This is a genomic window from Desulfoprunum benzoelyticum (assembly GCF_014201505.1).
In the GTDB taxonomy this organism is placed as follows: domain Bacteria; phylum Desulfobacterota; class Desulfobulbia; order Desulfobulbales; family Desulfocapsaceae; genus Desulfoprunum; species Desulfoprunum benzoelyticum.
Window position 1 is genome coordinate 1 of the sequence record NZ_JACHEO010000021.1, and the last position, 56,260, is coordinate 56,260.

The 56,260-nt window shown below is 60.0% G+C and carries 53 protein-coding genes and 1 pseudogene; 24 read left to right on the forward strand and 30 right to left on the reverse strand.

The window, feature by feature from the left end; translation table 11 throughout:
- The 4 genes from HNQ81_RS14395 to HNQ81_RS14410 all read right to left on the reverse strand — a co-directional run.
- A partial coding sequence (locus HNQ81_RS14395; protein WP_183352008.1) for a thiolase family protein occupies positions 1-1,272 on the reverse strand: 1,272 nt, incomplete at its 3' end.
- A 35-nt stretch (positions 1,273-1,307) separates the two neighbouring features.
- A complete protein-coding gene (locus tag HNQ81_RS14400) occupies positions 1,308-2,099 on the reverse strand; it encodes an enoyl-CoA hydratase/isomerase family protein (RefSeq protein WP_183352009.1) in 792 nt (263 codons plus the stop codon).
- 79 nt (positions 2,100-2,178) lie between these two features.
- On the reverse strand, positions 2,179-3,795 hold the full coding sequence (locus HNQ81_RS14405) for an AMP-binding protein (protein WP_240191762.1): 1,617 nt from the start codon (positions 3,793-3,795) through the stop codon (positions 2,179-2,181).
- 248 nt (positions 3,796-4,043) lie between these two features.
- Complete coding sequence (locus HNQ81_RS14410; protein WP_183352010.1) at positions 4,044-4,247, reverse strand: hypothetical protein; 204 nt, start codon at positions 4,245-4,247, stop codon at positions 4,044-4,046.
- Positions 4,248-4,406: 159 nt separating this feature from the next.
- Here HNQ81_RS14410 and tsaA point away from each other — a divergent pair, with 159 nt between their 5' ends.
- The 5 genes from tsaA to HNQ81_RS14435 all read left to right on the forward strand — a co-directional run bounded on the left by tsaA (position 4,407) and on the right by HNQ81_RS14435 (position 8,299).
- Positions 4,407-4,805 carry a tRNA (N6-threonylcarbamoyladenosine(37)-N6)-methyltransferase TrmO gene (tsaA, locus tag HNQ81_RS14415; RefSeq protein ID WP_183352011.1) on the forward strand — a complete coding sequence of 133 codons (399 nt, stop codon included), beginning with the start codon at positions 4,407-4,409 and terminating at the stop codon, positions 4,803-4,805.
- A 120-nt stretch (positions 4,806-4,925) separates the two neighbouring features.
- Positions 4,926-5,930 (forward strand): MDR family oxidoreductase, encoded by a 1,005-nt coding sequence (locus HNQ81_RS14420; protein WP_183352012.1) that lies wholly within the window; start codon positions 4,926-4,928, stop codon positions 5,928-5,930.
- A gap of 45 nt (positions 5,931-5,975) precedes the next feature.
- The gene (locus HNQ81_RS14425) at positions 5,976-6,431 is read left to right on the forward strand and encodes a hotdog family protein (RefSeq protein ID WP_183352013.1); all 456 of its coding nucleotides are present in this window, start codon (positions 5,976-5,978) and stop codon (positions 6,429-6,431) included.
- A gap of 197 nt (positions 6,432-6,628) precedes the next feature.
- Positions 6,629-7,192: a flavin reductase family protein gene (locus HNQ81_RS14430; protein ID WP_183352014.1), complete on the forward strand. Its 564-nt coding sequence runs from the start codon at positions 6,629-6,631 to the stop codon at positions 7,190-7,192.
- 72 nt (positions 7,193-7,264) lie between these two features.
- On the forward strand, positions 7,265-8,299 hold the full coding sequence (locus HNQ81_RS14435) for an arrestin family protein (RefSeq protein ID WP_183352015.1): 1,035 nt from the start codon (positions 7,265-7,267) through the stop codon (positions 8,297-8,299).
- Positions 8,300-8,474: 175 nt separating this feature from the next.
- Here the strand turns inward: HNQ81_RS14435 and HNQ81_RS14440 are convergent, their stop codons facing one another.
- From HNQ81_RS14440 to HNQ81_RS14455, 4 genes and pseudogenes are all read right to left on the reverse strand, one after another.
- The gene (locus HNQ81_RS14440; RefSeq protein ID WP_183352016.1) at positions 8,475-8,801 is read right to left on the reverse strand and encodes a type II toxin-antitoxin system RelE/ParE family toxin; all 327 of its coding nucleotides are present in this window, start codon (positions 8,799-8,801) and stop codon (positions 8,475-8,477) included.
- Positions 8,798-9,076: pseudogene (locus HNQ81_RS17870) on the reverse strand (type II toxin-antitoxin system Phd/YefM family antitoxin). Before HNQ81_RS17870 ends, HNQ81_RS14440 begins: the two are co-directional and overlap by 4 nt.
- 181 nt (positions 9,077-9,257) lie before the next feature.
- A complete protein-coding gene (locus tag HNQ81_RS14450; protein WP_183352017.1) occupies positions 9,258-10,382 on the reverse strand; it encodes a hypothetical protein in 1,125 nt (374 codons plus the stop codon).
- A 59-nt stretch (positions 10,383-10,441) separates the two neighbouring features.
- Entirely contained in the window at positions 10,442-11,623 is a 1,182-nt protein-coding gene (locus tag HNQ81_RS14455) for a TDT family transporter (protein WP_183352018.1), read from the reverse strand.
- Between the two features lie 869 nt (positions 11,624-12,492).
- Here HNQ81_RS14455 and HNQ81_RS14460 point away from each other — a divergent pair.
- The 5 genes from HNQ81_RS14460 (at position 12,493) to HNQ81_RS14480 (ending at position 19,599) form a co-directional block, all read left to right on the forward strand.
- Complete coding sequence (locus tag HNQ81_RS14460; RefSeq protein ID WP_183352019.1) at positions 12,493-13,641, forward strand: iron-containing alcohol dehydrogenase; 1,149 nt, start codon at positions 12,493-12,495, stop codon at positions 13,639-13,641.
- Positions 13,641-14,834 carry a two-component system sensor histidine kinase NtrB gene (locus HNQ81_RS14465; protein ID WP_183352020.1) on the forward strand — a complete coding sequence of 398 codons (1,194 nt, stop codon included), beginning with the start codon at positions 13,641-13,643 and terminating at the stop codon, positions 14,832-14,834. The genes HNQ81_RS14460 and HNQ81_RS14465 overlap by 1 nt, the downstream gene beginning before the upstream one ends.
- A gap of 7 nt (positions 14,835-14,841) precedes the next feature.
- Positions 14,842-16,179 carry a sigma-54-dependent transcriptional regulator gene (locus tag HNQ81_RS14470; protein WP_183352021.1) on the forward strand — a complete coding sequence of 446 codons (1,338 nt, stop codon included), beginning with the start codon at positions 14,842-14,844 and terminating at the stop codon, positions 16,177-16,179.
- A 331-nt stretch (positions 16,180-16,510) separates the two neighbouring features.
- Positions 16,511-17,692, forward strand: coding sequence for an iron-containing alcohol dehydrogenase (locus tag HNQ81_RS14475; protein ID WP_183352022.1), 1,182 nt, complete (start codon positions 16,511-16,513; stop codon positions 17,690-17,692).
- Between the two features lie 179 nt (positions 17,693-17,871).
- Positions 17,872-19,599 carry an aldehyde ferredoxin oxidoreductase C-terminal domain-containing protein gene (locus HNQ81_RS14480; protein ID WP_183352023.1) on the forward strand — a complete coding sequence of 576 codons (1,728 nt, stop codon included), beginning with the start codon at positions 17,872-17,874 and terminating at the stop codon, positions 19,597-19,599.
- Positions 19,600-19,743: 144 nt separating this feature from the next.
- Here HNQ81_RS14480 and HNQ81_RS14485 read toward each other — a convergent pair whose 3' ends face one another.
- From HNQ81_RS14485 to HNQ81_RS14515, 7 genes are all read right to left on the reverse strand, one after another.
- Positions 19,744-20,211 (reverse strand): thioesterase family protein, encoded by a 468-nt coding sequence (locus HNQ81_RS14485; RefSeq protein ID WP_183352024.1) that lies wholly within the window; start codon positions 20,209-20,211, stop codon positions 19,744-19,746.
- Between the two features lie 71 nt (positions 20,212-20,282).
- Positions 20,283-20,699, reverse strand: coding sequence for a universal stress protein (locus HNQ81_RS14490; RefSeq protein WP_183352025.1), 417 nt, complete (start codon positions 20,697-20,699; stop codon positions 20,283-20,285).
- Between the two features lie 153 nt (positions 20,700-20,852).
- A complete protein-coding gene (locus HNQ81_RS14495) occupies positions 20,853-21,515 on the reverse strand; it encodes a response regulator transcription factor (RefSeq protein WP_183352026.1) in 663 nt (220 codons plus the stop codon).
- Positions 21,516-21,523: 8 nt separating this feature from the next.
- Positions 21,524-23,728, reverse strand: a complete 2,205-nt coding sequence (locus HNQ81_RS14500; RefSeq protein WP_183352027.1) for a cache domain-containing protein — start codon at positions 23,726-23,728, stop codon at positions 21,524-21,526.
- 381 nt (positions 23,729-24,109) lie between these two features.
- Positions 24,110-25,435 carry an acetyl-CoA hydrolase/transferase family protein gene (locus tag HNQ81_RS14505; RefSeq protein WP_337833461.1) on the reverse strand — a complete coding sequence of 442 codons (1,326 nt, stop codon included), beginning with the start codon at positions 25,433-25,435 and terminating at the stop codon, positions 24,110-24,112.
- A 284-nt stretch (positions 25,436-25,719) separates the two neighbouring features.
- Positions 25,720-26,970 (reverse strand): serine hydroxymethyltransferase, encoded by a 1,251-nt coding sequence (gene glyA, locus HNQ81_RS14510; RefSeq protein ID WP_183352029.1) that lies wholly within the window; start codon positions 26,968-26,970, stop codon positions 25,720-25,722.
- A 223-nt stretch (positions 26,971-27,193) separates the two neighbouring features.
- Positions 27,194-28,093 carry a glycerophosphodiester phosphodiesterase gene (locus tag HNQ81_RS14515; protein WP_183352030.1) on the reverse strand — a complete coding sequence of 300 codons (900 nt, stop codon included), beginning with the start codon at positions 28,091-28,093 and terminating at the stop codon, positions 27,194-27,196.
- A 332-nt stretch (positions 28,094-28,425) separates the two neighbouring features.
- Between HNQ81_RS14515 and HNQ81_RS14520 the strand changes: the two genes are divergently transcribed.
- Positions 28,426-29,652, forward strand: a complete 1,227-nt coding sequence (locus tag HNQ81_RS14520; protein WP_183352031.1) for an anion transporter — start codon at positions 28,426-28,428, stop codon at positions 29,650-29,652.
- Positions 29,653-29,796: 144 nt separating this feature from the next.
- Positions 29,797-30,333 (forward strand): LysM peptidoglycan-binding domain-containing protein, encoded by a 537-nt coding sequence (locus HNQ81_RS14525; RefSeq protein ID WP_183352032.1) that lies wholly within the window; start codon positions 29,797-29,799, stop codon positions 30,331-30,333.
- Positions 30,334-30,363: 30 nt separating this feature from the next.
- Here HNQ81_RS14525 and HNQ81_RS14530 read toward each other — a convergent pair whose 3' ends face one another.
- From HNQ81_RS14530 to HNQ81_RS14560, 7 genes are all read right to left on the reverse strand, one after another.
- A complete protein-coding gene (locus HNQ81_RS14530; RefSeq protein WP_183352033.1) occupies positions 30,364-31,422 on the reverse strand; it encodes a protein-tyrosine phosphatase family protein in 1,059 nt (352 codons plus the stop codon).
- Positions 31,419-33,929: a PEP/pyruvate-binding domain-containing protein gene (locus HNQ81_RS14535; RefSeq protein ID WP_183352034.1), complete on the reverse strand. Its 2,511-nt coding sequence runs from the start codon at positions 33,927-33,929 to the stop codon at positions 31,419-31,421. The genes HNQ81_RS14530 and HNQ81_RS14535 overlap by 4 nt, the downstream gene beginning before the upstream one ends.
- A 352-nt stretch (positions 33,930-34,281) precedes the next feature.
- Entirely contained in the window at positions 34,282-34,869 is a 588-nt protein-coding gene (locus tag HNQ81_RS14540) for a hypothetical protein (RefSeq protein ID WP_183352035.1), read from the reverse strand.
- 44 nt (positions 34,870-34,913) lie between these two features.
- Entirely contained in the window at positions 34,914-35,120 is a 207-nt protein-coding gene (locus tag HNQ81_RS14545; RefSeq protein WP_183352036.1) for a hypothetical protein, read from the reverse strand.
- Positions 35,121-35,278: 158 nt separating this feature from the next.
- Positions 35,279-36,931, reverse strand: coding sequence for an AMP-binding protein (locus tag HNQ81_RS14550; RefSeq protein WP_183352037.1), 1,653 nt, complete (start codon positions 36,929-36,931; stop codon positions 35,279-35,281).
- 10 nt (positions 36,932-36,941) lie between these two features.
- Positions 36,942-37,511, reverse strand: coding sequence for a helix-turn-helix domain-containing protein (locus HNQ81_RS14555; RefSeq protein WP_183352038.1), 570 nt, complete (start codon positions 37,509-37,511; stop codon positions 36,942-36,944).
- 243 nt (positions 37,512-37,754) lie between these two features.
- Positions 37,755-38,819, reverse strand: a complete 1,065-nt coding sequence (locus tag HNQ81_RS14560) for a branched-chain amino acid aminotransferase (protein ID WP_183352039.1) — start codon at positions 38,817-38,819, stop codon at positions 37,755-37,757.
- Positions 38,820-39,638: 819 nt separating this feature from the next.
- On the opposite strand from HNQ81_RS14560, the gene HNQ81_RS14565 reads away from it, so the two are divergent.
- The 4 genes from HNQ81_RS14565 to HNQ81_RS14580 are packed head-to-tail and all read left to right on the forward strand — an operon-like array spanning position 39,639 to position 42,598.
- Complete coding sequence (locus HNQ81_RS14565) at positions 39,639-40,199, forward strand: 2-oxoacid:acceptor oxidoreductase family protein (RefSeq protein ID WP_183352040.1); 561 nt, start codon at positions 39,639-39,641, stop codon at positions 40,197-40,199.
- A 3-nt stretch (positions 40,200-40,202) separates the two neighbouring features.
- Positions 40,203-40,508 carry a 4Fe-4S binding protein gene (locus HNQ81_RS14570; protein ID WP_183352041.1) on the forward strand — a complete coding sequence of 102 codons (306 nt, stop codon included), beginning with the start codon at positions 40,203-40,205 and terminating at the stop codon, positions 40,506-40,508.
- 4 nt (positions 40,509-40,512) lie between these two features.
- Entirely contained in the window at positions 40,513-41,724 is a 1,212-nt protein-coding gene (locus tag HNQ81_RS14575) for a pyruvate ferredoxin oxidoreductase (RefSeq protein WP_183352042.1), read from the forward strand.
- Entirely contained in the window at positions 41,717-42,598 is an 882-nt protein-coding gene (locus tag HNQ81_RS14580; protein WP_183352043.1) for a thiamine pyrophosphate-dependent enzyme, read from the forward strand. Before HNQ81_RS14575 ends, HNQ81_RS14580 begins: the two co-directional genes overlap by 8 nt.
- A gap of 88 nt (positions 42,599-42,686) precedes the next feature.
- Here the strand turns inward: HNQ81_RS14580 and HNQ81_RS14585 are convergent, their stop codons facing one another.
- The 3 genes from HNQ81_RS14585 to HNQ81_RS14595 all read right to left on the reverse strand — a co-directional run bounded on the left by HNQ81_RS14585 (position 42,687) and on the right by HNQ81_RS14595 (position 43,994).
- The gene (locus HNQ81_RS14585; protein WP_183352044.1) at positions 42,687-43,004 is read right to left on the reverse strand and encodes a cupin domain-containing protein; all 318 of its coding nucleotides are present in this window, start codon (positions 43,002-43,004) and stop codon (positions 42,687-42,689) included.
- Between the two features lie 93 nt (positions 43,005-43,097).
- Positions 43,098-43,598 carry a DsrE family protein gene (locus HNQ81_RS14590; RefSeq protein WP_183352045.1) on the reverse strand — a complete coding sequence of 167 codons (501 nt, stop codon included), beginning with the start codon at positions 43,596-43,598 and terminating at the stop codon, positions 43,098-43,100.
- Between the two features lie 42 nt (positions 43,599-43,640).
- Positions 43,641-43,994: a hypothetical protein gene (locus tag HNQ81_RS14595; protein WP_183352046.1), complete on the reverse strand. Its 354-nt coding sequence runs from the start codon at positions 43,992-43,994 to the stop codon at positions 43,641-43,643.
- A gap of 267 nt (positions 43,995-44,261) precedes the next feature.
- Between HNQ81_RS14595 and HNQ81_RS14600 the strand changes: the two genes are divergently transcribed.
- From HNQ81_RS14600 to thiD, 4 genes are all read left to right on the forward strand, one after another.
- Complete coding sequence (locus HNQ81_RS14600; protein WP_183352047.1) at positions 44,262-45,485, forward strand: tetratricopeptide repeat protein; 1,224 nt, start codon at positions 44,262-44,264, stop codon at positions 45,483-45,485.
- Positions 45,486-45,630: 145 nt separating this feature from the next.
- Positions 45,631-45,933 (forward strand): MTH1187 family thiamine-binding protein, encoded by a 303-nt coding sequence (locus HNQ81_RS14605; protein ID WP_183352048.1) that lies wholly within the window; start codon positions 45,631-45,633, stop codon positions 45,931-45,933.
- 203 nt (positions 45,934-46,136) lie between these two features.
- Positions 46,137-46,952, forward strand: coding sequence for a hydroxyethylthiazole kinase (thiM, locus tag HNQ81_RS14610; RefSeq protein ID WP_183352049.1), 816 nt, complete (start codon positions 46,137-46,139; stop codon positions 46,950-46,952).
- A 118-nt stretch (positions 46,953-47,070) separates the two neighbouring features.
- Complete coding sequence (gene thiD / locus HNQ81_RS14615) at positions 47,071-47,889, forward strand: bifunctional hydroxymethylpyrimidine kinase/phosphomethylpyrimidine kinase (RefSeq protein WP_183352050.1); 819 nt, start codon at positions 47,071-47,073, stop codon at positions 47,887-47,889.
- A gap of 37 nt (positions 47,890-47,926) precedes the next feature.
- Here thiD and HNQ81_RS14620 read toward each other — a convergent pair whose 3' ends face one another.
- The gene (locus HNQ81_RS14620; RefSeq protein WP_183352051.1) at positions 47,927-48,835 is read right to left on the reverse strand and encodes a PhzF family phenazine biosynthesis protein; all 909 of its coding nucleotides are present in this window, start codon (positions 48,833-48,835) and stop codon (positions 47,927-47,929) included.
- 262 nt (positions 48,836-49,097) lie between these two features.
- On the opposite strand from HNQ81_RS14620, the gene HNQ81_RS14625 reads away from it, so the two are divergent.
- A complete protein-coding gene (locus HNQ81_RS14625) occupies positions 49,098-50,777 on the forward strand; it encodes an ATP-binding protein (RefSeq protein ID WP_183352052.1) in 1,680 nt (559 codons plus the stop codon).
- Between the two features lie 211 nt (positions 50,778-50,988).
- On the opposite strand, the gene HNQ81_RS14630 is transcribed toward HNQ81_RS14625, so the two are convergent.
- Positions 50,989-51,384 carry a YkgJ family cysteine cluster protein gene (locus HNQ81_RS14630; RefSeq protein WP_183352053.1) on the reverse strand — a complete coding sequence of 132 codons (396 nt, stop codon included), beginning with the start codon at positions 51,382-51,384 and terminating at the stop codon, positions 50,989-50,991.
- A 271-nt stretch (positions 51,385-51,655) separates the two neighbouring features.
- Here HNQ81_RS14630 and HNQ81_RS14635 point away from each other — a divergent pair, with 271 nt between their 5' ends.
- Positions 51,656-52,447: an SIMPL domain-containing protein gene (locus HNQ81_RS14635; RefSeq protein ID WP_183352054.1), complete on the forward strand. Its 792-nt coding sequence runs from the start codon at positions 51,656-51,658 to the stop codon at positions 52,445-52,447.
- 51 nt (positions 52,448-52,498) lie between these two features.
- Entirely contained in the window at positions 52,499-52,993 is a 495-nt protein-coding gene (locus HNQ81_RS14640; RefSeq protein WP_337833462.1) for a molybdopterin-dependent oxidoreductase, read from the forward strand.
- Here the strand turns inward: HNQ81_RS14640 and HNQ81_RS14645 are convergent.
- Positions 52,988-53,689 (reverse strand): DUF554 domain-containing protein, encoded by a 702-nt coding sequence (locus tag HNQ81_RS14645; protein WP_183352056.1) that lies wholly within the window; start codon positions 53,687-53,689, stop codon positions 52,988-52,990. The genes HNQ81_RS14640 and HNQ81_RS14645 overlap by 6 nt on opposite strands.
- A 174-nt stretch (positions 53,690-53,863) precedes the next feature.
- Here HNQ81_RS14645 and HNQ81_RS14650 point away from each other — a divergent pair, with 174 nt between their 5' ends.
- The gene (locus HNQ81_RS14650) at positions 53,864-54,046 is read left to right on the forward strand and encodes a hypothetical protein (RefSeq protein WP_183352057.1); all 183 of its coding nucleotides are present in this window, start codon (positions 53,864-53,866) and stop codon (positions 54,044-54,046) included.
- Positions 54,047-54,140: 94 nt separating this feature from the next.
- On the opposite strand, the gene HNQ81_RS14655 is transcribed toward HNQ81_RS14650, so the two are convergent.
- Positions 54,141-55,133, reverse strand: coding sequence for an RT0821/Lpp0805 family surface protein (locus tag HNQ81_RS14655; protein ID WP_183352058.1), 993 nt, complete (start codon positions 55,131-55,133; stop codon positions 54,141-54,143).
- 37 nt (positions 55,134-55,170) lie between these two features.
- Positions 55,171-55,863, reverse strand: a complete 693-nt coding sequence (locus HNQ81_RS14660; protein WP_183352059.1) for a hypothetical protein — start codon at positions 55,861-55,863, stop codon at positions 55,171-55,173.
- Positions 55,864-56,260: the final 397 nt, after the last annotated feature.

Consider the following 56,260-nt stretch of genomic DNA (forward strand, 5'->3'; position numbering starts at 1 on the left):
CATCGCCATGCCCATGCCGCCGCCGATGCACATGCTGATCAGGCCGGTGGCGTGGTTGCCGCGCTGCATCTGGTTGAGGGTGGTGACCATCTGCCTTGCGCCGGTGCAGCCGACCGGATGGCCCATCGAGACGGCGCTGCCGTAGCGGTTGGGCTTGTCGACATCGATCCCCAGTTCGAGCATGCAGCCGATCGCCTGGGCGGCGAAGGCCTCGTTCAGTTCGATCAGATCGATATCGCCGATCGTCATCTTCGCCTGTTTCAGGGCGCGGCGGATCGCCGGCACCGGACCGAGACCCATGTAGGCCGGGTCGACTCCGCCCGAGGCGAAGCTCTCGATCGTCAGCAGCGGTTTGAGCCCTAAGGCCTTGGCCCGGCTCTCGCTCATCAGCAGCACCGCCGCCGCCCCGTCGTTGATGCCGGAGGCGTTGCCGGCGGTGACCGAGCCGTCCTTCGTGAAGACCGGCCGCAGTTTGGCCAGTTTCTCCATGGAGGTCGCCATCGGCCGCTCGTCGCGGTCGACGATGATCTCCTGCTTGCGTGACGGGACCTTGACCGGCACGATCTCGTCGGCGAAGATCCCGGTTTCGATCGCCTCCATCGCCCGGGCGTGGCTCTGGCAGGCCAGGCGGTCCTGGTCCTCGCGGCTGATAGTGTACAGTTTGGCGATATTCTCGGCGGTGACGCCCATGTGGTAGCCGTAGAATTTCTCGTACAGGGCGTCAAAGACCATCAGGTCGTGGATCTCGCCGACCCCGGTGATCTCCATGCGGTAGCCCCAGCGTCCCTTCATCAACGCCATCGGCACCTGGCTCATGTTCTCCTGGCCGCCGGCGAGCACGACCTCGGCCTGGCCGGTCATGATCGACTGGGCGGCGAGGGCGATCGCCTTGAGGCCGGAGCCGCAGACCTTGTTGACGGTGAAGGCCGGGGTCTCCTTGGCGATCCCGGCCTGAATCGTGGCCTGGCGGGCCGGGTTCTGGCCCTGGCCGGCCTGGAGGACGTTGCCCATGATGACCTCGTCGACGGCGATCTCGCGCAGACCGGGGTCCCAGCCGGCATATTTTTCTTCCAGCTCGATCCGGCTGCGGTCGGCGAGCCTGCCCGGCACGGTCTCGGCCAGATCGGCGCCGGCCGTCGGCCGCAGCCCGGCCTTCTCCAGGGTCTTCCGCAGGACCAGGGCCCCGAGGTCGACCACCGGCACATCCTTGAGGACGCCGCCGAAGGCGCCCACCGCTGTTCTGCATCCACTGACAATGACTACTTTTTCCATTTCGATTGCTCCAGTCTGGTTGTGTGATGAGGTCATCAGCTATCGCGTTTTCCGGTAAAAACAGCCTTGCGTTTTTCGATGAAGGCCGAGGTGCCTTCCTGGGCGTCGGGACTGCTGAGGCACAGGGCGAAGGCGTCGCGCTCGATGGCCAGGCCGGTCTGCAGGTCGGCGTTCAGGCCCTGGCGGACCGCATCCTTGGCGGCCTGCAGCGAGGCCCGGCCCTTGGAGGCGATCTGGGTCGCCGTCTTGCGGGCTTCGGCCAGCAGCTGGTCGGCGGGGAAGCAGCGGTTGACGAGGCCGAGCTCCAGGGCCTCCCTGGCCGGCAGGAAGCGGCCGGTATAGATCATCTCCCTGGCCATATTGGCGCCGATCAGTCGCGGCAGGCGCTGGGTGCCGCCGAAGCCGGGGATGATGCCGAGATTGATTTCCGGCAGGCCGAAGGTCGCGGTCTCGGCGGCATAGATGAAGTCACAGGCCAGGGCCATCTCGCAGCCGCCACCGAGGGCGAAGCCGTTGACCGCGGCGATCACCGGGATCGGCAGGTGCTGGAGGCGGTCGATGACCTGCTGACCGAAGCCGCTGAAGCGCCGGGCGGCCAGTGGGGTGAGCTGGCGGATCTCGGTGATGTCGGCGCCGGCGATGAAGGCCTTGTCGCCTCCCCCGGTGAGGATCAGCACCCTGATCTCGTCGTTGGCGGCGATGGCGGTGAGGGCGTCATCCAGTTCCCGGAGGGTGACGCCGTTGAGGGCGTTCAGGGCCTTGGGTCGGTTGAAGGTGATGGTCGCGATCCCGGCCTCGTTCTGTACCTCGATGCATGTGTATGCCATGGTGTCTCCTGTATGGGTGGAGCCCCGCGGGGGCGCCGATGGTTGTTGCCGAGGATGGCCCTCGGGTGCCCGGCGGCAATCAGCTGACCTTGCGCTGAAAGCCGAACCATTCCTGGTCGCGCAGTCTGGCCTTGATCGTCTTGCCGGTGGCGGTCTTCGGCAGCTGGGCGAACTCGACGGTCTGCGGGGCCTTGAAGTCGGCGTGGTTTTGGCGGCAGAAATCGATGATCGCCTCCGCTGTCGGGGTGCGGCCCGGCTTGGCGACGACAAAGGCCTTGGGGACCTCGCCCCACACCGGGTCGGGGGCCGAGACCACCGCCACCTCGAGGACGTCGGGATGGCGGCTGATGACTTCCTCGATCTCGACTGAGGAGATGATGTCGCCGCCGCGGACGATAATGTCGGCGACCCGGTCCATGATCTGGACATAGCCGTCAGGGTGCATGACGCCGAGATCGCCGCTGTGGAACCAGCCGCCGCGGAAGGCCTGGTCGGTCGCCTCCCGGTCCTTGTAGTAGCCGAGCATGACGTTGTTGCCGCGCATCACGACCTCGCCGATGGTCTTGCCGTCGGGGGGGACCGGCTGCATGGAGATCGGATCGACGACTTCCATGTGCAGGCTGGTGGTGTAGGGCACGCCCTGGCGGGCCTTCATCCGGGTCAGGGCCTCGGGGTCGAGTTCGGTCCATGGCGCCTGCCAGGCGCAGACGCTGTGCGGGCCGTGCAGTTCGGTCAGGCCGTAAACATGGGTGATATCGGCGCCGATATCCTCCATGCCCTGGAGGATGGTCGGCGACGGCGACGCCCCGGCGGTCAGGACCTGGAGCGGTCGCCGCAGCTTGACCCGGACCGACTGGGGGTCGCAGACCATCGCCAGCAAAACGTTGGGGGCGGCGCAGAGATGCGAAACCCGCTCCTGCTCGATCAGGTGGAAGATCCTCCCTGGTTCGCAATGGCGGAGGCAGACGTGGGTGCCGCCGACGGCGGTGACGGCCCAGACGAACCCCCAGCCGTTGCAGTGAAAGATCGGCAGGGTCCAGAGATAGACCGCATCCGAGGTCAGGGAAGTCTCGATAATTTCGCCCAGGGCATGGAGGCAGGTCGAGCGATGGCTGCACATGACGCCCTTGGGTTTGCCGGTGGTGCCCGAGGTGTAGTTGATGGTGATCGCCGTATCCTCGTCGATGATCGCCAGCAGATCCGGGGCGGTGGCGGCGCCGCCGGCGATGAAGTCCTCGTAATCGGGGCCCGGCAGGAGCGGGGGGGCGGCAGTGTCGTTGATCGTGACATACAGTTCGACCTTCTGCAGGTCGTCGCGGATCGCCGCGATGGTGGTCGCGTATTCGCTGTCGGTAAAAACCGCCCTGGCGTCGGAGTGATCGATGATATAGCGGTATTCGCCGGCGGAAAGTTGGGTGTTGACACAGACCAGCACGGCGCCGATCATCGGCACCGCAAAATGGGCCTCGAGCAGCGGCGGGGTATTGGGACAGAGAAAGATCACCTTGTCGCCCGGGGCGATCCCGGAGGAGCGGAGGGCGTTGGCCAGGCGGTGGATTCTGGCTTGGAATTCGCGGTAGGAGTAGCGGCGGTCGCCGTAGATCACGGCGGTCTTGTCCGGGTAGACCCTGGCGCTGCGCTCGAGAAAGGAAACCGGACTGAGTATGTCGTGGTTGACACCCGCTGTGTACATCATGTCTGCTCCGACTGTGGCGCCGGCCCGGCAAGAAATGATGAAAGAGGAGGGGTTTGCCGGTTGCTGCACCATTATGGAAATCGATAGTAGAGGATATCGGGCGAACAGACAATCGGTACAAAACCTATTTGTTATTGGAAAAAAAGCTGATGGGGACTAGGTTCAGGACCTAGTCCCATGTTTGTCGGATAATATATTGATACAAAAGGATATTTCGCTGGAATGGCGGAGCGGCGGAGGCGTCGTCATCAATTTTCAGAGGCAAGCGCCAACTCCAGATCGATGAATTCTTTCGCCCGCTCCAGCGCCCGGCGCTCGTTGTCGCCGCCCATGGCGACGTGCTGGGTGCGGCCGGCCGGGTTGGTGACATCGAAACTGAAATTGGAGCACATGCTGGACTCGGCGGCAACGCAGATGGTCCAGTTCTTGTAATTTGCGGTCGATTTGGTCATGGTCGTACCTCCATTTTTGGCGATCGGCAGGAAGGAATTCTTACCGTATAGTGTACAATAAGACAACATGAACCTGCGTGCCACTATCGGCCCGGTCGTTGCCGGTGTGGGCGTGGCCGGGAAATTGATCACCAATTGCTGTCAAACGAGGGATACGACATGGAACAACCATCACTGCGGATTATCGGGATCCTGCACGGCGATATCGCCGGCCTCGATGAGGCCCCGCGCAACTATGACATCTCGGATCGGACCGGGACCCTGGAGATCTACCCCGAGTACCAGGCCGGGCTCGAGGGGATCGCCGCCGGCCAGACCATCGTCGTGCTGTTCTGGCTGCACCGCTCCAATCGCGACGTCCTGATGGTCTACCCGCGCGGCGACCGCTCGCGGGGGCTGCACGGCGTCTTCGCCACCCGCAGCCCGGTGCGGCCGAACCCGATCGCGATTTCGGAGCTCAAGGTCCTGGCTGTGGACGGCAATCGCCTGGAGGTCTCGGGGCTGGACATCCTCGACGGCACCCCGATCATCGACATCAAGAAGCAGCTTGGCGGGTGAGTTCAAGGAGCCAGAGTGCGGATGCGGAGAAGAGAGGTGTTCCCTTTTATCAGCCAAGCAGATATAAAAGGCGGAAGAGCAGCAGGCAGCAGACATCCCTTCATGAAAGGAGCACGAACGATGGCAAATAACGACACTTTCAGGGCCCTTGTGGTTGAGAAAGGAGAACACGAACTGGTTGCCTCCCTGCAACAGTTGACCGTAGCAGACCTGCCTGACGAAGATGTGTTGGTGCAGGTCGACTATTCAACCCTCAATTATAAGGAAGGGTTGGGCTTTGCCAACCGCAACAAGATATTCCGCATCTTTCCGATTGTGCCGGGGGTCGATTTGGCGGGAACAGTCGTCGCATCACAATCCCCGGCCTTCAAGCCGGGCGACAAGGTTATCCTCAATGGCTGGAGCGTTGGCGAGCGATACTGGGGCGGGTATGCGCAGATGGCCAGGATCAAATCCGATTTCCTCATCCATCTCCCCCCGGGGATGGACACCAAAAAGGCCATGTCCATCGGTACCGCCGGCTACACCGCCATGCTGATGGTCATGACCCTGGAAGAGGCCGGGGTGACACCCGGCAGCGGTCCGATCCTGGTTACCGGCGCCACCGGCGGGGTGGGCGGCAACGCGGTGGCGATTCTCAACAAGCTGGGGTACGAGGTAACGGCGCTCACCCGCTCGCAGCAACCCTCTATCCACGAGTATCTGCACAAAATCGGCGCCAGGGAGGTTATCTGCGGCGAAGAGTGGACCAGGCCCCCGGCGCCGCTGGAAAGCCAGAAATGGGCTGGCGCCATCGATAATATCGGCAGCATCGTCCTCGCACGCATTCTGGCGGAGATGAAGTATGGCGGCTGTGTGGCGGCCTGCGGGCTGGCGGCCGGCTTTGATCTGCCGACAACGGTCATGCCTTTTATACTCCGAGGGGTGAGCCTGCGAGGGGTTGATTCGGTCAGTTGCCCGACGCCGCGGAGGAAAGCGGCATGGGCGCGACTGGTGACCGATATCACCGATGAAGACCTGGCAGCCATCAACACCGTCATCCCGTTGGCGGAAGTGCCCCGGTACGCCAAGGAGCTCCTGGCGGGCAATATTACCGGCCATGTCGTGGTCGATGTCAACGCGTAAAAGAGCGGTCGAAAACTATCCTTACAGACAACAAAAGGAGGAAATATGGGTACGATAGCAGCGGGAACCAAGATTCCATGTCGTGTCGGCAGGACCCTCGACAAGGGGGATTTTTCGATACTGCATCAGCTCACCTGGTTCAACATGGCGGTGCACAGCAATGCCGAGTATGCCAAAAATACCTGGTTCAAGGAGCGGTCCCTGGCCGGCCCCCTCATTTTTACCGTGGTCGATGGCCTGATCCATCATGCCGATACGATTGCCGAACTGCTCGCCAAAGACGGCTATGAAATTTATGCCTACATCGGCGTGGACAATATGAAAATCACCTCTCCGGTTGTGTTTGGCGACACCCTTCGCGCTGAAGCCGAGGTCGTTGACCTTCGTCCTACCAAAAATCCGGAACGATTCCTGTTCATCTACAAAAACAAAGGCTTCAATCAGCGCGACCAGCAGGTCATTGAATACCAGACCACGATGATGGTGACCAGAATGGCCTGATCGCAGAGTATCGGCTGTATCCGGCGCTGATGATCGAGTGGCGCCGAAAATTTCAGGTCGATATCTGGGTGTATTGTCGTATTGCCTGATGCCCGATCAGACCAATAAGATTGCCATTCCGGCGACGGAATGGCTTTCGCCGGAGGATTTTCCTGTGTTCGCATTGTGTTGTAATCACATACCAACGGGTGAGTGCTATGGCAAAAATCACAATTGATCCGAGTGCCGCTTTTTTATACCCGATGCCGATGGTATTGGTCGGCGCCGTTGTCGATGGGAAGGCGAACTTTATGGCGGCAGGCTGGGTTTCACGCGTCAATTTCAAGCCGCCGCTGTTTGCGATCGCTCTGGGACCGCACCATACCGGTAAAGGCATCGACGCCAACAGGGAGTTCAGTATCAATGTTCCCGATGTCTCGTTGCTTGCACAAACCGATTATTGCGGGATGGTATCCGGCGGCAAGACCGATAAGTCCGAACTCTTCGAGGTCTTCTACGGGGCGCTGGAGAAGGCGCCGCTGATTCAGGAGTGTCCGGTCTGCATGTCGTTCTCCCTGTTTGAGGCGGTCAAACTGCCGTTTAATACGCTGTACATCGGCGAACTGAAAGAGGTGTTTACGGAAGAAAAGTATCTGACGGATAACGTTGTCGATATCAAGAAGGTCAATCCGTTCACCTTGTCCATGCCGGACAATACGTATTGGTCGGTCGGGGAAAAGCTCGGCAAGGGGTGGGATATAGGCAAACGATTGAAGAAATAACGGTTTCAGCGGATGATGAGCCGTTTTTAACCTGCATGCCGGGAAGATTGTAATCCCCGATCAGGAGGGACCATGGCGGCACCCGCACTGAGCATCTGTTTCGACAGGCCCGACACGACCTATCTGGGCGGCGAGACCGTCACCGGCCAGGTCGAGGTCGTCGTTGCCGACAGGATTGAAGACGCCGAGCTGGTGCTGGATTTTCGCTGCCGAGCATCGTCCAGGGCGCAGGATATCCGGCGGAGGATCGACAGGGAGCACAGGGAAATAAAGCTGTTCGCAGGGGCATGGCTGCCGGGTCAGTATGTGTATCCCTTTGCGATTGTCCTTCCCTCCGGTCCCCGGACCTACAGGGGACGGATCTTTGATGTCGCCTGGCAACTGGAAGCCGCAGTGCGCTCTTCCTGGGAAGACGCCGCAGTCGAAACCGAAATGACGCTCCTGGCGGAACAGAAAACGATGTTCGATAACGAGACCGCCGGTCCCGGCAATCTCGAGCATCGTGAGACTGCCAAAAATCTGACGGGATGTTTTACCATTGCCGTTATATTCACCGCCCTCGGCATCTACATGGTCTGGAAATCCTTTACCGCTGCACCGGAGGCCGCCGAACTGTACGGGATGGGCGGGCTTGTCATCACCCTGGTGGGCGGGGCGGCGTTTTTTCTGTTGACGTATTCGGCGCTGATCTACAGAAGGATCAAAACGTCCGAGGTCCGCCTCGGTGCCAGGTCGGTCAGTCCGGGGGAGACGATCCCCTTCACCCTCACCTTCGAGGGCAACATCCCCTTTGATGTCGACAAGGCCGTTGTCATTCTGCGAGCCAACGAAATAATTGACTTTTTCCGGTCTTCCTCCAACAAAAAGTATCTGAAGGAAGGTCTGTATGAGCACCGCCGGGAACTGCCCCTGGCGGTGAAAAGGGTTCGGACTCATGTTCCCTTAGAGATCCAGGGGGAGGTTGTGATCCCGCCGGATGCGCCCTGTTCCATCGACCTGATGCAGTCGGGAACAGGCATGGCACTGGCATGGGAGATCGAGTTCACCCTCGAAATGCAAAAATGGCCGGACTGGATCCATTTCGAGGACATCGTGGTGCGGCCCTGATCTGGTCGGCTGCCTCTCGGCACGGGCGTTGGTGATTGTGTCGGCGAGAGGGGCATAACGGTTGCATGGGAAAGGCCAGCAGCCGCGGGAGCTGCTGGCCTGATTCACGGGGACAGTGTATCCAAATCGAGTGGCGGATCAGCGCGCACAGAGGGGTGCGCACAAAACGGGAGGGCTATGCCTGCAAAAGACGCCGTTGCAGGAGTGTCTGCCTGTCGCGGCGGTCGTCGGCAATCACCATCACATAGACAGTTTCTGCCATGACCCGGTAGATGATGCGATAGGGTTTAAAAAAAATCTCACGGTACTCGCGAAGCCCGACAGCCAGGAGTTCCTTCGGCCAGGCTCCCCGGACCGGGTTTTCAGCGAGGCTGAAGAAGGCCTTCTCTATTTGCTCGAGAACGTAAACCGCCCTTCCCGGAGCGTCGTGTGATTCGATGGAGTCGTACAACTCTTCCAGGTCCCGGGATGCATCGTCGGTCAGCACCACCTGGAAGGTCATCGGCGACTCGTGCTCCGGTCTCGCAGTCGCTGAACGGCATCCCCGGCGGGTTGGACCTTGCCCTCCTCGATCTGCCGCGTACCGAGCGCGAGAATCTTCAGAAGAGCCATGGTCTCCTGCGCTTGCTCATAACTTTCGATGTCCTGCAGCACGGCCCTGACTTCACCATTCTGGGTGATGACCAGGGGTTCTCACTGCGCCGACAGGTTGCGCACGATTTCCGCGGCATGGGCCTTCAGGTAACTGATCGGTTTTATCTGACTCGATAGCTTCATAACCATCCTCCTTTCAAGACTGAATATAGTCCGAAAACAGGTCAGCTTGCAATCTGAAACGCTACCGGTTCGCAGACAGGCGTCAAGGATTCATTCGCTGTCTCCGGAACTACCGTCCGAACTACAGTCTGTTAGACGCAAACGAACAGGAAGGGCATAGCGCAACGATAAAAATTCCTCGTTATTCTTTTGCCCATTCGTAGCGGTCCTGGTCCAAAGACAGCAGATGTTCACGCATGGCAGCTCGCTTGTCTGGACTAAGCTGTCGGAAAATGCTTTTTAATTCAGAATCTACTTGTGATTCCTTGAAGCCCCGTTCAACAGCCATTTCATACCACCTTTGGCCCTGCTCGTAATTGCTTTGCTCGTAATGTACTGCCCCAAGAAGTGTGCATGGACGAAAGTCGTGAGGTGTCAATTTATGCGCCCGGCTGCCAAGTTCAAGTGCCGTATCGAATGCAGATAAATCGCGATGTGCGCCACCAAGCGTCGTGCAAAGCGCTGATTGCAGTTTTGCGTTCTTGACCAGCGAAATCTCAGTCCTGCCAAGAAGCTGTATCGCCTGTTGAGGTTCTTCGCATTTGCGGAAATGTCCACTTGCGTTGACTGCTTGCCACAGATCACCTGTTCGTCTGAACTCGGCAGCCAAGTATCTTGCTTCGACAAGATGATACCGTTCCGCCAATTCTATTGTCAGATAGCGATCATAGGTGTCGTCGCCTTGGGTAGACAGCCAAATAAACTCCTCTGCTGAAATCCGCGATCCATTCTCGAGCATGCGTAACAGCCCCAGAAGCCTTGGGTAGTTCTTGGGATCGATGAATGCCTCCAGCCCGTATTGCTGCCGTAATTCGCGTTCACGGATTTTGGCCTGATAACGCGGGTCAGCCAACCGCGCACGTCGCTCCTCCAGACGTGCCCAATGCTCCTCCAGGCGGGCACGTTGCTCGGCCTCGTATTGCTCATGTCTCCGCCGCACAAAATTTCGACGTTCTTGCTCTGCTTCCTCAGCCTCAGCGAGGAACCTGATCCGTCTGGCCTCTTTTCCTACCGCTTCCTGCCTTTCGACTTGTTCCTCTTGAGCTAGCGGAAGGTAATCGGCAAAAGTTATCTCCTCGGTTGCTAATAGATATAACGCAACGAAGCATCCTTGATTCAAAAAATCCAGAAGTTCATCGGAAATCTTTTCATTGGTCTCGAGTTTCTCAAGAATAATAGCGAATCGTCCACCAGGGATGGCTGCATCTTTTAAATCATTTATCAGGTATTTATTTGCTGTATTCAGCAATATATCATTACTCATCATGTATCCCTCGATGATGTTTCCATGTCAGGTGTTCGTGGATTCCGGGCGAATTTGTCAATCTACATTTTGTCAGATTCTTTGACAGAGATGATGGGGCTTGTGGTTGCAGCAGGCGGCTGGAAAAGATGTCCCGTTATCATGCCTCTGGTCGTGCCGAAGGCGGCCACTCCCCATGCTGCGAGCAGCCCTATATAAAAAGAGACACTGGCCCAGGCAAACAGTGGCAGACCGGTATGATGCGCCAGCTGCGCCGTCCCGGTGACGCACGTGCCGACCGGAAAGGTAAAGGCCCAATAGGTGAGGGCAAACTTCATGTTTCGTTGGCTGGCCCGGACGGTCAAAAGAATCGCGAAACAGGTCCAGAGGATCACAAACCCGAAGATCGGGACACTGTAAAACACGGCAAACAGTTCAAAGCCAGAAGCAAGTTCAGCCGGGACAGCCCCCTTGGCAACGGTGCCCAGTATTCCGGCGGCGGTCATCGATTGCCCCAGGGGCCCGAGAACGATCCACAGGGTCGGAACGCGCGAGGTGCCCGAAGTCCCGTGATGCGCCAGCCGACTCCAGATCATCGAAATAATGATCAGCGCGGCCAGCAGACTCAGGCCGAACTGGGAAAAGCAGAGATAAAAGAGCGTTTGCCTCGGCACGCCCATGGGCGTGTAGGGAACGAGCATGGCGCCGATGGTGGCGGACACCATGGGAGGGACGACCGGCATGAGCCAACCCCCGAACGCGGAGTCAGGGCGTACCGAGAATACGGTAAAGAGGCGGTAGGGAATGATGACGGCTGAACAAAAGCCCGTGATCGTGCCAATGAGCCAGAGGGACCAGGCGATTTCCAGGGCAAGGTCCCGGCCGACGAGATTGTGGCCCACCAGGAGGGCGCCTCCGGCAACGGTCAGCGCGGCCATCGGAGGCGCTCCGTAGAACTGGGCCATCATCGGGTCCCGGAAATGTCTGGCCCAGGCATTTTTCTTTCGAAACAGGAAAAAGGTCGTTGCCAGCACGAGACCGATCAGCATCGAGGAGGCGAGGCACCAGACAACAAGGGCAAACTCGCTGAGATGATCGGAGAAGAGTGGCAATGAGGCGGCGGCGTTGGCGATAATTCCGGTGCCCATCACCGAGGCAAACCAATTGGGGCCCACCTCGTAATCATAGTCTGCTCCGGTAACGTTATAAAAGAACCGTTTCCACCAGAAGCCCTTGACGCTTGTGTTCTTGAGATTGTTGTTCATCCTGAATTCCCAGGGACAGTTTGCTGAGTTTCCGGACGGAAACCAGGTAAAGTGTCATTGTATTTTTCTTTCACGGGCGTATCGCCCGGACGTTCCCGCGTGAGCGTCCCCCTTCGAAATACCGGTACACCGGGCCGCAGGCGAAGTCGATTTCCCAACGGCCGGGGGTTGGTTGCCGCTTGTCATCGACAATCCGGAAATCACCCCGCATGTTCATATCGCAGTCATTGTTCCTGTGCCAGAAAAATATTTTTGCCGGCTCGAACATCTCCGCCGTGGTGGGCGGGCGTCAACCATCGTAACCCCCAGTTGCAATCCGGCGGCATGGAGTTCGACCTCTTGTGCGGTGGCGACCCCTCTTTTTTTCTCAACCTGCCACATTTTTCACGATCGCACCTCCTGGCAGATCAGGTTGCCCTGGGCCTGAGGCTTCCTGCCCGTACGCACCCGGATACGCCACCCATCAGCATGCAGGCGAAAAAACAGCAAAGCGATGTACGTTTCGTCATGGCGATCTCCTCTAAGGCGTGGGCTTCGATGGTCGGTCGGTGGCGATTGGACGCAGTATGAGATCTCTTTCGATACACATGAAGCCGTCGATTCCAGTCCTGCAATGTGCCTGCAATATCATGTACTATCCACGCCCCGCCGTTCAAAGTCAAATGCGGCACGTAGGTGAGCGGCAATTACTGTCCGCCGCCTTCCGTGAAGTCGGCGAAAGCGGGTCGTGGCCATTGTCCCATTGACAATCGCGCCCAAAGACATCACATCTGTACAGAGATCGGGAGCGATGGCGCCGGGGAACGGCAATCGCTCACCTGTCGGTCATTGACCACTCAACCCATTCTGATTGAGGAATATACGTGACAATGGATGTAACCAAATTTGCCATTCCCGAGATCATCTTCGGCCGGGGCAGCCTCAACTATGCCGGTCAGTGCGCCCTGCGCCTGGGGGCCCGAAAGGTCCTGCTGGTCAGCGACTCCGGGATCGAGGAGGCCGGCTGGGTCCAGCGGCTGATGGATATCCTGCGCAAGGACGGGATCGACTGGGTCTATTACCCGGGGGTCAGTTCCAATCCCCGTGATTTCCAGGTCGAGCAGGGCGCCGAGTTCTACCGCGAACACGGCGCCGACGTCATCATCGCCATCGGCGGCGGCAGTTCGATGGACACCGCCAAGGGGGTGGCGATCATCGCGAGCAACGGCGGCCGGATCAGGGATTACGAGGGGGCGAATCGGGTCAACCGGCCGCTGCCGCCGATGGTCCTGATCACCACGACCGCCGGCAGCGGTTCGGATATCTCCCAGTTCTGCATCATCACCGATGTCGAGCGGGCGGTGAAGATGTCGATCATCACCCGCACCCTGGTCCCCAATATCTCCATCGTCGATCCGCTGATCCTTCAGACCAAGAGCGAGACGCTGATCATCCAGTCGGCCGTCGATGCCCTCGCCCACGCCATCGAGGCCTATATCTCGACCATTGCGTCGCCCTTTACCGCCATGCAGTCGCTGAAGGCGATCGACCTGATCCTCCGCTATCTGCCGCAAGCGGTGGCGACCCGCTCGATGGACTTCCTGGAACAATTGAGCATCGCCTCGACCGCCGCTTCCATGGCCTTCAGCAACGCCAGTCTCGGCGCCGAGCACGCCCTGGCCCATTCTCTCGGCGGCCATTTCGACATGCGGCACGGGGTCATCCACCCGATCCTGCTGACCGCGGTCATGCGTTTCAATCTTTATCACGCCGAGGCCAGGATGGCCGAAATCGGCCGGGTGGTGCTCGACCGGACCGTCGGTACGCCCCGGGAGACGGCGCTGGCCGGCATCGACCGACTCGAATCGTTTTTTGCCTCGTTCGATGTGCCGCTGCGGTTGCGGCAGGTCATCGCCGAGGCCGACCGCCGGTATCTCGAGCCGATCTGCCGGATGGCGGTCAACGACGCCTGCAACCTCACCAATCCCCGGCCCGCCTCGTGGCAGGAATTCCTCCAGATCTGCGAGGAGGTGTGGTGATGAAGGCCCTTACGACCCTCGAGGACCTGGTCGGCATCGAGCACTGCAAGCTCGGGTTTTACCAGGAGCTGCAGCAGAAGGTCGAACAGCTGAAGACCTCCAACCAGGAACTGGAAAAGAAACGCCGTGAGATCCAGGCGGTGCTCGACGGCATTACCGACCTGATGGTGGTCCTGTCGGAAGATCTGCGGATCCAGCAGGTCAACCACGTCTTTACCGAGTGGTTTCCCGGCATCGATCCCATCGGCCGCACCTGCCACGAGGTGTTCCGCGGCAGCACCAGCCGCTGCGGCGACTGCCCGGCCCTCCGTTCCCTCGACCTCGGCCAGATCGTCAAGGATCTCTGTATCTATAAGGTCAACAGCAAGTTCCGGCATTTCGAGATCATCGCCTCGCCGCTGAAGCTGTCGCCCACCGGCGAGCGCAGCGTACTGGTGTTCAAGCGCGACGTCACCCTGGAGAAAGAGTTCCAGGCCCAGTTCTACCAGGCCGAGAAGATGGCGACGGTCGGCGCCCTGGCGGCGGGGGTGGCCCATGAGATCAACAACCCGCTGACCGCGATCAGCGGCTTCGCCGAGGGGCTCAGGCGCCGCCTGGGCCGGGTCCGGGACTGCGTGGAGCCCGAGGTCTTTGCCGATTTCAAGGAATATGCCGATACCATCGTCAAGGAATGTTCGCGCTGTCGCGATATCGTCCAGACCCTGCTGACCTTCAGCCGGCCGGTGGCCTCCTCGCTGTGGCCGGTCGACATGAACCAGTGCGTCAACGACACCCTGTTTCTGCTGAAGCATCATTTCAAGGAGCGGCGCGGCATCACCGTCAAGACGTCTCTGGCGCCGGGCCTGCCGAAGATCATGGGTGACGAATCGCAGCTGAAGCAGGTCATCATCAACCTGGTCACCAACGCCTTCGATGCCACGGGCAAGGGCGGCCATATCGATATCATCACCCGTGAACGGGCGGGCGGCGGGGTGGAACTGCTGGTCGAGGACAACGGCTGCGGCATCCCCCCCGAACTGCAGGACAAGCTGTTCGAGCCGTTTTTCACTACCAAGCCGGTGGGCAAGGGGATCGGCATCGGCCTGTCGACCTGTTATGCCATCGTCAAGCACCACCGGGGTGAAATCACCGTCACCAGCGAAAAGGACCGGGGCGCCTCGTTCAAGGTGTCGCTGCCGGGAATCGAGGTCTAGTCGACATATGGAAGGCGATACATACAGCATCCTCGTCATCGATGACGAGGAATCGATCCGGCGACTGCTGCTGAAGGAACTGGCCAACGAGCGGCGCAACGTGATGGCGGCGGCCGACGCCGCCGCGGCAATGGCGCTGATCCGCAACCACTGGTTCGACGTCGTCATCATGGATCTGCGCCTGCCGGATGTCCATGACCTCGACCTGCTGATCAAGATCAAGGAGCAGGTACTCCATGTCGAAGTCGTGATGATCACCGGCCACGGCGATATCGACAGCGCGGTCGAGGCAATGAAGCTCGGGGCCTGCGATTTCATCCGCAAACCGTTCAACCTGGACCAGCTCGATCTGGTAGTCGAGAAGGCCCACCAGCGGGTGCTGCTGGCCCGTCAGAACCGGATCCTGCGCCACACCAGCGGCCTCGAGCAGGAGAGGGTGCAGTTCATCGGCAACTCCACGGCCGTCGCCGAGATCCGCTTCCTGATCAACAAGGTCGCCCCGGCCCGGATTCCGGTGCTGATCACCGGCGATTCGGGGGTCGGCAAGGATGTCGTCGCCCGGCTGATCCATCAGCGGTCGGCCTGCGCCGCCAACCCGATGATCATCAAGAACTGCGCCTCGCTGCAGAAGGAGCTGGCCCGCAGCGAACTGTTCGGCCATATGAAGGGGTCGTTCACCGGCGCCACCGAGTCGCGCGAGGGGCTGATGACCTATGCCCATGACAGCACCCTGTTTCTCGACGAGATCGGCGAGCTGCCGCTCGAGGTTCAGGCCTCGCTGCTCCGGGTGCTGGAGACCCAGAACTTCCGGCGGGTCGGCGAAAAGGAGGAGCGGACGGTCAACATCCGCTTTCTGTTCGCCACCAACCGCAACCTCGCCGAAGAGGTCGAGCACGGCCGGTTCAACGAGGCCTTCTTCCATCGCATCAACGCCTTCACGATCAGGATTCCGGCCCTGCGCGAACGCAAGGAGGATCTGCCGCTGCTGGTCAACTATTTTCTCACCCGGCTCAGCCCCGACAACACCCCCTACCGCATCGTCGACAGCGCCATGGACTGTATCCTCCGCTATGCCTGGCCGGGCAATGTCCGGGAACTGCGCAATGTCATCGAGCGCTCGATCATCCTCGCTGAAAACAACCTCATCACCGAACGCTGTCTGCCCCGGGAGCTGGTGTCCGCGGCCGAAGAAGGACAGGCGGCACTGACCCTGGAGTCGGTCGAGAAAAACCATATCCTCAAGATCCTCGAATTCTACGACGGCAACCGCCAGAAAACCGCCGAGACGCTGGGCGTCAGCCGCAAGACCCTCTACCGCAAGCTGGCGCAGTACGGCCGTGAGTGAGATCCCGCTGCCCTGGCTGGCAGGGCGCGGTGTCATTTAGTCCCATTTTCCCATCCCTGCTGTGTCATTCTGACCCGTCCTTCTTTAAGTTGTCGGTATCTGTCATTTTTCGGGCGTAGATTTCTCCAGATACGGTCCTTTCGGCTCAAATTATTTTCCGCTGCGGACAATATGACGTTCCCTTTGCTTCATTTTTAAACATAAGATATTGATATTTCATTATAATTAAATTGGCACGCGAATTGCTATAGTATTACTGTCCAGCCTAAGGATCCAGGCCGGGCACCACACGGATTGAATCAAACCACAATCGAACAACGGAGGTTTCACCATGGCTATTCGCGAAGAAGTATACGGTTATTTCATTCCCAGCGTCACCCTGATCGGCATCGGCGCCGCCAAACAGATCCCGGCCAAGATCAAGGCCCTCGGCGGCACCAAACCGCTGATCGTTACCGACAAGGGGATCACCGGCGCCGGCATCACCAAACAGATCACCGACCTGCTCGACGAGGCCGGGATGAAGTATGTCGTCTACGACGAGACCATCCCCAACCCGACCGACACCAACGTCCACGCCGGCGTCGAAGTATACAAGAAGAACGGCTGCGACAGCCTGATCACCCTCGGCGGCGGTTCCTCCCATGACTGCGGCAAGGGCGTCGGTCTGGTGATCGCCAACGGCGGCAAGATCCATGACTTCGAGGGCGTCGACAAATCCTCCAAGCCCATGCCTCCCTACCTGGCAGTCAACACCACCGCCGGCACCGCCTCGGAGATGACCCGTTTCTGCATCATCACCGACACCTCCCGCCACGTGAAGATGGCGATCGTCGACTGGCGCGTCACCCCCGGCATCGCCGTCGACGATCCGTTGCTGATGATGGGCATGCCGCCGGCGCTGACCGCCGCCACCGGCATGGATGCGCTGACCCACGCGGTGGAGGCCTATGTCTCGACCATCGCCACGCCGATGACCGACTCGGCGGCCGAGAAGGCGATCGAGCTGATCGCCACCCACCTCCGGCCGGCGGTGGCCAACGGCAGCGACATCGTCGCCCGCGAAGGCATGTGCTACGCCCAGTATCTCGCCGGCATGGCGTTCAACAACGCCAGCCTCGGTCATGTCCATGCGATGGCCCACCAGCTCGGCGGCTTCTATGACCTGCCGCACGGCGAGTGCAACGCCATCCTGCTGCCCCATGTCTGCCGCTTCAACCTGATCGCGAAGATGGAGCGCTTCGTCAAGATCGCCAGACTGATGGGTGAAAACGTCGACGGTCTCTCCCCCCGCGATGCGGCCGAACTGGCGCTGAAGGCGATCCAGAAGCTGTCGACCGATATCGGTATCCCCGCCGGTCTGGTCGAGCTCGGCAAGCGCTACGGCAAGGACGTCAAGGAGGCGGATATCGCCACGATGACCGGCAATGCCCAGAAGGACGCCTGCGGTCTGACCAACCCGCGCTGTCCGAAGGACGCCGATGTCATGGCGATCTACAAGGCAGCCCTGTAATATGTAATGCGGCGCTGCCGCGGTGCCGGAGCATGGTTGACGTGCTCCGGCACCGGCGTTTTTACGGCCCGGATGTGTTGCCCACCCGCCGCGGCAAACCGACCCGGACACCACGAGGCGACGACGGTCGCCTGGAAACATCCCCGCTGAGGGTTATCTATTTATTGAGGAATACAAGAATGGCCGACAAAATTTTTCGTGTCAACATGACCGATCTGAGCGCCGCGGTCGAGAAGGTTCCGGCAACCTGGATGGGCCTTGGCGGTCGGGGATTGACGTCCACCGTGATTGCCGCCGAAGTCGAACCGACCTGCCACCCCCTCGGGGCCGGCAACAAGCTGGTGATCGCCCCGGGCCTGCTCTCCGGCACCCAGGCCGCCAACTCCGGTCGCCTGTCCTGCGGCGCCAAGAGCCCGCTCACCGGCACCATCAAGGAGGCCAACTCCGGCGGCACCGCCGCCCAGATGCTGGCCAGACTGGGGGTCAAGGCCCTGATCATCGAAGGCATACCGCAGCCGGACAGCTGGTACGGGCTGCATGTGACTGCTGCCGGGGTGACGATCACCACCGAGACCGAACTGATCGGGCTGGGCAACTACGAGGTCATCGAGAGGCTGAACGCCAGGCTCGGCGACAAAATCGGGGTCATCTCCATCGGCCCGGCCGGGGAGATGCGGATGACCGCCGCCAACATTTCGATCAAGGATCCGGGTTCGCGGATCCGCTCCAGCGGCCGTGGCGGCCTCGGGGCGGTGATGGGTTCGAAGGGAATCAAGTTCATCACCATCGAGGCCAGCGAGGCCAAGGTCGAGATCGCCCGGCCCGAGGATTTCCTTGGCGCCAGCCGGGCCTTCGCCAAGGCCCTGATCGACAACCCCATCAGCCAGGCGCTGGGGCAGTACGGCACCAACGTCCTGGTCAATATTATCAACGAGGCCGGCGGCCTGCCGACCCGCAACTTCACCGCCGGTCAGTTCGCCGGCCACGAGAAGATCTCCGGCGAGACCATGCACGACACCATCGTCGCCCGCGGCGGCAAGCCGAAGCACAACTGCCATCCGGGGTGCGTGATCAACTGCTCGCAGATTTACAACGGCAAGGACAAGAAATATCTGACCTCGGGCTTTGAGTACGAGTCGATCTGGGCGATGGGGGCCGACTGCTGCGTCGACGATCTCGACCATATCGCCGAGGCCGACCACATCATGGACGATCTCGGCCTCGACACCATCGAGACCTCGGTGGCCTTCGGGGTGGCGATGGAGGCCGGGGTGCTGCCGTTCGGCGACGGCGCCGAGGTCTGCCGGATGCTGCGCGAGGAGGTCGGCCGGGGCACCGGCATCGGCCGGATCATCGGCGGCGGCGCCGGCTCTGTCGGCCGGGCCTTCGGGGTCACCCGGGTGCCGACCGTCAAGAACCAGGCGATCCCCGCGTACGATCCCCGGGCGATCAAGGGCATCGGCATCACCTACGCCACATCGACCCAGGGCGCCGATCATACCATGGGCTACACCATCGCCACCAACATCCTCGGGGTCGGCGGCAAGCTCGATCCGCTCAGCAACGAGGGCCAGGTCGAGCTGTCGCGCAATCTGCAGATCGCCACCGCCGCCATCGACTCGACCGGGATGTGCCTGTTCATCGCCTTTGCCGCCCTTGATGACGCCAACTGCCTGCCGGCGCTGATCGACATGATCAACGCCCGGTTCGGCATCGCCCTGACGGCCGACGACGTCACCAACCTCGGCAAGACCATCCTCAAGACCGAGCGGGCCTTCAACCTGGCCGCCGGTTTCACCAGCCAGGACGACCGGCTGCCGGAATTCTTCCGGACCGAGCCGATCGCCCCCCACAACGTGGTCTGGGATATCGACAACGCCGCCATCGATTCGTTCTGGGAATTCTGATTGCGGGCAACGGAACAGGCGTCGGTCCGCGATGATTTTTCCGGGTGGTATCGGGGAAGGGTTATCGCGGCGACGTTGAGACCGTCGTCCCCCTGCCGTTGTCAGCGCCTTTTCAACCGGGCGCTGCAACAGCGGGGGCGCGGTTCAGATGATCAGATAGGTGCCGGTGCCGGCGGCGATCAGCAGGTTCTTGTCGTTCGTCAATTCGGTTCGGACGACCGTCACCTTGTTGCCCCGGCGCAGCACCGAACCCGAGGCGATGAAATACTCGCCTTCTCCCCGTCGCAGGTAGTCGACCCGCATATCGATAGTGCTGGCCCGGGCAAAGCGTTTGGTCAGTTCATCGAGCGGCATCGCTCCCAGATGCGTCATCAACTCGGCGAAGGCGATGAGGCCGCCGGTCAGATCGAGGACCGCCGAGATGACGCCGCCGTGGAGAATCCGGCGGGCGAAGTTGCCGATCAACTCCTCCCGCATATCGATCCTGACCCGGACATCGTCGGGAGTCAGGTTGACGATGCGGATGCCGAGCAGACGGTGAAAGGGCATCTGCTTTTCGTAGATTTGCCCCAGCATGTTCAGCATGTCCTGCAGGTCCATAGTGTTTTCCATCTTTCTCTTTTCTCCAGGCTGCGATGATGACCGGCGGGTCAACCGGTTGGCAATGATTTCCGGGTTCGGCTCTAGCGGACGACCAGGACCGAGCAGGGGGCCGTCTGCAGTACGCGGTGGGTGACGCTGCCGACGATCAGGCTCGCAAGGTTGCTCAGGCCGCGCGACCCCATGACGATCAGGTCGCAGCCCTCGATTTCGGCGATGTCGGTGATTCTTGTAGCCGCCGGTTCTTCCATGATCCGTTCTTCGAAGGGAATATTCTCGGCTGCGAGGCGCTGCAGGAACGGGGTCACGACTTTTTCGCTCTCATCCAGGATCTTGGCGATTTCGTTGTTGCGATACGGCTCGCCGAGGATTGTCGGGAATTTTTCGTGGCAGTAGACGAAGAGAATCGTCGCGTCCATCATCCTGGCATATTCGACGGCCGTATCGAGCACTTTCGCCGAGTGGTCGGAACCATCGATCGCCAGGACTATTTTTTTCATCGCATCGCTCCATAGGGTTGAAAAGCCGGGACGTTGGACGGGGAACCCGGGTTGCGGGATGGTTGCTCCCGAACCGGATTGTAGCAGAAGGGCACGGTCTTCTCAATCTCCCGTGTCGGAACAGGGACGTTTGGCGCCGCTCCTGCCCGCCGGCTACTGCATGATCTTGTTCGACCAGTGGACCGCGAACTTGACCAGCCCGGTGAAGTGCTTCAGTTTCAGCTTTTCCTTGAGATTTTCGCGGTAGGTGCCGATGGTCTTGATGCTGAGGTGGAGGCGGTCGGCGATCTCCTTGGTCGAGCAGCCCTCGCCGATCAGGCGCAGGACCTCGAGCTCGCGGTTGGTGAGGATGTCGAGGGGCGACCGGCTGTCGGCGGCGTGCTGCGAGGTCAGCCGTTTGAACACCTTTTCCTTGACGGAGATGCTGGCGTAGATGTCGCCGCCGAGGATGTGGCGGATCGCCTCGACGACCTTGTGGATCGCCTCCTGCTTCATGATGTAGCCGCTGGCGCCGGCCATCAGCGCCCGCTCGGCGTAGAGCGATTCGTCGTACATCGACAGCACCAGCGTCGGCAGGCCCTCGTGGGATTTTTTGATCTCCTGGACGAGTTCGATGCCGTTGCCGTCCTTCAGGGAGATGTCGACCACCACCAGGTCCGGTTTGAGTTCGTCGATCGCCGCGCAGGCCATCTTCATCGATTCGACGCTGCCGCAGACCTCGAGATCCTCCTCCTTGTTGATCAACTCGCTCATGCCGAGACAGAAGATCGGGTGGTCGTCGATGATCAGAATCCTGCTTTTCTTGCGCGGAGGCATCGTGCTCCTCAGCCTTTGATGTTGTCGGGTTTGTCTTCCGGGGTCTTCATGACGACATGGATGGTCGTTCCGGCATCTTTGGCGCTGGTGATCTCCAGGAAGGCGCCGATGGCCAGCACCCGGTATTTCATCAGCTGCATGCCGATGCCGATGCCGCCCTGGCGCTCGCCGATCCCCCGGCCGTTATCGGTGATCCGCAGGTGGATGTAGCCCTCCTCCCTGGTCAGCGAGATGGTGATGGTCGTGGCGGCGGCATGCTTCACTGCATTGTTCACTGCTTCTTGTACGATATAATAGAGGTGTGTCGCAAGGGTGTTGTTGGAAAAGGTCAGAGATTCGTCGCCGTTGAAGGTGCAGCGGATGTTGGCCGTCATCCGGGTGTGGTCGGCGATTTCGTTCAGCGCCGACTGCAGGCCATAGGAGACCAGGTGGACGGGGCACAGTCCCCGGGCCAGGCCGCGGGCCTTGGCGGTGGCCTCGTCGATCAGCTCGATGATCTTTTCCGCCAGGAAGGCGGCCTTGCCGTTTTCGGCACTGATCGTCGCCTGCAGCGCCGAGGCCAGGCCGCCGATGCCGATCAGGTGCGGGCACAGATCGTCATGGAGGTCCTGGCCGATGGTCTGGCGGATATTGTCGCCGATATCCATCAGGAGGTTGGTCAGCCGCTTTGTTTCGGTGACGTCACGGAGGATGATGACGCTGCCGGCCGGATTCCCGCTATGGTCCTGGAAGGCGGCGCCGCTGATGCTGACGGAGCGGATGTCGCCGGATTTGGTATAGCGCTTGGTCTCGGTGGCCGGCAGGATCCCGCCGTTCTTGATGGTGTTGATCATCACGAAGGTCTCCGGCCAGTTTTCCTCCGGCACGAAGTGGTCCATCCGCCGGCTCAGGCACTCCTCCAGGTGCCAGCCGAAGACCGATTCGAAAGCGTGGTTGAAATAGGTCACCTTGCCGTCCATGTCGTAGATGACGATCGGATCGGCAGCCGATTCCATCACCGAACGGTAGCGCTGCTCGCTTTCGCGCATGCTGTTTTCGGCCTCCTGACGAACCGCGATCTGTTCTTTCAGGTTGTTGCTGTAGTCGGCGAGCTGTTTCATGAAACGGTTGAAGTAGCCGGCGAGCTGGCCGATCTCGTCGGTTGCGGCCGTCGTCATCCGCTGGCTGAAATCGCCGCGGCTGGCGTTCTCGAAATGGTTCATCAACCGCTGCAGGGGGTTGGTGATCGAGTTGCCGATCTGCACGGTCAGCGTCAGGATCAGGATCATCGTGATGACGAAGGTCGCCAGGGTCAGACTGCCGATGATCTTCAGCGGTTCGAAGAATTCGTCGTGGTAGCTGGTGGCGCCGACGATCCAGTCATAATCCTTGACATAGGTGAAGATGCAGAGCTTGTCGCGGGCCCTGGTTTCGCCGGGGTTCTTCCACGGATAGACGATCTGGCCGTTCTGTTTCTTAAGGATCGTCGCCAGGGCCTCGTTGGACACCCCGGCGAGGGTGAGGATGTTGGCGCCCTCGAGCTTCGGATGGATGATCGCCTTGCCCTTGCCGTCAATGATGAAGGCGTAGCCGGTCCGGCCGAACTGGAGGTCGAGGACGCTCTTCTTGAAATCGTCGACATTGACCAGTCCCTTGAATTCCTCGCGGTAGGCGGAAACCGAGATGATCCAGTCCCAGGGCGCGAAGTGGGCCATGTACAAGGCCTTCGGTCGGGCCGCCGGGTCGTCGGGATTTTTCCAGTCGTATTCGAGATAGCCGCGTTTCTTCGTCTGCAGGTCGCGGACAAAGGAATACTCCGAGACATCGCTGCCCAGCACCGCCTTCTGCGGATGAACGACGACGATGCCGTTGCCGTCGACGGTGTAGATGTATCCCGACGTGCCGATGGTCTGGCTGAGGAGGATGGCGGCGGCCTGTTCCTTTGCCGCCGCCTCGCTCAGCAGTCCCTGTTGCTGAGCGCGATGGAAGCTGTCGATGATCTGGAGGTTTTTTTCGGCGATGCCGCGCAGGTAGTTCTTGATCGAGGCGGTGGCGGCGTTGCCCACCAGGTTGTTGATCGAGGTCGTGGTGTTATGCAGTTCGCTCTCGATGTTGGTCGAGATGGTGTCGCGAACGATGACATAGATGGTGGCAAAGGCGATGGACAGCGACAGGGTGAAGAGCAGCGCGTAGGAGTAGAGGAGCTTGTTCCGAATCCGTGTGCCAGCCAACATATGCCCATCCTCCTTTGCCGGGGGGTGATTCTCCCGCGACCGGCCAGGCGCCGGCGCTCGTCAGGGGCCGCAGACGCCGGACCGATCTCCTGCGAACGCGGCACTCCTCTCTGTACCAGAAATAGTTGAACCGGGAAAGCATCGATCGTCCCCCGCCTTCATGGCCGGCCCGGGCCTGCAGGGCTGGAGGGGAAGACGGGAGCCGCAGGGGGATTGCGGCGGCGGGAGAGGGAAAAGAATGAAGGGTCCAGGCCTGCCGGGCGCAGTCCGGGCAGGTGGACACGACATGGAGCGAGGAGTACCGGCGCAGCCCTTTCCCTTCATTTCCCTTAAAGACCCGCGGCGCCTCGGAGGTGGGAGGCGCCGGGATGGAAGCGGGTCTTACATCTGGATGTTCATCATCTTGGCCTTCTCGGTCAGCTCCTCGCGGAATTCCGGGTGGGCGATCGAGACCAGGGCCTTGGCCCGTTCCCAGGTCGATTTGCCCTTGAGGTTGACGATGCCGTACTCGGTGACGACGTAGTTGACAAAGACCCGGGGCAGGGTCGTGATCGTGCCCGGTTCGAGGAAGGGCCGGATGCGCGAGTGCCTGGTGCCGTTCTTGTCGACCACCGATGAGGTGAGGCAGATCAAGGCCTTGCCGCCGCGGGAATGGTAGCAGCCATAGGTGTAGTCGAACTGGCCGCCGGTGCCGGAGATATGGCGGGTGCCGCTCGACTCCGACGACACCTGGCCGAAGAGGTCGATCTCCAGGGCGTTGTTGATGGCGATGGCCCGGTCGTTGGCCGAGATCTTCTCCAGGCTGTTGGTATAGTTGACCGGGTAGCTGCTGCAGGACGGATTGTGATGCAGGAAATCGTAGGTTTTCTTCGAGCCGAGGGCGAAGGTGTAGACCATCTTGCCGATATCGTTCTTCTTCTTGCTGTTGTCGATGCAACCGGCCTCGTAGATGTCGACGAAGCTGTCGCACAGCATTTCGGTGTGAACGCCGAGGTTGCGCAGATTGGACTTGGCGATCAGTTTGCCGATGGCGTTGGGCATCGCCCCGATACCGAGCTGCAGGCAGGAGCCGTTCTCGATCTGGGAGACGACGATTTCGGCGATCTGCTCATCGGTCGCGGAGATTTTCGGCTCCGGCAGGCAGAACATCTCCTCGTTGTCGCTCTCGACGACGGCGTCGACCTCGGAGATGTGAATCCGCTCCTCGTAACCGCCGTAGCAGTAGGGCATGTTCTCGTTGACCTCGACGATGATCTTTTTCGCCGCCCGGATCTGGGCCCAGGTGAAGGAGTTGGAGACGCCGAAGTTGAAGAAGCCGTTGCTGTCCATCGGAGTCGTGCGGAGCAGCATGACATCGGTGGTGATATCCTGATTGTCGTAGTAACCGGGACCTTCGTGATAACACAGCGGGATGTAGTTGCAGACCTTCTGGTCGTGGAGTTTGCGATCGGCGCCGGTGAAATGCCAGCTGTTGTAAGAGAAGCTCCTCCCCTCCGGATCGGCCTTGGCTACCGCTGCCAGACCGGGAAAGCCGAGGGAGCGGACCTTGACGTTTTCAACCTCGCCGACCCGCTGGGCCAGGGCCTTGTCGAGGGTGATGGGCGTGCTGAGAAAACAGGCATAGTCCACCCAGTCGTTGGATTGGATCATCTGGACTGCGTCGCTGGGCGACATCAACTTGCTATTGAGCTGGCTTGTGTATTTCACTGTGATCTCCTTGGGCGTGGAATGATCTTCGTTACCGGCTGCCATCGGCTGACAGGGGGAATCTCTTCTTGTTCGGAAATATAGATGATGGCGCCGGTTGATCGCAATCGGCTGGAAGCTGAATTTGATCTGCGGGTTTTTCCGAAAGGGACTAGGTTCTGCGCCTACCGGGGGACGGGGAGAGCGGGATGTGGTCCGGCGGATCAGGACCGCCGGTTGCAAAAAGGAAAGGGATTGAAGACCGGCGGCCTTCAATCCCTGGGCAACCCGAAAAAGAGCGACGATCAGACGACGTGTTCGAGACCGGGGGCCGGGAAGGCGGAACACAGGTCCCTGACTTCGGCGGCAATCCGGGCGTGGGTCGCCTCGTTTTCAGGGTCGCTGATGACCTCGTCGAGCAGTCGGCCGACTTCCAGCATTTCCGGCTCCTTGAAGCCGCGCGTGGTGACCGCCGCCGTCCCCAGCCTGATGCCGCTCGGGTCGTACGGTTTGCGGGTATCGAAGGGGATGGCGTTGCAGTTGAGGACGATGCCGGCGGCATCGAGGATGCGGGCGGCCTTCTTGCCCGAGATGCCCTTGTTGGTGACATCGACCAGCATCAGGTGGTTCTCGGTGCCGTTGGTGATCAGCCGATATCCCCTGGCCATCAGGTTTTCCGCCAGTGCCGCGGCGTTGTTGACGATCTGGCGGGCGTACTGGCGGAATTCCTGGGTCGACGCCTCTTTCAGGGCGACGGCGATGGCGGCGGTGGTATTGTCGTGCGGTCCTCCCTGAACGCCGGGGAAAACAGCCTTGTCGATGGCCTGGGCATATTTTTCACGGCACAGGATCATTGCGCCGCGGGGGCCGCGCAGGGATTTGTGGGTCGTCGTCGTGACGACGTCGGCGTACGGCACCGGCGAGGGGTGGGCGCCGCCGGCGACCAGACCGGCGAAATGGGCCATGTCGACCATCAGCAGGGCCCCGACCTCGTCGGCGATCTCGCGGAATCTGGCGAAATCGAGGATCCGCGGATAGGCGGAATGGCCGGCGATGATGATCTTCGGCCGGCAGCTCCTGGCCTTCTCGGCGATCGCCTCGTAATCGAGGAGACCGGTGGCCGGATCGAGTTGATAGGACTGGGCGTTGAAGTACCTGCCGGAGATGCTGACCGGCGAACCGTGGGTCAGATGGCCGCCATGGGGCAGGGCCATGCCGAGGATGGTGTCGCCGCAGTTGAGAAAGGCGAGGTAGACGGCAAGATTGGCCGGCGAGCCGGAATAGGGCTGGACGTTGGCATGTTCGGCGCCGAACAGCGTTTTGGCCCGGGCGATGGCGATGGTCTCGACCTGGTCGATGATCTGCTGCCCCTCGTAATAGCGCTTGCCGGGATACCCCTCCGAGTATTTGTTGGTCAGGACCGAACCGGTCGCCTCCAGGACCGCCGTTGAAACATAGTTTTCCGAGGCGATCAGTCGGATTTTGCTGGTCTGGCGAATTTCTTCCTGTCGCACCAGGGCATATATTTCCTCGTCAACCTTCAGCAGATCTTCCATTTTCCTTCCTTTTCAATCACGAGTTGCATGCCCGGCACCGATGTCCTGGGACACTGAGAGAGCATGGCAATAAAAAACGGTGACAAGGCCGCATGCGGCCGATAACCACCGTCACATTCCACCGGTCGGGCCCGGAGGGCGAGGCAATGTCGCCGGTCCCGCCGTCTGTTCACTGCGTCCGACATGCAATGAAGAGGAAACTATAATAAAGTCACCGCCAATTTCACAGCGGAAAATGGAAAAATCGCCGCCGCCGCTTCAGGCTGGGTGGGGGGATCTGGATGGGGCGGCGCCGGGCGGAGGCGGGCAGTTCCGGAAAATCGGTGAAGACCGCGGTCGCCCCGAAGTTGAAGAGATCCCGCTGCCGCTTTTTGTCGTTCACCGTGTAGACGTTGATCCCGAATCCGGCGGCCCGCAGGGTGCGGATCAGTTCCCTGGTGGTAATGGCATCGGCGGGATGGTACGCGGCGGCGCCGAGCGCAAGCAGATACTGGACCAGTTCCGGCGGATGCTGCTCGTTCTGGAGGACCCCGATCGAGATCTGCGGGGCCATGGCCTTGCATTGAAGAAGATAGTCATGGTTGAAAGAGGAGATCAGCACCATGGAGGCGGCTCCGGCCCGATGGATGACATCGAGGACGAGGCTGGCGGCGTGCTGGTCGAATCTGGTGTGCCGCTGGTCCTTGATCTCGATGTTGACCGGCAGCATGTGCCGCATCGCCCACTCCAGCAATTCCGCCAGGGTGAGAATGCGTTGCGGCATCTGCGGCTCGAGGTCGGCGACGGAGGTCGTGCCGGCGGCCAGGGTCCCGAACGGATCGGCGGCGAGGAACCACGAGCCGATGTCGAGTTCCTTCAGCCGGCTGAGGTCCCATGTGCTGAGCCGCATGGACTTTATCCCGAACCTGTCGGCGATCAGGGCGGCGTTGGAGGTTCGTTTGAGAGTCGAGTCGTGGAACACCACGGGGATCCCGTCCCGGCTGATCTGGACATCGATTTCGATGAAATGGCAGCGGCCCAGGCTGGCGGTGAACGCGCTGATGGTGTTTTCCGGGCGGCAGGCCCTGAAGCCGCGATGGGCGCCGATCAGATGGACATCGGAAAATCGGTCGAAGAAGGTCATGGTCGTCCTTCCGTCAGGGGGTATCCGCCACGGGAAGGGGACGTCGATGTCTTCGACGTGTTTCGTTTCCCGCTGTCCCTTCAGTTACTCCTCGTCTCTGTTCCTTGTCAAGGGGTTGCCGGCCGAAAACAAATCAGAGGCCAAGAAAGGGCGTTTTTTTGATGCCAATCCCGCATGCCTGGGAGTAAAAGAAACTGGCATGCCGCCGAAGGTCCGGCAGTGCCTCTCCGACCGCTCGGACCGGGATCGGGAGCGGCCGGGGCGGGGTCGGGATCATGCGCAACGATTGCGAATAAGGACGCTGAAATCGTATGTCGGGAGTATCCACAGCAATGACCGCGGGGGTCGTCTTTACTCTGACCTATCTCGGCATCGCCTGCGGCCGTCTGCCGGGTCTGGCCATCGACCGCACCGGCATCGCCCTGCTCGGCGCCATCGCCATGGTCGTCAGCGGGGTCATGACCGCCACCGAGGCCTTCGCCGCCATCGACATCCCGACCATCCTGCTGCTCTATTCGCTGATGGTGATCTCGGCCCAGCTTCGGCTCGGCGGCTTCTACGCCTGGTCGGCGCACCGGATCATCCCGCTGCTGGATCGGCCCCGGCTGTTTCTGGCGGTGTCGATGCTGCTGGCTGCGACCTTGTCGGCCCTGTTGGCCAACGATATCGTCTGCCTGGCCTTCACCCCGGTGCTGATCCACGGCCTGGTCGGGGCCCGGCTCAACCCCGTTCCCTTCCTGCTCGGTCTGGCGCTGGCCAGCAATATCGGCTCGGCCGCCACCATCATCGGCAACCCGCAGAACATGCTGATCGGTCAGAGCGCCGGACTCGGCTTCAATGCCTTCCTCCGCTGGTGCCTGCCGCCGTCGCTGCTCGCCCTTGGCGTCGGCTACCTGCTGCTCGTGCTGTGCTATCGTCGTCGCTTCATCGCCGGCGCCGAAAGTGCGACCGCTCGTCTCAGCCGCGATGCCGCCTGGCCGGAGTTCAACCGCCATCAGACCGTCAAGGGCCTGGTGGCGGTCGGGGTCCTCATCGCCCTGTTCTTGACTCCGGTGCCGCGCGAGGTCTCGGCCATCGGTCTCGCCGGTCTGCTCCTCTGCAGTCGCCGCTACGACACCCGCCGGATCCTCGCTCTCGTCGACTGGCATCTGATCACCCTGTTCTGCGCCCTGTTCATCGTCGTCCATGGCATATCCGCAGGCGATCTGCCGGCCCGGTTGATGGCCGGGCTGCAGGGGCTCGGCATTGATGTCGGCGAACCGTTGACCCTGACGGCAATTTCGGCGGTGCTCAGCAATATTTTCAGCAACGTGCCGGCGGTGATGGTGTTGATCCAGTTCCTGGATCCCGCCGATCATCACCTGTGGTACGTCCTGGCCGTATCCAGCACCTTTGCCGGCAACTTCATCCTCATCGGCTCGATCGCCAACCTCATCGTCGTCGAACAGGCCTTGGCGGAAGGGGTGGTGGTTTCGTTCGCGGAACATGCCGGAATCGGCATCCCGGTGACGCTGGCCTCTCTGGCGATCCTTGCCGGCTGGATCGCGGTCGCCGGGTGATTGGCCGCAATGACAACGCGTTTTTCAAAAATGTACTGAAATATCGGAAAAGAAGAGCAGGAGGATGGCCGGCCTCCTCTTCCCGAATCAGCGAATGGATGGTAGTGATCTCAAGCGGACGCCAGAATTTTCAGGGTCAAAAACATGGTTAAAAAATATACTGTCTTCATCATCTTAATGGTTGGTGTGGGGCTGTCGCTGTACGGCGTATCATTTTTCAACGAACATGACAAAATTGACATGCACCGCATCGAACAGATTGCCGAAAGGCTGGAATCGATAGAATCTCAATTGAAATCGCTGCAGTCGGCGAATGTATCGATGACCGATGTTGCAGGCAAAATCGATGATATTCAGTATGACCTGAAGAACGTCAAGAACACCATCCCCGAACTGGGGAAAATTGAAAAACTGGTGGATCGGCTGGAAAGCAGAGGGGAGGGAGATCCGGCCTTATCTCCGGAATTCGGTGATGATTCAAGTCTGCAGCAGGACATCCCGACGGCGGTGGAAGAGGAGGTCGAAGCGGAGGCCGAACCCACCTACCACGTGGTAAAAAAAGGTGAGAATCTGTATAGGATAAGCCTTAATTACCATCTGAAAATCGATTACCTTCGCCAGGTGAACGGCCTCGGCACCGACAATCAGATCTATCCCGGCCAGATATTGCTGGTGAAATAATACTTCCGATTGCGCGATACCAACGCTCTGTCAAGGCGATTGTGACGCTCCGGACTTCGACGCTCCGTTGAGTATCGCCTGGAAATACTGCTGGACGAAGCGGCCTGAAACCGTGTCGGCGATGGAGAACTGCAGGTCGCCTGCCGGGGAGAACGATCCGGTCAGGGCGAGGAAAATTTCCCGGGAGGCCTTGCGGATCGCCTCCTGCAACCGCTGCCGCGTCGCGCTGTCCAGCCCGGTCCGGCACCTGAGGGGGCGCTGGGCGTACAGGGCGCACTTGCCGTCGACCTGCAGCGGGCAGGGGATGGCCGGCGGGGAGGGCTTCTGCTCCGCCGCCTCATCCCGGCTGCGGCCCGCTGTCGTCCTGGCCTCTCTGTGCTGAGCGGATGATGCCAGCGCCCGTTCGATTGCCGCCATGCGATTGTCACGGTCGAGTTGCCGGTTCAGCGACTGGCTCAGATACACCGCCTCGATCAGGTCGACCTCGAATCCACCATGGCAGCAACAGTCCGGGGCGGCGTCATCGGGATTGTTGCCGGCCGCCGCGGCTGCCGCATCCGCTTCCTGGAGAATCGCCTCGATTTCCAGCAGAAACGGCTCTAAGTCGACGGTCGCCTTGTTTTCCAGCGTCGGTTCGCCGGCCTTGAGCTGCCCCTTCTGTTTGCCGTACTTGCGCAACAGCCGCCATTGGCTGAAGCTCCCCGGACTGATCCGCGCCTTTTTCAGCTTCTTTTCGGTCAGTTTGAGACCGAAGCCCCGTCGCAGCAGATAGGCCGAGACGAAGGTGCCGGTGCGGCCAAGACCATGGCGGCAGTGGATCAGGACCTTTTTCTGCAGGTACAGGGCCTCGTCCAGCCAGTCCAGGGCCTTTTCCATCAGTCCCATGTCGGGAGCGCTTTCATCCGGTATCGGCAGGTAGTAGACCTCGAAGCCGGATTCTTTCTCTATCTGATGCAGGTCGCAGAATTCGCCGCAGAGATTGACGATGGCGTTGATGCCCTCTTCCTTGATGTGATCAAGGTCATCATAGGACATGGGGGCCGAGCCGCAGGCCAGTTGGCTGGTCAGCCAGGTTACACTGTAGGTCATGAAGGCATACCCTCAGGGGATTCGGCAAGGAAATTCTCAATATAGCGATGAACGTCGTCGATGTCATGCAGCGTCATATCCATCAGCCGGGTGGCCCCTAGCAGTCGTCCCAGGATCTGCAGCGGCGCCTGCATGTCGGCGGCCGGCAGGGCGGAGATGCGGGCGTCGAGCAGATCGCCGCGGGTTTCGATCTGAAAACCGGCCTGCTCCAGCACGGTGGAGATCAACTGCAGCCGCAGCAGGCGTCCTGAGAACTCGCCGCCGCCGCCGGCAAAGCGGAACTGACAGTAGTTGTTGGCACTGTTGTCGCCGCACAGGGCGTCGATCAGGGTGAAGTGGTAGCCGAAGCGCATGATCAGGTTGACATAATCTCCCCCAAGGACCGCATAACTGGCGTACTCCGGCGAATCGGCCGTGGATATGCCGTCACCCAGGGTCGTTTCGCTGAACTGGCGCCAGTCGAAATGCGGCAGGTCCTGCCAGTGCACCGAAGGATGGGTTATTCCGGACCACAGGGCGAGAAACGGCGCCGAGGCGATCTCCCCGATCGGGATCGCCTCACCTGCCGGGACCGTGGATTCAAGGCCGCCGCCGACATCGACGACAAAGATGTCGAAGGGCAGGTCCGACAGGATTTTTTTGCGATTGCGAGCCGGCTGGCCAAGACGGTCGCCGAGGGAAAACATCGTCCGTACCGCCTGTTCATGACAGAACCGGATCATGTCATGGAAGGAACGGCATTCCTCGGGGATGAAATTACCGGCCCGGGGGTCGGTGAGGTGCAGGGGGGTGATCGTATCGAGCAGCCGGCGCAGTTTGCGGAAATAGGGCAGGCGGCTCTGGCTGTGATAGAGGGGGATCGGAGGGCGGGTTGACAGCGTTGCCCCGTCGAACACCCTTCTCTCCGCGGCCTGCATGCTGATGGTCTGGCCGTGCCGGATGGTCTGGATTCCACTGCCGAGGCCGCACAGCAGCGGCACCTCGAATTCCCGGCAGATCGTGGCGAAATGACCGGCGACACTGCCGAGTTCGGCCAGCACGCCGACCACCCGGTCGATGACCTGGACGTAGGCAGGGCTTGCCTCCCGGATCACGAGGATCGATCCGGCCGGGACCTGTTCGACCGGGTGATCGCGATCGACGCAGTACGCCGGGCCGCTGGCCTGACCCGCCGCCGCCATGGTGCCGCCTTGCAGCAGGGGGTGGCGATCGTCGTCGCGACTTTCCGCCGGTTCTCCGGTTGCAGGCGCCTCCGACGGCCGGGGGTGGGTCGATAACGGACGGCTCTGGAGGAAAAAGAGCTCGCCGTTTTCCCGCATCACCCACTCGATATCCTGGGGACTGCCGAAGTGTTCCTCGATCTCGAGGGCGCGAGTGGCAAGGCTGACGGCCTGTTCTTGTCTCAGGGCCGGCGGCCGCTCTGATTCGACGCGATCGTCGTCTGTGGTCGGGGTATGAATCTGCAACGCGTCGCGATCGACGGCTATGATCTCCGGGATCAGCCGGCCGCTGACCAGGCCTTCCCCCAGACCGCGCACCGTGTGGATATGGACCTGATCGGCACCCGGAAGGGTCGGGCCGACCGTGTAGATGACACCGCTGGCGGTTGCGTCGATCATTTCCAGCACCATGACCGCCATCGGCGTTTCCTCGTCGCCGAACCCGGTATGGATACGGTAGGCCAACGCCTCGGGCTGGTACTTGCTCGCCAGGACGGTGAGATAGGCGGTGATCAGGTTGTCGCGACGGACATCGAGGACCGTGGCGTACTGGCCGGCGAAGGAGAATTCGCTATCCTCGCCTACCGCGCTGCTGCGCACGACCATGCTGATCCTGTCTTCCCGGTCGGCGAAGGCGGCGGCCTGGGCGGTGAAGATCGCCTCGTGAACGGCGGGCGGGACCTCGGCGGAGGTGATCAGCTCGGTCAACTGGCTGGAAATATCGGCAAGGGAGTCAGGGACGGTGGGTTCGATCCGGGCCAGCAACGCATTGATCGCGCCGCGCAGGTCGTTGTATTCGAGCAGGTAATTGAAGCTGTTGACCGTAATGGCAAAGCCGGCAGGGATCGGCAGCTGGAGACTGGCGGCAATGGCGGCCAGGTTGGCGGTCTTGGCCCCGACCATTTCCGGCTTCTGCGCGGCCGCAGCGTCGAGCGGCAGGGCGAACGGCGGGCCGAAGCGGACAGTCGGCGGGGCCAGCAGGAAGCGGCCGTAGAAGTCGAATTTTCGATAATACTCACGCAGCGTGACGAAGGATCCGGGGGCCATCCGTTCGAGGCAGGTGATCATGCCGTTGACGCTGTCCGACAGGGCGTCGTAGCGGTGGCCGATGCGGCAGAGATCTTCCTTGATCCCTTGATAATAGAGTACTTCCAGGTCGGCCATGAGTTCGTGGCTGCGGTTGTCGAAGACCAGCAGTTCGCGAAACGCCTCATAGGTCTCGCGCAGGACGACGCCTGGGGCGAACAGACGGTAGGTCCAGTATTTGAACAGGGTGTTGAGCTGCATATGTCGGTTCCACGGAATTAGCAGGCGTTGGTCGGTGCAACGCAGGCTGTCGCGGCGGCGAAGATGGTAATGCATCCCCGGCCGACGGACGATACGGTTGGCGATCTTTCTCTATCAGATAACGATCCGGTAACGGTAAGTCAATGAACTTGACCGCTTTTCCGGCTGGTTGGGGTGTCTCTTACCGCCGGGCAGTGGAATGATAACGTAGGGCGGCAGAGGGACATCGGCTGCGGAAAATACGGAAGATCAGTGCGTTGCGGGGCGTATCGCTGGATGCGGTTGGCATGGGTTGGTCGAGAAGATTCCGGATGTGTGGCATTCAACCCCACATTCAGAGGGGCCGTGAGGCTCACTCCGCTGCCCTGCATGTTTTTTCAGAGAAGGTGCAGGCTTCAATATGGTGAGTGCTGATGCCAACGAAGCCACCCTCTATCGGTATTTGTTTTTTTTGCCAGCCTTCACCGCAGCGGATAACCTCGATCACGTTTGCCTCGGTGATAGGGATATAGCGATGTTTGCTCTTGCTTTTGAACAGTCCGTAGAAGGTACCGGTAATATAGAAGAAGGCATCTCCCCGGGTATGGGTGATCATATGCGCCAGAGAGGCGCTCTCCCTGGTCTTGACATTGAGGTGAGCCGCTCGTTTCTGTTCCAGGATATTCCCCAGACTCTCGAGTGAATCGTAAAAGAAAAGTATGTCTGAGATTTTGATCTGGAGCTTACTGAATTCGCGTATCTTGAAGTTCCCTTCGAGGACGATGGAGGCATTTCTCAACAGCAGGGAATCGTCAAAACTCCTCTCGTTCGGATCCTTCCAGTAGATATTGGCGCTGTTGAAGATATCAATCGTCCGTTGTGATTCATTGGCGATGTCGATATACCCGCTGTAAATTTTCCCCGGGGTGTAAATCGTAACCATTCGTTGGTTGATATCCATGAATTCCCACCGCTTAAGGCTTGCAACCGTTCGTCGAACAGAGTTCAGACCATATGGATCAGCACTTCGATTATACAGTACTGGCGGACATGAGCTACAGCAAAACGCTGACGATCTTCGGCAATCAATCTCAAGCCTTTGACAGATCTTTGGAATTCCGGGTTTTTTTCCGACCAACGGAATAGGATGGACAGGCGGGCGGTGATCAGCGAAACCAGCCCTGATGTGCCGTGGCATGTTGCATCATACATGGGCTGGTCTGCTCGATACGCGCTGTTTTTTTTTGCGACGGCGGGCTTTGGGAATGGACGGCAGGATCGAGAAGATGTCGCAGGCCCTGAACTTTCGGCTGCGTCGACGCGGCAGCCGAAAGTTCAGGGCCTTACTGAAAATTACAATGAAGAGCCTTTCAGATCCGCTCCGGCCAGATCTGTTCCGACATCTCCGTCAGCTTGTATTTCTGGATCTTACCGCTGGCGGTCATTGGATAACCGTCGACAAAGTGAACATACTTCGGCACCTTGAAGCGGGCGATCTTGCCCCGGCAGAAGTCGATGACATCGCTCGCCTCGATATTGGCATTGTCCCTGCGGATGACGAATGCCCCCACCTCCTCGCCGTACTTCGGGCTCGGCACGGCCGCCACCTGGACATCCTTGATGCCGTCCATATTGTAGAGGAATTCCTCGATCTCCCGGGGATAGATATTCTCGCCGCCGCGGATGATCATATCCTTGTAGCGCCCGGTGATTCTCAGGTTGCCGGCTTCGTCCAGGATGCCGAGGTCGCCGGAGCGCAGCCAGCCGTCGTCGGTGAGTGCCTTGCGGGTGGCCTCCTCGTTATTGTAATAGCCCGTCATCACGCTGTAGCCGCGGCAGCACACCTCGCCCTGGGTTCCGGGCGGCAGGGTCTCGCCGGTCTTGGGGTCGATGATCTTGACCTCGAGGTGGGGCAGGGCCCGGCCGACGGTCTCCACCCGCAGGCGGATATCGTCGCCGATGCGGGTATAGGTCATGACCGGCGAGGCCTCGGTCAGGCCGTAGCAGATGGTGACATCGGTCATGTGCATTTTGGCGATGACCTGTTCCATGACCTTGATCGGGCAGTTCGAGCCGGCCATGATCCCGGTCCGCAGCGATGAGAAGTCGAATTTGGCGAACAGCGGGTGGTCGAGGATGGCGATGAACATCGTCGGTACGCCGTACAGTGCGGTGCAGCGCTCCTTCTCGATCGAGGTCATGACCATCACCGGGTCGAAGCCCTCGAGGATCACCAGGCAGGACCCGTGGCTGACCGAGCCGATGACTCCCATGACGCAGCCGAAGCAGTGGAACAGCGGCACCGGCACGCAGACCCGGTCCTTCTCGGTGAAGAGCTGGTTCGCCCCGACGAAATACCCGTTATTGCCGATATTGTGATGGGTCAGCATGACCCCCTTGGGAAAGCCGGTGGTCCCCGAGGTGTACTGCATGTTGACGACATCATAGGGCGAGAGGGCGGCCTGGCGGGCCTGGTATTCCTCGTCGTTGACCATCACCGACAGGGCGTTGATCTCAGGCATCGAGTACATGCCGCGGTGCTTCTCCAGGCCGAGGAAGCAGACCCGCTTGAGGTGCGGGAAGCGGCTGCTGGCCAGTCGGCCCCGCTCCATGGTCTTCAGTTCCGGAACCAGGTCGTAGATGGTGGTGATGTAGTCGGTGTCCTGATAGCCGTCGATCAAAAAGAGGTTTTCGGTCTCGGACTGGCCGAGCAGGTACTCGATCTCGGCGCTTTTGTAATTGATGTTGACGGTCAGCAGGATCGCCCCGATCTTGGCGGTGGCGAACTGCAGCATCACCCAGTTGGGGATGTTGGTCGCCCAGATGGCGACCTTTTCGCCCTTCTGCACGCCGAGCGCCATCAGGCCCTTGGCCAGGTCGTCGACGGCCTGCTGGAATTGGCGGTAGGTCAGGCGGAAATTGCGGTCGACGTAGACGATGGCGTCGTGGTCAGGGTATCTGGCAACGGTCGCATCGAGCATCTGGCCCAGGGTCATTTCGAGCAGCGGAAGTGTCTGTTCCATGGCGCCTCCCTTATTCCGGTATGTAGACTACGGCATGGATCTGGGCCTTTTCGCCGCCCCGGGCGCTGACATAATGGGGCACCACCGAGTTGTAGTAGACGCTGTCACCCTCCTCGAGGATGTAGGTCTCCTTGCCGTAGATCACTTCGATGCTGCCCTTGAGCACGGCGATCCACTCCTCGCCTTCATGGGAGGACAGGGTTTTCCTGGCGGCCGATTCCGGCATGACTTCGATGAAGAACGGCTCCATGTGGCGATCGGTCTTGCCCATTCCCAGGGAGAAGAAGTTGAGCGCCGCCGGCTTGTTCTTTTCGGCGAGAACGCTGAATTTCGTCAGCCGCTCGGCACTGCGGACGATGTAGGGATCGGTCGATTCCTGATCGTCGAGGAAGGTGCCGAGGCGGACCCCGAGGGTCCGGGCGATCTTGATCATCGGCCCGAGCGGGGGGTAGACGTTCTCATTGAGCATCGTGGTGATGAACTCTTTGTCGAGTCCGGTGCTCTCGGCGAGCCGGTCGATGCCGATGTCCCGCTTTTCCATATAGTACCTGATTCGCTGACTGATCTTTTCTGCACTCATACCTTCCCCCTCGTCTGTTTTGTTAACGCCGCAACATCGACCTGCCCTGCACACCCTGCCCCCGATGGAGATTGACAAAGGCGTTGCGATCGGCTTTGCCGGTCTGCCGGGGCTCACTGCTGAACGTGGAAACTCTTCGCGGCAGCTGCCGGTCCCCTGCGCCGGGATGGTCGACGGGGCTCGATCGGATCGCCATCCCTGCCTGAGTCCCGGCGAGCGACAACCGCCGTTGCCTCTCTTCTCCTATGCCACCGGTACGGTCCAGCCGAAAGGATCGCCGGCCTTGCCGTACTGGATATCCATCAGCTCCTTGAACAGCCGGGCGGAAACGGGACCGACGCCGCCGTCACCGATGGTGATCTCGGTGCCGTCAAATTTCATGTGGCCAACCGGCGAGATAACGGCGGCCGTTCCTGAACCGAAGATCTCCTTCAGCTCTCCCTTCTCGTTGGCCGCATAGACCTCATCGATGCTGATTTTGCGCTCCGTGACCTTCATCCCCCACGACCGGGCCAGAGTCATGACGGAGTTGCGGGTGACGCCGGCGAGGATGCTGCCGTTGAGCATCGGGGTGATCAGCTCGTCGCCGATGATGAAGAAGATGTTCATCGACCCTACTTCCTCGACATATTTCAGTTCGACGCCGTCGAGCCACATTACCTGGGTGTACCCCTCCTTGTGAGCCATCTCGGTGGCATAGAGGCTGGCGGCATAATTGGCGGCGGTTTTCGCCTCGCCCAATCCGCCCCGGACGGCGCGGACATACTTGGAGGTAACCCAGATCTTGACCGGGTTGAATCCCTCCGGATAGTAAGCGCCCACCGGCGACAGGATGATGAAGAAACGGTAGGTCTGCGATACCCGGAGACCGACGTAGGGATCGGTGGCGACGATGGTGGGGCGGATGTAGAGTGAAGTCCCGGGCGCGCTCGGGATCCAGTCCTTTTCGACCTTGAGCAGCTCGACGAGGGCATGGAGGACGAACTCCTCGTCGACGGGCGGGATGCAGAGCTTGTCCCCCGACTGGTTGAAGCGTTTGATGTTATCCATCGGTCGGAACAGCTGGACGGCCCCGCTCTCTGTGCGGTACGCCTTCAGGCCCTCGAAAATGGTCTGGCCGTAGTGGAGCACGATGGTCGAAGGATCCATTTCCATCGGCCCATAAGGCTCGATGCGGGGATTGTGCCAACCCTGGTCGGGGTTGTAGTCCATGTTGAACATGTAATCGGTGAAGATGGTCCCGAACCCCAGCGAGGATTGATCGGGGTGATTCTTCAGGCTGTCCGCTTTTCTGAATGCTATTTCCATTATGGCTCCTTCCGTAAATAGTAATGATGCATATATTTATTGCTGTTTGCTGAAAATGCGAGGAAATGTCAATAAAAACAGGTTCGGGGAGTCGGCCGGGAGTTCGTCGGACGACTCGGGCCAACAGTATGACCAAGGGCTCCAAACCGTTGCCACCATACCATAATCCCAGGGTAAAGTGGCGCTTTTTTTCCGAGACAAGGTTGCAGGGTTGTGACATATTTCTGCCAGAAAGAGGGAAGGGGATTCCGCGCCGTTGAGTGCCGGCAACGATTGGCCGTGATGGCGCCTTCCCCCGGAGGGTCGGGACGATGCGACGAGGTCAAAGCCATAAACCGGATTCGGGTACAGGGCTCGGGTGGTCTCTCCGATCGGTACGATTGCATATTCGGTCGTTTCGATAATGTCCGGCCGGGGAGGTTCCCGGAGACGCGAGCCATGGCGGGCAGAAGAAAAAATCATGAGTTTTTTTTGGCTGCACACGTTATGTTGAGCGACATTTATTCCCAACTGGATTTTCATCCTGCATGTGCGTTTCTGCAAGGTCTTCAGCCACCAGTTCCAGTCGACTACCGGCAGTAACCGGTGTGTTTACCTGAACGCGACATTGTGGTATGGTGGGGCGGTTATTGATTGAGCGCTCGGTTGTTGGCCACGCCTCATGCCGCCGCCTCGGCGGATAACGTCATAACGGAAAAACTGCAGATCATGGACCCCGGCATCGGCCGGGATGGGCGACCGGAATGAGAGTTGCAAGGCATCAACCGCCGGTGGTGCAGGCTTCTGTGCCACCGGCAAATTTTACCAAAGCGGTGAGAAATGAGAAAAGACATCATTGAAATACGATGGCACGGACGCGGCGGCCAGGGCGCCATCACCGCGGCCAAGATCGTGGCGAACGGCGCATTCGCCTGCGGTTACAAGGGTGTGGTCATGGCGCCGACGTTCGGCACCGAGCGGCGGGGCGCCCCGGTTTTCACCTCGCTGAAGATCTCCCGGGAGAAAATATACGATCTCTCGCCGATCACCACCCCCGACATGGTGGTCGTCCTCGACGCCACCCTGCTTGAAGAGGTTGACGTCGTCGCCGGCCTGAAGGAAAACGGTCTGGTGGTCCTCAACGCACCGCCGCCCGCCTCCAATTACACTTTCGGTGGCGCCCGGGTGGCCGTTGCCGACGTCACGGCCCACGGGGTTGAAGCAGGGCTGAAGCCCGGTATCGTCAACAGCGGCATCATCGGCGCCTTTGCCAAGGCCAGCGGTCTTGTCGATATCGACACCCTGGCCCGCGCCATCGAAGAGGAATTCACCGGCAAGAAGCCGGAACTGAACGCCAGGGCGGCACGCATCGCCTATGAACATACCTTCATCGGAGAGTAAGAAATGGCAACGAAAACCTACTGCGAGATGATCTCGCGCAGCCAGCCGGGGCCCGGAGACGGCGGCAACACCGGTTCCTGGCGGGTCAAGCGGCCGATCATCGATTACGACAAATGCATTCCGGCCAAAACCAAGAAAAGGGCGTGCTTCACCTGCTGGCTCCTTTGCCCTGATTGCGTCGTCAGCAAGACCATTCCGCCCGCCATCAACCTCGACTATTGCAAGGGCTGCGGCATCTGTGCCGAGGAGTGTCCCGCCGGCGCCATCGAGATGGTGGACGAGGCCAGCCAGACCGGAAAGGAGAAATAGTACCATGCACATCATCGAATCGGGAAATGTCGCCGCGGCGACGGGTGTCAAACTCTCACGGGTCCAGGTCATCGCCGCCTATCCGATCACCCCGCAGACCCCGTTGACCGAAAAATTATCGGAATTCGTCGAGTCGGAACAGCTCACCGCCCAGTATATACCGGTGGAGAGCGAGCACAGCGCCATGGCCGTCTGCATCGCCGCCTCGACGGCCGGCACCAGGGCCTTCACCGCCACCAGTGCCAATGGCCTGCTGTATATGAACGAGCAGCTGCACTGGGCCGTCGGCGCCCGCCTGCCGATCGTCACCTGTGTCGTCAATCGCGGCATCGGGGCGCCGTGGACGGTGTGGAACGACCAGCAGGACAGCATGGCCCAGCGGGATGTGGGCTGGATCCAGCTGTACGCCAGCGATCACCAGCAGATCATCGATTCGGTGATCAAGGCCTTCCGTCTCGCCCAGACCGTCAGCATCCCGGTCATGGTGTGTTACGACGGCTATCTGCTGTCCCATACCTATATGCCGTTCGATCTGCCGGAACAGAGCGAGGTTGACGCCTTTCTGCCGCCGTTTGTCCCGAAGCACTTCCTTGATCCGGAAAATCCCGGCAACTTCAATACCGTGACTCTGCCCGATGTCCGGCCCGGGGTCGATGGCACCATGCGACCGGGGTACATTGAGATCCGCCATAACCTGCACCAGGACCTCCGCGCCGCCCTCGACAGCTATGCCGAGATCGATCGCGAATTCGAGCAGCGCTTCGGCCGCGGCGGCAGTCCCTTTGTCGAGCAGTACCGCTGCGATGACGCCCGCTTCGTCGCCGTCGCCGTCGGCTCGCTGTCCTACCAGCTGCGCGATGTCATCGACACCATGCGGGAAGACGGCATTGCCATCGGCGTCATGGGCGTGCAGATGTACCGGCCCTTCCCGGATCAGGCCGTTGCCTCCGCCCTTGCCGGCAAGGAATGCGTCATCGTTTTCGAGAAGGCCCTCAGTTACGGCAACCAGGGGCCGCTCTACAGCGACATCAAATCGACCCTCTACCGTATGGACGACCGGCCGATTATCCACAATTACATCCTCGGCCTCGGCGGCAGGGAGATCAAGACGCAGCAGCTGCTCGACGCTTTGACGGAATCATGCGCCAGGCCTGCGGCAATCGAAGATACGCCACGCTGGATCGGCTTAAAATTACAGGAAGAGCATCATGGCTGAGAAGACAACCATTTTAAACCTGACTGAGGAAGAGTTCGTCCACTCCGGGAACCGGGCCTGCACCGGTTGCGGTCTGTCCATCGTCTACCGCATCGGGCTGAAGGCCCTGGGCAAAAACAGCGTCCTGGTGGTGCCTCCCAGCTGTCTCACCGTTCTCCAGGGCCTCTATCCGGTGGCTTCGACCAAACTCCCCTGCGTCAATGTCACCTTCGCTTCGACCGCGGCTGCGGCTACCGGTGTCCGCAGCGCCATGATGGCGCTGGGCAAGGACGATGTCAATGTCGTGGCCTGGGCCGGCGACGGCGGCACCAGCGACATCGGGATTCAGGCCCTGTCGGGGGCATGCGAGCGGGGCGATAACATTATCTATATCTGTTACGACAACGAGGCATACATGAATACCGGTGTCCAGCGCTCCGGCACCACCCCCCAGGGTGTCCTGACGACCACGACACCGATCAAGGGCAAGCTGCAGGTGAAAAAGGACGTGCCGGCCATCATCGCCGCCCATGGCATTCCCTATGTCGCCACCGCCTCTGCCGCCTTTCCCCTCGATTTCTATGACAAGGTCAAGAAGGCCACCACCATCCACGGGCCGAAATACATCCATGTCCATACTCCCTGCCCGCCGGGGTGGGGTTTCGATACGCGCTACACGATCAAGGTGGGGAAACTCGCCGTCGAGACGGGGCTTTTTGACCTGTATGAAATCGAGAACGGCAGCTTCAGTCTTTCCGCGCCTTCGCAACGGCTCGTCGGCAAAAAGCGCCCACCGGTCAGTGACTATTTTGCCGCCCAGGGACGCTTCAAATCCCTCGACACCGATATGGTGAACACGATCCAGCAGCAGGTCGACGCCAAGTGGGCGGCCTGATGATCGTGTACCGCCTGACTGATTGAAATTCTCCTGCACCGGGTCTTGTGACGTGCTCCATCTGTCAGGATGGAGCACGTATCTCCGGTTATTGCGGCGGCTGCTTCACCGCCACGTCCAGCAGCGTGACCGCTTCCTCGAAGGTCTTCCAGCCATGGCGTTGGCCGGCGGGGATGAAATAGCTCTGACGGGCAGTGAGAAGTCGGCGGTCATTGCCGACGAACATCTCTATTTTTCCATCGAGGACCACGCCGCACTGGTCGAAGGGGTGGACATGGCCGGCATCCTCCATGTCGGCAGCGATCTTCATGCAGACCATGATCAGATCGTTGCCGAATTCCGCCTTGCTGACTATGCCTGGCCGGAACTCCTCCAGCGGCAAGGTGTTCAAATCCCAAAATGCCATGGCTCCCTCCCTTGCGGTATCTGAAAGACCTTCATCAAGATGTGATACGACAGTCATAGCGGCTGCCGCTTGCACTTTCTGTACACTCCCCGGTCAGTCCATCGGTACGTAGGCATACCCCTGGGCCTGGTAACCGATCATCGAGACATAGCCGTTGTCGACGACCTGCACCAGCGGCAGGAAGTCGGCGACCTCGATCTTCTGCAGCCCGGCGGCAATGCGGCATTGTTCGACGGCAAACCCCATGGCCTTGAATTTTTCCGCCTTCGCCACGATCTCTTTTTTGAGCGGCAGATCGGCCTCGAGGACGTAGTCGGCGCCCTCGGTGAAGTAGTTGCTGGCCATCCCCCTGATCCCGATCACCACCCGGGGCGAGAAGCCGGCGGTCACCAGATCGGTGTAGGTCGTTTCAATGAGCTGCAGCCGGGTGCGCAGCTTGGCCGGCTCACCGATGTTGACGTCGAAATAGACATTGGCCGTCAAGACCCCGGACAAGGCCCCGCCGTGGTTCAAGGCGGCGGCGCCGTCATCGCTGCGGAGGATGAATACGACCGCGAGCAGCATCACCACCACCATTTTCATCATCCAGTTCATCGACGTATCTCCTGTGCAGGGAAGGGGAAAGGGGCTGGCGTATCAACACCCCACGTCCGGGAGTCGGAGGATCTTGAGACCAAGGTTGCCGTCCTGCTCCGGTCGATACCAGACTTTGATGATCTGCCTGGTCTGCAGATCCTCGAGTTTGCCGATCCCCTCGAGCTCGGTGTCGGGGGTGACGCGGATCGTGACGCGAGGACCTTTCACCTGCTCGAGGACCACCGATTTGTCGGTCGCGGAGACTTTGCGCACCATGCCCTTGAGATAGAGGTACTCGCCGGTCGAAACATCTTCCTCGTAGAGAGCGGCGGCAAGCGGGGCGGTCTGGAGAAAAAACAGGCCGAGAGCGGCGACCAGGACGGTCAGTCGTCGAATGCTGAAGATCAGGTTCATGGGTGTATCCCCCTTGTGATTCAGGTTGAGTCGTCATCGCCCTGTGCCGATACCGGTCGATGGGCGTCTATTGTAGAACTGGTAAGCATCCCCGGACCGTTCCGCAATGTGAGAGCGTCCTGCGAGGAAATAGATTGCGTTCCCGACTGCGTCAACGGTAATACTCAGGAGGCGGGGGCGGCATGCCCCGTCAATCCGCGGGGAGGACAAAGATGAGGAGATGGAGATGAAGGGAATCGATGGTATCGTCACGACCGGAGGCGAGGCATGACCGGGCCGTCTTCGATCTCCGCCGAACTGGTCGACAGCATCTACCGGAGCGCCTCCTTGATGCAGGGTGAAGGTCGTTATGCCGAGGCGGAGGCGGAGTATGCCCGGCTCCTTCAATATTTTCCCGATTCTCCGGCCCTCCATTACAATATCGGCCTGCTGCTCTATGCCCAGGAAAAATTCGAGGCCTCGCTTCATCATTATCTTCAGGCCATGGACGCCTCCGGCGACGATCCCGACCTGCTCTACAACCTCGGGCTCTGCCTGCAGAAATGCGGCAGGACCGGCAAGGCCGCCCTCGTTTACGAGGAGTTGCTCCGACTTGCCCCCGACGATGTCGACGGCCTGTACAACCTCGCCGGCTGCTACAGGGAACTGCGGCAATACGACCAGGCGGCAAAGGTTCTCGACCGGTTACTGGTGCTGCAACCGGACCACCAGGGAGCGACCGGCGGCCTCGCCTACCTCTTGCACCTGCAGGGCAAGCTTCACGAGGCCTGCAGATGCTATTGCCGTTTGCTGGAACTGCATCCCGGCCACCAGACGGCCCGCCACATGGTTGCCGCACTGCGGGGGGAGCGGATTGGGACCGCCGCCGACGAGTACGTTCGCACCGTCTTCAACGGCTATGCCGATGATTTCGAAGACAGCCTGGTACAGGGCCTGGGTTATCGGGTACCGGAAGGCCTGAGACGTGGTGTCGGTCTTGTGGCCGGTGCCGGCCGGAGGTTTGCCCATCTCCTTGACCTGGGCTGCGGCACCGGGCTGGTGGGGGCCGCCTTTGTTGATATCTGCGACTGTCTCACCGGGGTCGACCTCGCCGAGGAAATGATCGTCCGGGCCAGGATTAAACGGCTGTACCATCATCTCGTAGTCGATGGCATTTTCCCCTTCCTGAACGGGACCGCTGGCCGCTATGATCTGGTGACCCTTGCCGATGTCCTGATCTACCTTGGTGATCCGGAACCGATGCTGACGGCGGTGCACCTGAAGACCACCGATGACGCGCTCCTCTGCTTTTCGATCGAGATTGCCGAGACGCCGACGTACTGCCTGCAGTCGACCGGCAGGTTCGCCCATTCTCCCGGGTTTATTGGCCGTCTCGCCACCACGACCGGTTGGGTGCTTCGTCACCGTGAAACCATCCGTCTGCGGCGTGAAGGGGACGGCTGGATCGGGGGGATGCTCTTTTTTCTGACCAAAGGCGGCGGCCGCCGCTGACCATGTGGCCGAGAGCGTCATCATTCACCGGCGGTCTGACGGTTTGGCGGCGTTGTGTTCATGATGTATACTGGAAAGGGAAACACCGGAGCCGTTTCGATGATCGCTGCGGCGCCCGGCAATGCAACAGCCCAGGGAGGGAAAAATGCGCGTAATCATGGATCTGTGTGTCGTGCCGATGGGGGTCGGGGTTTCGGTCTCGGCCTATGTCGCCGCCTGCCAGGAGGTGCTGGCCGAGGCCGGACTCACGTTCAGTCTCCACGCCTACGGCACCAATATCGAGGGGGAGTGGGACGAGGTCATGGCGGCGGTCAGACGCTGCCACGAGCGGGTGCATGCGATGGGGGCGCCACGGATCACCACCACCATCAAACTCGGCACCCGCACCGACCGCGACCAGGGACTGGACGACAAGGTCGAGAGCGTCAGGCGGAAACTGCAGCGATAGGGCGGCCAGGCTGAAGAGCGGCGGTGGCGACGGCAGGATCTGTCAACCGTGAAAAGGTTGACAACACCGCCCGTTATCCCTATAAACGATGACCACGGGCGTCGTTGCCGGGGGAGCGGCGGCAAAGGTGCTGCCGATTGTCCGTGCCGATTGTTCGCCATATCTGCTGGCTCTTTTCACTGCCATTGATTTTCGACAAAACCATGAGCACTATCACCCAGCTTCCCGGGAAAACGGCGGAAAATCTGAAGAAGATTCGAGCCGGCAAACCGCTTGTCCATAATATCACCAACTTCGTGGTGATGAACTATACCGCCAATGTCCTGCTGGCGACCGGCGCCTCGCCGGTCATGGCCCATGCCGCAGGCGAGGTCGAGGAGATGGTCGGATTGGCCGGATCCCTGGTCCTCAACATCGGCACCCTCACCGACCGCTGGGTCGACGCGATGGTGCTGGCGGGGCGAAGGGCGACCGTCCTCGGTCGGCCGATCATCCTCGATCCGGTCGGGGCCGGGGCCACCGCCCTGCGGACGGCCGCAGCCCGGAGGATACTGGCCGAGACCAGGGTCAGCGTCGTGCGCGGCAACGCCTCCGAAATCCTGTCCCTTGGCGATGCCGCGGCGGCCGGTCGGGGTGTCGACGCGGTCCACGCCGTAGATGAGGCCGTCGAGGTGGCCGCCCGGCTCGCCACCTCCCTGCAGACCACCCTGGCGGTCACCGGGAAGGTCGACCTGGTGACCGATGGCCGGAAAGCCGTCAGAATCGCCAACGGCCATCCCCTGATGACGGCCGTGACCGGCACCGGCTGTTCGGCCACGGCGATCATCGGCGCCTTTCTTGCCGTCGACCCCGATCCGTTATCGGCGGCGGCGACCGGCCTGGCCTGCTTCAACATCGCCGGTGAGATGGCGGGAGAGAAGGCAGCCGGACCCGGTTCATTCATGATCAATCTGCTCGACGCCCTCTATAATCTCCGCCCGGAGGAGGTCGCTGAGCGCAGCCGGTTCAGCACCGCATGAAGATCGGCCCGAGAGCCGATTTGCCGCGCTATCTGGTGACCGACAGGGAGGTGCCGCGGGGGCGGGATTCCGCTGAGTTGAAGGGGCGAGGTGAGCAGAGTTGGGGAGGGAAAAGGATATGAACAACGAGACCAGGACCTATCACCGGGTGTTGACCATCGCCGGCTCGGACAGCGGCGGCGGGGCGGGCATCCAGGCCGATCTGAAGACCATCGCCGCCAACGGCTGCTACGGCATGAGCGTCATCACCGCGTTGACCGCCCAGAATACCTGCGGCGTCACCGCGATCCATCCGGTGCCGGTGGAGTTCGTCCGGGCCCAGATGGATGCCGTGCTCTCCGATATCGGCTGCGATGCGGTGAAGATCGGCATGCTCTTTTCTCCCGAACTGATCAGGGAAGTGGCGGCAGGGCTGCAGCGGCACGGTATCGACCGGATCGTCCTCGATCCGGTCATGGTCGCCCAGAGCGGCGACCGGCTGGTGCAGGACGAGGCGGTTGCCGCCTTGAAGAAGTACCTGCTGCCCCTGGCCGAACTGGTCACTCCCAACCTGCCCGAGATCTCGGTTTTGTTGGGGCGGGAGATCGTCACCGCCGAGGCGATCGGTGAGGCGGCGGTTGAACTGGCGGCGGTGGGGTGCCGCAATGTCCTGGTCAAGGCCGGACACCTCGAAACCGTCGCCTGTGATGACATCCTCTGTCTCGACGGCGGCCAGCAACTGCTCGTTTTGCCGGGGCGACGGATCGCCACCCGCAACAACCACGGCACCGGCTGTACGCTGTCGTCGGCGATCGCCGCACATCTCGCCCGCGGTGAGGGGGTCGAAGCGGCGGTGCGGCAGGCGAAAGAGTACATCACCGGCGCCATTGCCGCCGGCGCCTCCTATGCCCTCGGCCACGGCCACGGCCCGGTGCACCATTTTTACCGCTACTGGTAGGATCGTCACGCCGCGGTAGCAGAGGCACCGCCTCACTTCATGATCCTGGCCGGCGGAGCAGATACAGCCCTTCGATTCGACTGACGGCGCCGCCGCCGATAAAAACCTGCGGGCCTCCCTTCTCCCTGCTCCGTGCCATGAGTTTGATGATATTCGGATCATCGCGCTCGCCGTTCTGTTCGATGATCAGGGTTTCTCCGTCCCAGAGGCCTTGCTGCAGCAGGTAGTGGCCGAGGGCGGCATTGCCGGAGCCGGTTGCCGGGTCCTCGAGGTAGCCGAAACGAGGGGCGAAGACGCGGCTGCGCCAGGCGGCATCGAACCTCGCGGTTTCACCGGTGAAGATGGTGACGATGTCGATTGCGTGGTCCTCGCAGAATCTTCTGAGCCGATCCTGGTCGGGCAGCACCGTCAGTGTCGATTGCAGGGTCGTGAACGGGACGAGCAGGGTCTCGAGTCCGGCATTGATCTTGGCAGTCGGCAGGGACGTGGAGATGTCCGTGGGATCGATGCCGAGTGCCGTGGCGATAGAGGTTTCAGCGATGTCCTGCCTGGTGGATACCGGATTGGGGGCGCTGATGAAGACGGCGTTGTCGGGTGCAACCCTGTTTTCCGCAATCAGGCTGCTGGTCGTGGTATCGACATGGATTGCCGGTAGATTCCGGAGATCTGGGTCGTTGGCGAAGAGGTCGTAGAGGATGGCAATCGTCGCGTGACCGCAGAAGGCCACCTCCCGCTCCGCCGAGAAATAACGCAGGGCGACTCGCTCCGGAGCCATTCGGCAGACGAACCCGACCTCGGAGACGAATCCCTGCAGTTCACGGGCGATCTGCTGCATTTCTTCGGGAGCAATATCGGCGAAGGAATCGACGGTTATCATTCCGGCCGGGTTGCCGCTTGATTGGCCGGCGGCGAAGGCATCGAGCTTCTTGAAGCGGAACTGTTTCATCTGGACCTCAAACTTTTTGGGTTGATCCGACATCAGTGACCAAAGCTACCTGATATCGACGCGTACGACCAGGTACTGCTGTGTCGAAATCGAATCGGCACAGACGCAATCCTCACCAAACCCGGTGTTCATCGTCTCGGGATCAGGTTCCCTGAAGGAGATTGAAAAGAGGAACCAAAAAGGGTAGCATATGCCGCTCTTTCTCATCAAGGAATAGAGTATTGTTTCAGTTGCACATATTCATTTTTTTGGGCTGAAAACCATGATCCGCGACGTGCAGAACCACAGGAATGCCGGTCGTAGAAAAAAAGACCTTCGTGCCGCGGCGATCCGCCGGACGCTGATCGACATCTCCAGTGCCGTCAGCACGACATTCGATCTCGACGAGTTGTTCCGGGTGGTCCATTGCAAACTGGCCCGGGTCATCAATGTCACCAATTTCGCCATTGGCATCGTGGACCGTCGGACCGGCATACTGTCCTTCCCTTTTTTTCGGGATGAGTGGGATGTCGGTTATGATTCCGGCTATCGGTTCGCCGACGGCGACTCTCTCGACGACGAAGTGCTCCGGGTCCGTCGGCCGCTGCTGCTGCAAACCGCCGACCTGGTGCGACGGGCGGCGGACCGCAGAGTTGCGAAGATGCCGTTGATCTGGCTGGGGGTGCCGTTGATGACCGGCAACGAAATCCTCGGGGTGATGTCGGTCAAGAGCTACACCAATCCGGACCAGTTTGACCGGGATGACCTCGAGATTCTGACCTCGATATCGCAGCAGTTGGCCGTTGCCATCGAACGAAAGGTCGCCGTGGATTCCCTTCGCCTGAGCGAGGAACGGCTCAGGGGCTTCGTAGAGGGGACGGACGACCTGGTGGTGCAGTTGGACAAGGAGGGGATCATAACCTACTGTAACCACACGGCCGAGCGGATATTCGGGGAACCCGCCGATGCGTGCATCGGGTGGGCCATCATCGATTTCGTCCATAAAGATGACGCCGAGGCCTTTCTCGATGCCATTCTGCAGATCCTGTCCCGGCGGCGGACGAGTATCGTCGTCGAGAACCGCTTTGTCAACCGGCGTAGCGGTGAGGCGATCCCCCTGCACTGGACGATCAGAAGGCAGTATGATACCTGTGGCCAGTCCGTGGTTGTCAATGGCATCGCCCATGACCTGACGAACCGCAACCGGGCGGAAGAGGAGAGGCTGAAAGTTCTCAAACTCGAATCGATCGGTGTGCTCTCTGGAGGTATTGCCCATGATTTCAATAATATGCTTTCTGTGGTCATAGGCAATCTCGATCTCCTCCAGATGAAAGGGAACCTGCGGGAAAGGGAGCGGGAGTTTATCCATGCCGCCAGGCAGGCCAGTCTGCGGGCCAAGGAACTGACGCTGCAGCTGATCTCTTTTTCGCTGGGAGATGCGCCGCGATTGGTTCCGGGCAACCTCGGCGACGTGATCGCCATCTGTGTCGATAGGGTCAGGGCCAAAGTCGCGACCCAAATCGAGCTTGATATTGCCCCGGATCTCCAGCTCCTCTGTTTCGATGCCTTCCAGGTTGATCATGTCATCGACAAGTTGTTGGACAATGCCGTCGAGGCCGTCGCCGCTGGAGGGAGCGTCAGGGTTCGCCTCTACAATCACCATCCGGACGTTGATATCGGTCTTCAAACAGAGGACGAACCGCCGCTGCGCGGGAGACTCGTTGTGATCGAAATATCGGATACCGGTGTCGGCATTCCCGATGCCCATCGCTTGCGGGTATTCGATCCGTATTTTTCGACGAAATCACGGGGCAATCAAAAGGGGATAGGACTGGGACTGTCGGTTGCCTACGCCATCGTTCGCCGGCATCAGGGAGAGATCAGGATCTGGTCCAAACCTGGGAGCGGCACGACTGTCCGGGTGTATCTCCCCGCCGAGGTCGATCCGGACCGAATGAACTGATCGGCACATGTCGATTGCAGCGGCGGGGCACCTGCGGCAACGCTCCGGTTCCGCTGTTGAAACCGTACCTCCGGGCGAACGTCTCCTTGCGGTACGTGTGTCCGCCCGTGTCAAGTTCCGGTGTCTCCGTCAACCAGGGGAGTGAACGGCACCGGCCGCATTTTCCGCTCTCAATCGGGCCATGCAATGGAGGCAGCCATTGCCGATTCGTTCATTCCGATCTTCCTGACCGGATCAGGGCCTGTTCTATCCGGGGCTGGATCTCCTCGAGAAGATCGGTACGCAGCAGGTAGGGGCAGGGCTGTTCATAAGGAAATTCCCGGCATTGACGGGGGCGGGCGGGATGGACCGAGCACCGCTTGGTCATCCTGTCGTTGCTGAGAAAGGGACAGGAGCCATCGCTCCTCGTTTTGAAGGTGTTCCTGTCTTCGATGTAACGTTGACGCACTTCACCGTCGCTGATCCCGAAATGTCGGGCCAGTCTGTTGATATCCTCCGCCGTGATCAGAAGCGTCGAGCCCTTGAGCCGATAGCAGCAATAGCCTGGGCAGTAGTTGCAGTAAACGCTGCCGGTCGACGACCGGAGGGGGGAAGATGCTGTCGTCATCGTCTGCGCACTGGATCGGAGGTTGGATCGAGCCGGGAAAGCGTCGTGATCCCCTGTGGCCGGCATCGGTTTTTCCAGCTCTGTTTGCCTGGGAGGGAGGTGCGGCTGCTTCAGTGCACTATGCAGCGTCAGCGTTGGTCTGTAAAGGGAAAAGCCGAAAATTCGCTTGCCCGGCTGCAACGCATCCGCTAGGCTATGCAATTACCCTTCTGGGACAGCTTGATAATAAAGGGGATCGATCTCAAATCCATGCAGCAGGGGAGGTTGCGGAATGAAGAATCAACAGTGGGGCGTGGTGCTGGCGGCGATCATCGTCTGTGCCGCGATCGTTTTTGCCGCCGACAGGCTGCAGCAGACCGGAATCCGCATCGAAGACCGGAGTGAACCGGTAGTGGAAAAAAAGACCGAAGCGATTCCCGTGACGCAGAGAACAATCACGGTGACGGGAGAGGGTCGGATCGTCGTCGAGCCCGATCATGTCAGGATCACCGCCGGGGTTTCGGAACTGGCGGAAACCACCGGCAAGGCGCAGCAGCAGGCGAATCAGAAACTGACCAGGGTTCTCGATATCCTGAAAGAAAATGAGATCCCGGAACGCAATATCCAGACCTCCCACCTGGCGTTTCGTCCGGAATACGACTGGAGCGACGGGGAGCGGCGACTGATCGGGCAGCGCGTCGAGCAGAGTCTCAATATTGATATCCCCGAGATCGATGTGCGGCCGGATCGGGTGGCGAAGATCCTTGACACCTTCGGCGCCATTCATCAACTCGAGATGCATTCGGTGAGTTTCGAAGTCAAGAACCGCAAGGAACTGGTCAACCGGGCACGCGTCCTTGCCTTCGAGGAAGCGCGGCAGAAGGCTGAAGCGCTGGCCCAGTTGTCCGGGCTGGCGGTGGAGAAGCCGCTGCAGATCAGCGAAAACGAGGGCAACGCCCGGCCCATCCCTTACTTCCGGACGACGCCGCAGATGCATGCGGCGGTGGAGGGTGCACCCTCCGCGCTGCCTGCCGGGGAGATGGATGTGACGGTCATGGTCAACGTCGTCTTTGCCGTCCGGTGATTTTCGGGAAACGCGAGTTTCGGGAAACGCGAGGGAGGCAGTTGCGGACATATCGCCGAGGATCGCCTTCTCTACCCCCAGGTCAGGACCGGCGCCATGGGTGAAGGCCGATTTTCGCGGATCGGCTGGGACGACGCCTGGGATATCCTGAGGACCAGACTCCCCGAGGTCATGCGCCGCCATGGTGGCGAGGCGGTGCTGCCCTATTCCTACGCCGGCAGTATGGGTATGGTGAACCGCTTTGCCGGTCATACCTTTTTTTATCGCCTCGGGGCCTTGCGGCTGGTGGTCACCGACCGGGTTACTGGAGCCACCGGTGATCGGTCTACTGGAGCCACAAAAACCAGGCCGTGTTCCTCGTGGACGGGGGCAATTATTTTTCGATTTTCATGTTTTTTCACCCTCTTTTTTCATGTTCTTGGGGAATGCTTTCACGATTCCCGAGTGACCATGGCCTGGGTGGAGGCGGTCATTGCAGGGCCAGGCGGAAGAGGTGTGGTCGAGGATGAGGCCGCTGACCGTGCTATCTTGCAACCGTCCTCATGACAGCAACTGTTTCAGGGCGAAATAGAGCAGCGGCATAAATATCGCCGGCAGCATGTTGCCGACCCTGATCCGGGTCATACCGAGCATGTTCATGCCGATGGCCAGAATGAGCAGGCCGCCGGTGGAGGTCATCTCCTGGATGGTGGCATGGACGAGAAAACCTTTCATGAATACGGCAGTCAAGGTGATCGCGCCCTGATAGAGGAAAACGGCGACGGCGGAGAATATCACGCCGAGGCCCATCGTCGAGGCGAAGATGATCGACGTGACCCCGTCGAGGACCGACTTGGCGAAGAGGGTCTGATGGTTGCCGGTCAAGCCGCTTTCCAGCGATCCGACGATGGCCATCGAGCCGACACAGAAGACGAGGCTGGCCGTTACGAAGCCTTTGGCGAAAGTGCTGTCGGTGTTGCCGCCGTTTTTCCCGGCGACTCTGGTTTCGAGATAGGTGCCAAGCTGTTCCAGCCTGTTCTCGATTCGGGCGATTTCACCGCAGAGTGAGCCGACTACGATGGAGATGATGACCACCAGCAGATTGTCGGCGACGAGGGCACTCTTGACGCCGATCATGACAACCGAAAGTCCCACCCCGTTCTGAACTGTCACTTTGTAATGTTCGGGAATCCCCCGGCTGAAAAGGAGTCCAATGATGCTCCCGGCGATGATGGCAACGGCGTTGACGATTGTCCCAATCATTTTTCTCTCTGCTGATAATTTTCCGGCCACCGAATGTACCCTGATCGGCATGGCCATAAGTGCAGCCCCATGCATTACCTTTCCCGATCTCTTTTTGCAATCGTTTTTCGGCGAGAAACAGGGTGGGGGAGGGGAACAATGAGAAGCAGGGAACGGTCCTTTTCGTAGCACTGAATGAGTGAAGAAATTCAGCGCAACATCCGCTTTTCGGCGACGACCTGCAGAGGGATGATCTCTCCTGGGGATGGCAGAGGTGTTGTTCCGGTGAAACTGGAAAACCAGCAGGCTTCCGGCGTGGCGGTCAAAGCTGAGTGGAGATCAGTGGCGCGCCCCTCTCTGCAGGATGTTTACCGATAAACGACGGCGTACCGATCGAGGAGTAGGACGGAATGAGCTTGCGTTATCTTGATGATGCTGTTCGTTGCCCATTCACTATCCGGTTGATGTCTGGCTATTTCCTTGGGATCGTCCACAGGCCGGACTCGCCGCGGCAGGCGATACCATAATAGGTTTTTGATTGCCAGCCGAGATCGAGTCGTTGCTCGTACCGGCGGCAAGGGGTCCCGTCGGCGAGACGGTAGGTTGCAACCGGAGTCATCGCAAAAGAAATCTGTTTGTTCTCGTCCGTCCACCTGTTCATCTCGCCGCTGGCAGCAGTTCCCAGAGTTTGTTGAAAGTGTTCCTTGATGCCGACGATGGCGTTTTTATCGATCCCAAGCGCGGAAAGGGAAGGAAGGATGGCGACAAGTTCCTTGTGGACCTTGGGGCGTGCAGCCTGGTAATTCTGTTCGAAAAGTACCCAGTGACCGATGGTTGGGGCGTAGTGAAAGATCTTTTCCTCCCACCGTATTGCCCTTCCCGCCCGGGTCATCTTGTTGAAGCGTGAGCAGGTGATCTTCCAGGTGTCGAAGGTCCCAGCTGGCACTTGCACCCGTTCTGTTTCGTCGACGGAACATTTCCAGGTTGCTTCAGCGTGTTTTTCATATACCCCCGGGATGCCCCATTTACTTTTTTCGTCGAAATGGGTGCGATTGCCGACGGCGAGAGGCCAGACACTCGTCTGAGTGGTCGAATAGAGATATTTGGTCGGGGTGAAGAATCTGTACCCCTTCATGTTTTTGTTTTCCCACCGGGCAGGGCGGTAGGTGAAATCAGGAGAGCTGAGCAAACGTTCCCCGCGGCTGGTTTCCCAGATAACGAAAGATGGGTTTGTTTCAACGACTTTTTCCCAGGAACCGTCTGAATAAACAAAGGTTGTACCCACGGTATGTTCCGGAAGGGTTGAGCGCCCTAAGACGATTGTTGTGGTTGGCGGGTACTGGTGGGCGGTTGGCGGAGCCATCGGAGCGCAGCCTGAAATGGCAAGTACCGCAAGGATAAACGGAAAAGCAACGCCGATGGATGTCGGCAGGGTCAGTTCAAGGTGTCTGATGATTGAAACCATGATATTGCAATATCTCATTTAAAGAAGATGACGGTTGTTATTCTATATCGTCCCAGGTCCCAAGAATTCGTTCTTCCTCGATTGAGGAAACAGGCCTGAGATCGTCGAACGTGCCAAGATGTGACAGGGCTGTATCTCTGTCACCGAAACCTTTCGGGGTATTTCTCCCTCCTCTATTGGTCTCTACGGCATCAACGGAATCACCATCGATCCTGCTGCGTTGATTGGTTTCGATTATGAGGTCATTATCGGTTTCGTAGTTGTCACCACCCATTGTGTCATCATCACTGCTGCCATCAAGACCCGAGCCAGAATCAGCGTCAGCCCCTGAATCGGTTCCGGTATCGCCGGTATCACCCGTATCGCCGGTATCACCCGTATCACCGGTATCACCCGTATCACCGGTATCGCCCGTATCACCGGTATCGCCAGAGTCGCCGGTATCACCCGTGTCGCCGGCATCGCCCGTGTCGCCGGTATCGCCAGAGTCGCCGGTATCGCCAGAGTCGCCGGTATCGCCAGAGTCGCCGGCATCGCCAGCGTCGCCGGATTCGCCACCTGAGGAATCAGCGGCGAGTGCTGAATCTACAGTGAACGTGAACGTTGTAGTGTCGAGGGTAAAGGTGAAGAGTGAAAAGGAAAGGGTAAGAAAAAACAAAAGAATGCATTGTCGATATCGAACAAAATAGCTGAGATCCGATATTGTGTGTGGATAATCGTTTGATGACATAGAAGGGGTCCACTGAGTCTGCGAAAAAAAATTTTCAAGAAAGATAATGGCTAAAGTACAAACTGTACTGATCCGTCCATTATAATTGGCTATGGGCAAGACTGCAATGTGTCCCGCATCCCTGAGGAAAAAGAGTGTTGGAGCATAACAAGGGAATTTGCGACACATTGGTTTGTTACGATGCGCGACCGCGAGAATCTATTGATTCAATGACAGAGCAGGGAATCTCGGCGAAGCGACGAAGGGGAAAGTCTTAGGGAGTGGAGAGGTGGTTTAGTGGAGAGGCGGATTAGGGGAGAAGCGGGAGGCGGGAGTGGTTAGAGAAAAAGGGAAAGGGCCCTGACAGGATGGATGTCAGGGCCCTTTGGGGCAAGGATTCGGCGGCGACCTACTCTCC

Excerpts from the sequence above, each read along its gene's own strand:
- HNQ81_RS14400 (WP_183352009.1), bottom strand. The coding sequence starts at position 2,099 with ATGGCATACACATGCATCGAGGTACAGAACGAGGCCGGGATCGCGACC.
- HNQ81_RS14405 (WP_240191762.1), bottom strand. The coding sequence starts at position 3,795 with ATGATGTACACAGCGGGTGTCAACCACGACATACTCAGTCCGGTTTCC.
- HNQ81_RS14410 (WP_183352010.1), bottom strand. The coding sequence starts at position 4,247 with ATGACCAAATCGACCGCAAATTACAAGAACTGGACCATCTGCGTTGCC.
- tsaA (WP_183352011.1), top strand. The coding sequence starts at position 4,407 with ATGGAACAACCATCACTGCGGATTATCGGGATCCTGCACGGCGATATC.
- HNQ81_RS14420 (WP_183352012.1), top strand. The coding sequence starts at position 4,926 with ATGGCAAATAACGACACTTTCAGGGCCCTTGTGGTTGAGAAAGGAGAA.
- HNQ81_RS14425 (WP_183352013.1), top strand. The coding sequence starts at position 5,976 with ATGGGTACGATAGCAGCGGGAACCAAGATTCCATGTCGTGTCGGCAGG.
- HNQ81_RS14430 (WP_183352014.1), top strand. The coding sequence starts at position 6,629 with ATGGCAAAAATCACAATTGATCCGAGTGCCGCTTTTTTATACCCGATG.
- HNQ81_RS14435 (WP_183352015.1), top strand. The coding sequence starts at position 7,265 with ATGGCGGCACCCGCACTGAGCATCTGTTTCGACAGGCCCGACACGACC.
- HNQ81_RS14440 (WP_183352016.1), bottom strand. The coding sequence starts at position 8,801 with ATGACCTTCCAGGTGGTGCTGACCGACGATGCATCCCGGGACCTGGAA.
- HNQ81_RS14450 (WP_183352017.1), bottom strand. The coding sequence starts at position 10,382 with ATGATGAGTAATGATATATTGCTGAATACAGCAAATAAATACCTGATA.
- HNQ81_RS14455 (WP_183352018.1), bottom strand. The coding sequence starts at position 11,623 with ATGAACAACAATCTCAAGAACACAAGCGTCAAGGGCTTCTGGTGGAAA.
- HNQ81_RS14460 (WP_183352019.1), top strand. The coding sequence starts at position 12,493 with ATGGATGTAACCAAATTTGCCATTCCCGAGATCATCTTCGGCCGGGGC.
- HNQ81_RS14465 (WP_183352020.1), top strand. The coding sequence starts at position 13,641 with ATGAAGGCCCTTACGACCCTCGAGGACCTGGTCGGCATCGAGCACTGC.
- HNQ81_RS14470 (WP_183352021.1), top strand. The coding sequence starts at position 14,842 with ATGGAAGGCGATACATACAGCATCCTCGTCATCGATGACGAGGAATCG.
- HNQ81_RS14475 (WP_183352022.1), top strand. The coding sequence starts at position 16,511 with ATGGCTATTCGCGAAGAAGTATACGGTTATTTCATTCCCAGCGTCACC.
- HNQ81_RS14480 (WP_183352023.1), top strand. The coding sequence starts at position 17,872 with ATGGCCGACAAAATTTTTCGTGTCAACATGACCGATCTGAGCGCCGCG.
- HNQ81_RS14485 (WP_183352024.1), bottom strand. The coding sequence starts at position 20,211 with ATGGAAAACACTATGGACCTGCAGGACATGCTGAACATGCTGGGGCAA.
- HNQ81_RS14490 (WP_183352025.1), bottom strand. The coding sequence starts at position 20,699 with ATGAAAAAAATAGTCCTGGCGATCGATGGTTCCGACCACTCGGCGAAA.
- HNQ81_RS14495 (WP_183352026.1), bottom strand. The coding sequence starts at position 21,515 with ATGCCTCCGCGCAAGAAAAGCAGGATTCTGATCATCGACGACCACCCG.
- HNQ81_RS14500 (WP_183352027.1), bottom strand. The coding sequence starts at position 23,728 with ATGTTGGCTGGCACACGGATTCGGAACAAGCTCCTCTACTCCTACGCG.
- glyA (WP_183352029.1), bottom strand. The coding sequence starts at position 26,970 with ATGGAAGATCTGCTGAAGGTTGACGAGGAAATATATGCCCTGGTGCGA.
- HNQ81_RS14515 (WP_183352030.1), bottom strand. The coding sequence starts at position 28,093 with ATGACCTTCTTCGACCGATTTTCCGATGTCCATCTGATCGGCGCCCAT.
- HNQ81_RS14520 (WP_183352031.1), top strand. The coding sequence starts at position 28,426 with ATGACCGCGGGGGTCGTCTTTACTCTGACCTATCTCGGCATCGCCTGC.
- HNQ81_RS14525 (WP_183352032.1), top strand. The coding sequence starts at position 29,797 with ATGGTTAAAAAATATACTGTCTTCATCATCTTAATGGTTGGTGTGGGG.
- HNQ81_RS14530 (WP_183352033.1), bottom strand. The coding sequence starts at position 31,422 with ATGACCTACAGTGTAACCTGGCTGACCAGCCAACTGGCCTGCGGCTCG.
- HNQ81_RS14535 (WP_183352034.1), bottom strand. The coding sequence starts at position 33,929 with ATGCAGCTCAACACCCTGTTCAAATACTGGACCTACCGTCTGTTCGCC.
- HNQ81_RS14540 (WP_183352035.1), bottom strand. The coding sequence starts at position 34,869 with ATGGATATCAACCAACGAATGGTTACGATTTACACCCCGGGGAAAATT.
- HNQ81_RS14545 (WP_183352036.1), bottom strand. The coding sequence starts at position 35,120 with ATGTATGATGCAACATGCCACGGCACATCAGGGCTGGTTTCGCTGATC.
- HNQ81_RS14550 (WP_183352037.1), bottom strand. The coding sequence starts at position 36,931 with ATGGAACAGACACTTCCGCTGCTCGAAATGACCCTGGGCCAGATGCTC.
- HNQ81_RS14555 (WP_183352038.1), bottom strand. The coding sequence starts at position 37,511 with ATGAGTGCAGAAAAGATCAGTCAGCGAATCAGGTACTATATGGAAAAG.
- HNQ81_RS14560 (WP_183352039.1), bottom strand. The coding sequence starts at position 38,819 with ATGGAAATAGCATTCAGAAAAGCGGACAGCCTGAAGAATCACCCCGAT.
- HNQ81_RS14565 (WP_183352040.1), top strand. The coding sequence starts at position 39,639 with ATGAGAAAAGACATCATTGAAATACGATGGCACGGACGCGGCGGCCAG.
- HNQ81_RS14570 (WP_183352041.1), top strand. The coding sequence starts at position 40,203 with ATGGCAACGAAAACCTACTGCGAGATGATCTCGCGCAGCCAGCCGGGG.
- HNQ81_RS14575 (WP_183352042.1), top strand. The coding sequence starts at position 40,513 with ATGCACATCATCGAATCGGGAAATGTCGCCGCGGCGACGGGTGTCAAA.
- HNQ81_RS14580 (WP_183352043.1), top strand. The coding sequence starts at position 41,717 with ATGGCTGAGAAGACAACCATTTTAAACCTGACTGAGGAAGAGTTCGTC.
- HNQ81_RS14585 (WP_183352044.1), bottom strand. The coding sequence starts at position 43,004 with ATGGCATTTTGGGATTTGAACACCTTGCCGCTGGAGGAGTTCCGGCCA.
- HNQ81_RS14590 (WP_183352045.1), bottom strand. The coding sequence starts at position 43,598 with ATGAACTGGATGATGAAAATGGTGGTGGTGATGCTGCTCGCGGTCGTA.
- HNQ81_RS14595 (WP_183352046.1), bottom strand. The coding sequence starts at position 43,994 with ATGAACCTGATCTTCAGCATTCGACGACTGACCGTCCTGGTCGCCGCT.
- HNQ81_RS14600 (WP_183352047.1), top strand. The coding sequence starts at position 44,262 with ATGACCGGGCCGTCTTCGATCTCCGCCGAACTGGTCGACAGCATCTAC.
- HNQ81_RS14605 (WP_183352048.1), top strand. The coding sequence starts at position 45,631 with ATGCGCGTAATCATGGATCTGTGTGTCGTGCCGATGGGGGTCGGGGTT.
- thiM (WP_183352049.1), top strand. The coding sequence starts at position 46,137 with ATGAGCACTATCACCCAGCTTCCCGGGAAAACGGCGGAAAATCTGAAG.
- thiD (WP_183352050.1), top strand. The coding sequence starts at position 47,071 with ATGAACAACGAGACCAGGACCTATCACCGGGTGTTGACCATCGCCGGC.
- HNQ81_RS14620 (WP_183352051.1), bottom strand. The coding sequence starts at position 48,835 with ATGAAACAGTTCCGCTTCAAGAAGCTCGATGCCTTCGCCGCCGGCCAA.
- HNQ81_RS14625 (WP_183352052.1), top strand. The coding sequence starts at position 49,098 with ATGATCCGCGACGTGCAGAACCACAGGAATGCCGGTCGTAGAAAAAAA.
- HNQ81_RS14630 (WP_183352053.1), bottom strand. The coding sequence starts at position 51,384 with ATGACGACAGCATCTTCCCCCCTCCGGTCGTCGACCGGCAGCGTTTAC.
- HNQ81_RS14635 (WP_183352054.1), top strand. The coding sequence starts at position 51,656 with ATGAAGAATCAACAGTGGGGCGTGGTGCTGGCGGCGATCATCGTCTGT.
- HNQ81_RS14645 (WP_183352056.1), bottom strand. The coding sequence starts at position 53,689 with ATGATTGGGACAATCGTCAACGCCGTTGCCATCATCGCCGGGAGCATC.
- HNQ81_RS14650 (WP_183352057.1), top strand. The coding sequence starts at position 53,864 with ATGAGTGAAGAAATTCAGCGCAACATCCGCTTTTCGGCGACGACCTGC.
- HNQ81_RS14655 (WP_183352058.1), bottom strand. The coding sequence starts at position 55,133 with ATGGTTTCAATCATCAGACACCTTGAACTGACCCTGCCGACATCCATC.
- HNQ81_RS14660 (WP_183352059.1), bottom strand. The coding sequence starts at position 55,863 with ATGTCATCAAACGATTATCCACACACAATATCGGATCTCAGCTATTTT.